We start from the raw sequence: 57,671 nt of genomic DNA on the forward strand, positions 1-57,671 counted from the left end.
CCGTAATTCTAGTATTCGAAAATAAGTAAAAATAGTGTTGGCAAGTGGTCGCAAAATTAATGACCATTTATTACATTTTTTGATTGCCAAATGCACCTTACTCTAAAGATTTTTAACTATACAAAAATTCATTCATAAGTATGAAATTTTTTCCAAATAAAATATAGTATATTTAAATCAAGGAGAATTATAAAAGGGTATGTCATATGAAAGGCTTATATATGTGCTATAACAAATGCAGTAATTGTGGGATTATTTTTCTTATTTACAAAAACAGCAGTTAATGCAACTAATCCAATAGATACATTGGTCTTCCGTTTTACAGTCGCTTTTATTCTGGTTTCTTTAATAAGAATATTTAAAGCTGTGAAAGTAAATATACAAATAAAAACAATAAAATTAGGGGGTTGGTTTGAGATGAATTATTATGTTTGTGAAACGTGTGGAGTTCAATATGAAAAATCTATTGTTGAACCAAGTGAATGTAAAATTTGTACTGATGAGAGACAATACGTTAGTGTAAACGGGCAAAGTTGGACAACTTTAGATAAATTAGTGGCGTCTAGTCAGTATAAAAATAAGATTACTTTTGAAGAAGATGGATTACACAGTATTAAAACTTTCCCTACATTCGGTATTGGACAGACTGCTTACTTAGTTCAGAATAGCCATTTTAATTTGTTATGGGATTGTATTACCTATATTGATAATGAAACTATTACTAATATTAAAGAATTAGGTGGAATTAATGCAATTGCATTATCTCATCCACATTACTACTCTAGCCAAGTAGAGTGGGCAGAAGCATTCGATGTACCAATCTATATTCATGAGGATGATAAAGAATGGGTAACTAGACCAAGTGAGCATATTGTCTTTTGGTCAGGTGAAGAATTGATTTTAAAAGAAGGAATAGTATTACATCGTGTAGGAGGACATTTTAAAGGATCTACAGTTTTAGAATGGCAGAATAATAAAAAAGAGGGCGTTTTATTTGTTGGAGATATCATTCGTGTAGTGGCAGATCGTAAATGGGTAACTTTTATGTATAGCTATCCAAACTTTATTCCATTACCAACGAATATTGTGAAACGAATTGCAAGTCAAATAGATGCATTTAATTTCGAAAAGTTAATTGACGCATTCCATCGAGTAATTGAAAAGGATGCTAAAGAACGTGTTCAAATTTCAGCAGCCCGATACATTGCAGCGTTAGAAAATAAACTTTTTGAAACATAAATAATTACACACCAAATTAAATAATGTTCCCAAATAAAAATTAGGGAAGACACAATAGCCCAAGAAATTCTGTGAAAACAACATTTCTTGGGTTTTCCTTTGAAAATTGAGTAATAAAAGAGCAGTTAAAAGAGCTATTAGTAGTCATATAATTGCAATTGCCAGATAAATAACAATGAATAGTTTCTAACACAAGCACCCAAGCCCAACGAGGGTGCTTGCGATTTTCGTAAGTACGATTTAATGTAATGTTTAAAATTCTAAATTAATTTTTTATTTTTTAGTTTACATAGGATAGGGGGGTATGGTATAAAATATAATAAATAAAAAATTGGAAATGAGGATTTCTATTATGGATACAGTTTTAGCAGGTAAACAGAAAACAGATATCTCCAATAATTTTGTTTTAACTTTATTTTTAACAGGAATTTTTATGGGTGCGTTAGATCATGGAATTGTTGGGCCTGCATTAAGTTCTATTAACGAATTTTTTGGTATTTCAACATCGTGGGGGGTTTGGAGTTTTACAATCTATACATTGTTCTTTTCAGTCAGTATTCCGTTGATGGGGAAAATGTCGGATCGTTTTGGTAGAAAGAAAATATATATGATAGGAATCGCTTTATTTGGTATAGGATCATTAATTGCTTCTTTATCTCCTAACTTTTTTAGTTTTCTGTTAGGTAGAATGATTCAAGCAATTGGTACAGGTGGTATATACCCCATTGTTGGAGCTTTCATTGCAACAAGTTACCCGGATGCAAAAAGAACTAAAATGTTAGGTTTAATAGGTGTAGTTTTTGGGTTAGGTACAATCCTAGGTCCAATCATTGGTGGAATCATTATTGGAACTATGGAATGGCAATGGATTTTCCTAATTAATATACCAATATCTATTCTAGTCTTATTCTTCATGCTTCCTGTAAAGATCCATCAACAGATTATAACTAAACCGATTGATTTTTATGGAATGATTTTTCTTGTAATTATCATTTTTACTATCATGTTAGGGATTACATTAAAGAATATATGGTTGTTATTAATTGGTATTGGGTTGGTAGGGTTTTTTGTAAAGTATGAAAGGAAAACAGTGGACCCTGTTTTAAACATCGAATATTTCAAAAAATTTAATACATTAGTTGTATTAGTACTATCATTGCTTTCTGGTTTTATTATGGCAAGTACAATTAATTTACTACCGTTTTTCATTGAGACTCAATTTTCCCTTAATAAGAGCTATTCGGCACTAAGTGTTATACCCCTTGCAATTGCATCAATGGTTGCATCGTTGTTAGGAGGGTACTTAGGAGGGAAAATAGGTGCAAAAAAAGTGATAGCAATAGGCTTCTCTCTAACCTTAGTCAGTGCTATATTGATTACATTTTCCCAACAATATGAAGTACTTCTTTTGGCTATAACGGTGATTGGATTTGGTATTGGGATTATAATTGGGTCCCCATTAAATGTGATAATGATTCAAAATGTACAACAAAATGAAACCGGTTCAGCTATAGGTTATTTAAGTTTAGCACGTTCAATGGGTTCGACTATGGGACCTACAATTGCAGGGATTCTCATCGCGCTAAGTTCGAATGGCTATATGTATGTAAATATATTAATTGCTTTTCTCTCACTACTAAGCGTTTTAATTATTCTAAGTAAAAAGTAAAACCATTTAGGTAGCGAATTTGACTACCAAATTTTTTGGTCAATTATATAGGGGGGGTGGGTATGTGGAGCCGTAATCAGTTATTATCCATAGCAATAAAAAAATAAAAAGGAGCGTAAAGGAATGAAAATTCTTTTAGTAGGTGCAACTGGTACTATTGGGAGTGCTGTTCGCAACGAATTGACATTGCGGCATGAAATTATTACTGCAGGGCGGAATGGGGCGGACATCTTTGTAGATATTACATCTCCGGAAAGCATTAAAAATATGTATCAGACAGTAGGAAAAGTAGATGCAGTAATTAATACTGCTGGGAATGTTTACTTTGGATCTTTATCAGAACTAACTCTAGAAAATAATGAGATTACTATCCAAAGTAAATTAAAAGGACAAATGAATCTCGTTTTACTTGGGCTTAATCATGTAAATGACAAAGGTAGTTTTACTTTGACAACTGGGATTACAATGGATGACCCTGTAGTGGGCGGAGCTTCTGCTGCAATGGCTTGTGGAGCAATCAGAGCATTTGTTCAATCGGCAGCGATTGATATGCCCCGTGGAATAAGAATAAACAATATAAGCCCTACTGTTTTAGAGGAAGCAATTGAAGAGTATGGTCCTGCTTTTCCCGGAATTGTGCCAGTTTCCGGAAAAAAAGTAGCGCAAGCCTTTAGAAAAAGCGTAGAAGGTGCACAAACAGGTCAGACTTACACACTTTATTGTTAGAACATCATTATTCATGTCGATATTAATCCAATCGCATAAGAATTATAAATATAAGGAGGATAAAAAAATGAAAGAATCTACATTTATAGTTAATGGAATGTCATGTAATGGTTGTGCTAGAAAAATTGAAAACGCGCTTACAGAAACGAAGGGAGTCAAAACCTCTCGAATAGACTTTAGTAAGAGAGAGGCATATGTGCAATATGATGAAACTCAAACGACTTTAGAAGCAATACAAAATGTGGTCATTCAAAAAGGTTATTCAATAGAATAATCAATTCTTAAGTAGTCTGGACTAATGATTTCAATAAAAGATAGGAGAATGTATATGAAAAATAAAATAATGTTAGGAACTAGTTTTTTATTAGCACTTACTATTCTTACTGCATGTGGGGATACTAGTAATTCAGATTCAGAAGGTAGCACACAAAAAGAGGAATCAGAAACTATGGATCATTCAGCTATGGACCATGGAAATATGAATCATTCGTCTAATGGGGAAGTTCCGGAGGGGTTAAAGGCAGCTGAAAACCCAAAATTTGAAGTTGGTAGCCATGCGATTATTAAAACTGATCATATGGAAGGAATGAATGGATCAGAGGCCACAATTGTAGGAGCGTATGATACGACGGTATACACTGTTACCTATACCCCAACAACTGGTGGGGAACAAGTTAAAAACCATAAATGGGTGATCCATGAGGAATTAGAAGGTGTCGATACAGAACCTCTAGAACCTGGTGCAGAAGTAACATTAAATGCTGATCACATGGAGGGTATGAAAGGGGCCACTGCCACGGTTGATTCTGTAGAAAATACAACGGTGTATATGGTGGATTATACTTCCTCTACAGGGGAGAAGGTAACAAATCATAAATGGGTGACTGAGAGTGAGTTATCAAATAAGTAATGAAAATTCCATATAATATTAAACTTTACCATGATATTTTAATATATTAAGGAGTATTTTCATTAATGCTGAAAGAGTGTGTTTTGAACATTTTTTTGTCAATCACACTTTTTCATTTTATTTATCCCGCATTAACGGGCAGTAAGACTCCCACTTCAAGATTTTAGTGAAGCGAAAAAGATAAGTGGGAGATCAACTGCCCGTAAAAGCCCGATTGGTTCAACTAACAATCAGTGGGGGATGAAGAAAACCCCCCACTGATTGAAGTTTCACTTTATTGGGTATTTTGATATCGAAATTTGTTGCTGGAGCTAACAGTAATGTTCTAAAGTCTAGATAAAAAATTATTCATCCTTCATCAGAACCGACAAGAACGGGTGTATGAATAGTAATATCTAAAATTAAATCATTTCAATCCCAATCTCTCATAGATATATGAGGATTTGCAGTATGAAAACCTAAGCTTAGACTTCTATATAGGTAAACACATCGTCTGGAGAGAAGAATCCTCTTAATGTAATCGTGCATGTTCCTGTATCGATTATTGTTCTTGCAATTTCAAACATTGTAACCTCATAAATCCTAAGATTAATCATTAATGCTCTCTACCAGAATACAGGCCTATCTTTGTCCTTATTGAAATAAAAAAACTCCTCATAATCAGGCGGAATGTATATCCAAACCTAACTACAAGGAGCACCTATTGAATCTAGGGTAATCTTCATCGTATTCAGTATTTATTAAGCTTCACTACCATCACAGTAAGAAGCAACTACAGCAGCCATTGCTTTGGCACTGATGATCAGGCTTTTTTCATTAATATCAAATTTCGGATGATGGTGTGGGTATGCTTCACCTGACTCAGGAAGGGCACCTACATAGAAGAAACATCCTGGTACTTTTTCGAGATAATAAGCAAAATCTTCAGAGGGTGGCAGTGGGGGTGTTTCTAAAACTGCTTCCACTTCTGGAATGGATGCTTGTTCTAAAGCTTGACGTACCTGTTCGGTTACTTCTGGATCATTATGTAGAACCGGATAGTCATTGCTATATTCTAAGCTACATTGTACTCCATATGATTTTTCTAATCCTTCTGTAAAGGCGCGTACTTCATTTTCTACGATTTCTCGAGTCTCCGGAGACATTGTTCGAACATCGCCTTCAATTGTTACGGCATCCTTGATTACATTAAATGTACCTTTCCCATCAAAATTTCCAATCGTCACGGAAGCGATATCGAATGGGTTAATTCGGCGGCTCACGATGGTTTGTAAATTCATGACGAATGAACTTGCCGCAATAATCGCATCATTGGCTAGGTGTGGCGATGAGCCGTGTCCACCCCTACCTTGAACAATTAATTTAAAATAGGATCTTCCTGTTTGTGTGTTTCCGCTTCTGTAATAAATCTGACCTGTTTTCATGGTACTCATGACATGTATTCCAATGATTGCATCTACGCCATCCAGCACCCCTGCTTTAATCATACCAATTGCGCCACCTGGAGGAGCTTCTTCTGCTGGCTGATGAATCACTTTAACCGTGCCTTGTAATTGATCTTTAAACTCCGCTAATGTTTCCGCTAATACCAGCATGTATGCGGTATGACCGTCGTGACCACATGCATGCATAACCCCTTCGTTTTTTGAGGCAAAAGGTAATCCAGTTTCTTCTTTGATTGGTAAGGCATCGAAATCAGCACGAATCGCAATTGTTTTTCCGGGTTTTGCGCCTTTAATCATTACAACGACACCACGCTCTCCACCAAAGTTCGTTTCAACCGAATCCACTGGAACTGCATTATAAAAATTACGAATATATTTGGCTGTTTCCTCTTCTTGAAAGGAAAGTTCTGGATGTTCATGGAGATAGCGGCGGATTTCGATAATGCGCTCCTTTTTTTCATCCAATTTATTCATGAGTTTGTCTAATAACATTTGATAATCTCCCTAACTATTATTCACTAACAAGAATGAGGCTGAGACAAAACAAAAATTGATTTCCGTTACGGAGACGCTTTCCGCGGGCGTGGCCTGAGCCTCCTCGTCGCTTTGCTCCTGCGGGGTCTCAAGGCTTACGCTGTTCCCGCAAGAGTCGCTCCTTCACTCCAATCAATTTTTAAAAGTATCCAATTCTTAATAATCGTAAAATGTAATTCATTTAAAAAATCTACTTATGTCCCAACTTCATTCTATTTCTTCATTTGACACAAATTTACATAACTTCTAAGTTTTGAGACTCCTGTTTTGCTTCGCTTGAAGGAGTAGTTTTCGATGTAAGCCCAGCTGCAGCAAAGATTCCTAAAACTGCACAGGCAATGATATACATAAATGCAGATGCATAGATTCCGTTAAATACTTCAATTAAATAGCCCATTACCATTGGTGCTAGGAAGGCGCCAATCATTCCGCCAAGATTAATCATTCCAAACGTAGACCCAATAACGTTCTTTGAGAAGATTTTATGTGGAAGACTAAAAATCGTTGCTACAATTGGTCCGTGGAAAAACATACAGATCGATTGATAAATAATCACTAGTGAAACGGACGGTGCGTTGAATAACAAATAAAGAGATCCAATCATAATAATGAAGCTTACAATAGCGAGATATTTCTCTTTTCCCATTAATAAAGATTTAATAAGCTGTCCACCGATAATCACACCGACAGCCCCAGCCAAAGCAGGAATCGATGTCAGCATACCCATCGACATTAAATCAAGGCCTCTAACATCCACAAGATAAGGAGGCATCCATGAGATGAGGCCCCAAACGACCGTACTTACTCCAAACCACATAATAGCTAACTGCCAGCTTGTAGGAATCTTTAACACGTCTTTAAATGATGATTTTTGAACCGTTTCTTCCTCAACTGTTTCTACTTGCATATTTTGCGGACTTAAATAATACCAAAGTAAGGCTGCAACAAAGAATCCTAATATACCAATTGTAATAAAGAGATTTTGCCAGCCAATCCACACAAGCAACGGGGTAGCAATTAAAGGCGCAATTACTCCTCCAAGTGAATTGGACGACATCATGATTGTTTGGGCACTCGTTCGCTCTTTCTTAGGAAAGACATCCGCTATTGCTTTTGAACTTGCTGCAGGATATCCTCCTTCACCAAGACCGAACATAAAACGAATAACAATCATCGACATAAGAGACCAGGCCATCCCAGTAAAAATCGTAAATAAAGACCAAAATACAATCGCAATAACAATTACCTTTCTAGATCCGAATTTATCGGCAAGCCAACCACCAGGTAATTGCATTAAGGCATAACCAGCAAAAAAACTACTGAGTACAACACCCATTACAGACGGGCTAAGATTAAAATCTTTTGCAATTTCCACAATCCCAACATTCATCGCCATTCGATCAAGATAAGATAAACACCATCCTAAAAACAGCAATGAAAGAATCATATACCTCTTTTTATTATGAACTTGTCCTTTTTCCATAAATACCCTCCCCCTAAAGCTACATACTCACTAACATCAGACGGTATCGTTTTCCATCCAATGTTTAAATAATCGAAAACGAGTGAAATAAACAATTTTCGAGTTAGCTTCACCAACCGGATCCCCCTTTTAGAAAAGTAAGCGTTTTCTATATTCATTATTTAATGAATATTATATAATTTCAGAAATGGGATATAAATGTGTGATTACACAAAGATATAAATAGAGAATTGTTGATTTCAACAATGGAGGTAGCATATATGGAAAAAAAAGAAGCGCTTCTTCAACAATTAAGTAGGGAAAATCAAAAAGCACATGATCATGTAATAAATTTAATGGAAAGTTTTCAAGTAATAAACTCGACTCTCGAATTGGATGAAGTACTAAAAAAAATTATGTATTCTGCGTTAAAGATTGTTGAGACAGCAGAGGCAGGATATATACAAATGTATGATGCACTTTCAGATAAACTGATTGTAAAGACATATGTCGGCTTTAATGAGAACATTAAATCTTTTAAAGTAAATATAGGGGAGTCGATTACAGGGAGAGTTTTCAGAGATGGTTGTATTAAGTTAATTAACACTACAGATGAAATTTATAATAGTATGACCAATTTAAGCAAAGAGAATTTTGACTTTATTACGAAGGCTCATCAAAATAGTCCTAATATTAAATCGATCTTATCTGTCCCCGTATCATTTGGAACGACGCGGATTGGTGTAATGACATTTCATTGCTTTGATATAGAAGATGGTCTAAGTGAAACAGATCTACTTCTCTTGCAAAGTTTCGCTTCCCAAGCAGCTACTGCACTGTATAATGCACAACTTCATACAGAGGTACAGAAAAGCTTAGATGAAGTTACTCATTTATCACAAAAGCTCAAAGAAACGAATGCGCTGTTAGAAAAGCGAACAGAAATTCACACGCACCTCACAAAGTTGTCCGTTCAGAATAAAGGACTAAAAGCCATTATCATAGAAATGAACAAGCTAATGGAAAGAAATGTTGTTTATGCAGATTATCTTGAAGGAAATTACGTTCCACAAACTATGAAACATGTGGCAACTATTCTAGATGACATTTTCTTGCTCTTTGCTAATAAAATTGAGTTTAGTTATGTATCAACCTATGATACAGTTCAGATTGATTGCTATATTTACCCAATTCGGTCAGGCTCCGTATTTTTGGGGTGTCTAATTGTAGAAGGAAGCACCCCTCTGTCACAACTCGATAAACTAATTATCGAACAAGGAGCTCCTATTCTCTCGCTTGAAATTATGAAGCTTAGATCACAGACTGAAATCATGTATAAGAAAACCTATGAAACATACCAACAATTTTTGGAAATAAAAAATCCCCAGCAGGCTGAGATTGCTGCGCAGGAATTAGGAATTTATAATTATAATTATCTCCAAATAGCTTTAATTGAGTTAGATGGAAATGCTGATTTACTTTCCCTTGAGAACGATGCGCTACTCCTTCTAACACATTTAAAAGAGAAGTTAACTGTAGAAAATAGTCTTCTCTTTAGCTACAATAATAAAATTACGATTTTTTCCTCTACGCGAGATGCTGTTGGCGAAGTAGCGATGACAAAATTAATAGACAACAGTATAAAATGGTGGAATGAACGGTTTACAGTAGTAGCGCGGGCAGGGATTAGCACAGGACATTACTATCCTGGACAAGCGAAAGAAAATCATTTAAAAGCAGAAAAAGCCCTCCTTCACTTGAAAAAACAAAAGAAAAAAGGCCTTCTTCATTACAGGGATATTGGAATTAGTACACTTTTTTTACACCATCCGCCTGAAGAAATTAATTCATTTTTACGTGAAACTTTTTCGGTATTATGGACTAATCAGGAAACAAAGGACGAACTATTACATACACTTTTCACATATGTACAGAATAACCGGTCCATGGCTTCTACTGCGAAGGAACTTCATATTCATACAAATACGCTCTATCATCGCATTAAAAAAATTGAAGATATACTAAAGATGGATTTTAACTATTACGAGGATTATCTAAAGGTACAGCTAGCGGTTTATCTTTATAAAACCTTTTTAGTTGATTAACCAAAGTACTCAAATTTTGGAGTGGAAATTTTATGCTTGTATTTTATTGAAAATAAACACTCTACATATTTTCCTTAAAGTGACTTCCTATTATTCGGAAGTTAGATTTGGAGAATACGACTTTTGGTCAAGATCTTAAGCCGTCTCAAGACATTGCTAAAGAGTATAGCTGGTTCTTTAGTTTTCGAAATACGAAATTAGTAAATTATAAAACATTTGGAGCTAGCCAGGATCCAGAAAGTGGTATTTATACGAATAGCTTAGACCTCGCAAAATATGTAGCAACCATGTTAGGTCATCCCAACTATAGAATTTGAAGGTGTTTATAGGTATAACAAAACTGTCTAAAGCTAATTCTGGCTTTTAGACAGTTTCTTGTGTTTTTATTATTCAATTATAAAGATTTTTCGAATTGGATCCTTTTGTTTTTGTCCATTTACTCCAATTGAGTCTACAATGGTAATATAGTAGAGTTCATCTTTTTTGTAGGGAATGTTTGGTATAATGTTCACGGCTTTTCCATCTTTTGAAAGGGATATTTTTATATCTATTTTTTGCCCTAAAGCATCTTGAACAGTAATGTTGTTTAAATTCTCTATTTCGTCAAGGAGTGGAGCTGAAAATTGGACTTTCCATTCCTTCGTTGGCGATGTATCAATGCCGATATCAAAGTAGGAATACGGCTTTTCATTATCAAGGATTACGACTTTTGCTTCTCCTTGTGGAAGCTCTACACCTTTTGAAATTTCTCCTTTTTCACCAATTTGAACAATGAAAAAACCGCCAATCGATTGTATGCTTTCAATCTTAGCTTCGATTAACTCACCAGTTTTGGGATCTTTGACCTTAATTTGAAGCTTCCCATCTTTCATTAAAGTTTTTACTTGTTCGGGCGCTTGGATTATTGGTTCCGGATTAGGTGTAGGATCTGGAATGTTACCTCCACCACCATTATATCCTCCTGACGGTGGATTAGTTGTAAAGTGTACACTTGTTGAAGCACCATATGGAATTTCTCCTTGCGCTTTTATACGGACGAAAACAGTTAAATTTCCTGTAAATGTTGGTTCATTGCTAGGGTCATAAGGTTTCCATGTGCTACCGTTATCTGTTGAGTATTCCATGGTATTATTAGCACCTTGAAATTTGTTATTTATGTCATCTGCAGTTACATTTGGAGCTTCTGGTGGATTATGCGTGAACATCAGAGTTATGTCTTCTCCTGATGGTACTTCTCCAATTGCTTTTACTCGTACTTTCACCTTGTTATTTCCACTTAAATCGGGAGGAATGTTCGAATCATAAGTTGTCCATAACCCTGTTCCAATTTGGTATTCCATTGTTTCATTAATACCAATAATGATATTAGAAGTATCATCCGCTGATACTGATGGTTTCGCAGGAGGTCGTTTAACTGTTATGGAATAAGTTTTAGTACTTGAATCCTCAGCTGTCACCACTATTATTATGATATTACTTCCTATATTCAGATTAATAATGTCACTTGAATTACTATTTTCGACTATTGTTCCGTTTACTGTCACAGTCGCTTTATTATCTTCTAAAGTAGGTGTTACCTTAATCCACGAAACATCATTCGATACGCTTGCTGTATAATTGCTTAATGCTGATGAAAATGCAGGATCTAATGTTCCATTGCTTAAACTAATTTCATTTAAGTTAGTATTACTTGAAGGTATTTTCAATACAATCTTGTTACTAATCACAAAAGTATTCCCTACTGCATCTTTTAATTTGACATAAACAGTCTTTTCACCATCTCCATTTTCTAATGTCCATGGTTTTGTTACGGCTACATTTTCCCATTCAGACCATGTTCCATTGTCATTAGAAAACTGCATTTGTACATCACCGCTTCCACCCGTATCAGATTGGGTAATATTTAACGTAACATTGGAACTAGCCGTGAAGGATGCCCCATCATTGATTGTCAAAGATCCTGTCGGAGGTGTGGAATCGACATTAATTGTATTTGATATAACAGGAGTTTCATTACCAGCAGCATCTTTTAATTTGACATAAACAGTCTTTTCACCATCTCCATTTTCTAATGTCCATGGTTTTGTTAGTGAAGCATTTTCCCATTCAGACCATGTTCCATTGTCATTAGAAAACTGCATTTGTACGTCGTCGCTTCCACCCGTATCAGATTGGGTAATATTTAACGTAACATTGGAACTAGCCGTGAAGGATGCCCCATCATTGATTGTCAAAGATCCTGTCGGAGGTGTGGAATCGACATTAATTGTATTTGATATAACAGGAGTTTCATTACCAGCAGCATCTCTAAATTTGACAAAAACAGTCTTTTGACCATCGCCGCTTGTTAATGTCCATGATTTCGTTAGTGAAGCATTTTCCCATCCAGACCATGTTCCATTGTCATTGGAAAACTGCATTTGTACGTCACCGCTTCCACCCGTATCAGATTGGCTTATCTTTAAAGTAACATTGTAGCTAGTCGTGAAGGATGCTCCATCGTTAATTGTCAAAGAGCCTGTTGGAGGTGTTGTATCTAAGAATATGTGCTCATAATTTGAATAATTGGTATTATTTGTCCAACTACCATAAGCATTAACTTCTCTTAAACTAGCCCAAACTGCATTAATTGGTATCAAATTTCCCTGTAAAATTGACGTTCCATCAAGAGAATAGTTAAAATTCTGATTAGTACTATAAATATAATCACCTAGATCTAGTTTAGTCGCAGTTACCCAATCAGCGTCAGTGGGAATATCATTTTTATTAGTCACTGTCGATAGCGTATTATTTTTTTTATAGACATATTCTTGAACTTCTAACCTAGTTGGTGGCATGTTTGGATTGATAGCATATTGATATTGATATGCTGTTACTGCAACCCATCTTGCCTTTCCCGGGATAGTAGAACTAATCCCCTTGCTTATTCCATCCTGACTTGAAATAAACTCAACAGCTGTATAATTACCATTGAATATAGAGAAAGAAGTCAAAATTTTAGCATTTGTTGTAGTTTCTGCCTTAATGTTTCCTACTCCATTGAAAAGAAAGAAAAAGAATATAAAAATTACCATTACTACATTTTCATTTTTAACAAAAATCTTCATAATTTTCCTCCATTATACTAATTATAAGAATCTAATATCATATCATTATAAAACTATTAAGTTAAATCTAAGTTAAAATATTAAAAAAGATATTATATCTAGGCATTTAAGTTTTGAATGCAGCCAGTGAATTTATATTAACCTATAATATCGGGGAGCATAAAGAAAATAAAGTTGTCTTAACGAATGATGAAACAGTGGATGATGAATATTGTGTATTAGGAGCAATCACACAGGTCTTCATCATCCGCAGATGACATTAAAAGAAATTACCTGAAGGAGCATATTATTATAAAAGCCTCAGTATTGCATACAGAAGGGAGAATAGAGAGAATGAGCATGATAAAAAGCATGAAATTCTAAAATGAAAATTTTCCGCTTGTATTTTATTGAAAATAAACACTCTACATATTTTCCTTAAAGTGACTTCTCATTATCCGGAAGGCACTTTTTTTTATGACTTTTTTCATCTAATTTTGGTAAGAAACGAAGCCAAAAATTCATGTGAAAGAGGCGATCAAAGATGAATGAAGTTGTTGGAAATAGGCAGATATGGTGGAGAAGATTTGTGTTCCTTTTAACGATCGTACTTTGTATTAGTTCATTGACTAGTCAAGTTTCGGCTAATACGGATGAAGTGTCGAAGGAAACACTCAAAAAAGTAAAGACTTATGTAGAAGAGCAATTTGAACGAGCTGGAATTGTTGGTGGTTCCTATGCAATTGTCGCAAACAATGAAGTGATTGATGCGAGCGGAATCGGTTACAGTGATTTGAAAGGGGAAAAAGAGGCAACTGCCCAAACGATCTATGCAATTGCATCGGTTACCAAGGCGTTTACTGCAACTGCGATTTTAACATTGCATGAACAAGGGAAATTAAATCTACAGGATCCGGTACAAAACTATTTACCTTGGTTTACTTATAAGGATCAGGAAAAGTCAAAAGAAGTAACGATCGAACATTTATTAACCCATTCAGCAGGTGTCGATCGATTTAAAGCAGACGGAGCAATTTTTGAAGATGAAAAGAATAATCGAAATTCATTGGAAAACTCAATAAGAGCATTAAGTACAGTTGAAATGACTTCAAACCCCGGTGAGAAGGGCGAATACTGTAATTCTTGTTATAACATACTTGGTTTAATTATTGAAAACGTAACGGGTATGAGCTATTACGATTATATGAGAACGAATGTATTTCAAGTGTTAGGTTTGGAGAATATGGCTTTTGGTCAAGATCTTAAGCCGTCTCAAGACATTGCTAAAGAGTATAGTTGGTTCTTTGGTTTTCGAAATACGAGATTAATAAATTATGAAACATTTGGAGTTAGTCAGGATCCAGAAGGTGGTATTTATACGAATAGCTTAGACCTCGCAAAATATGTAGCAGCCACTTTAGGTCCATCGCCTTTATTAAGTGAGAACACTTTAGAAATGTCTTATGAAGGTGTGGTTCCAACCGAGCATAAGGGTTGGGAGTATACAATTGGAGGATTTGAAGTGAGTAATTCTGATCAAACAATCCTTTACAAAGGCGGAGATGGTATTGGATCGTCTAGTGCGATTATGATGCTTCCAGAAGAGAACATAGGTGTTGTGCTGATAATTGGTGAGTCTAATTCAGAATCAAAACAAGAAATCGCGATGGGGATGATTCAAATTCTTCTCGGGCATGAGCCGTTAGAATCCGAATATGCACCGCCACTATTTAAGATAGTAGGTTTAGCAATTTTATTTATCCTCATCGTAAGTTTCATTGTCTTAGCCTTTTCAGTGAGATCCATAAGGAAAAGAAGATCAATCAAATATCGCTGGTTGCGGATTTTCTATAGTTTCATATGTTTCATTCTTATCGTTTTAATTGGATTTTTATTGCTAAAGGTAAGGCCAACTCAAATCGGTTTTTACGGGTATCCATATGATCTTGCCATTGGTTTAATTAGTATGGAATTTATGTTATTACTAATTTTTATGTGTAACTGTTATGTTAGCACCTTTAGTAAAAAAACAAAGCCTCCAATTATATAATTGGAAGCTTTTTTATACTTATGATAAGACTTTCGTATTGTGAACAATCATGGATGGCTCTTTTTTTTCATAAAATATCGTTGTTAATAAGATGGTGATTATCATATATAAACCAATAAATAGCAAATTAAACAATCCCAAATCCCCGTCAAATTTTAATATAGCAATATCACTACTTCCAACAAGATGAGATGTGGAAAAATTAAAAATTAAATGAGCGAATGTACAAGGAAGTAAAGAACCGCTTTTTAAATAAACATTGAGCATTACACAGCTCATTATCATTAATAATACAATGCTTATTGGATCCAAACCTTTAAAAATATGAAAGACCATGAAAATTAAACTCGTTATTACATACAATTTCTTCATTGAAAGAAAGCTTAAATTGGCTACAAAATATCCTCTAAATAATATTTCCTCATAAAAAGCGGCAACAAACCATGCAACAAATACCATTATAATAGAAAGATAAAAACTTACCTCTGAGAATGCCTCACTATTCCAATGCGCGGATACGATCTCTAAACTTGATGCAAGCACACCCATAATCAAAACAAGTAAAATGGTGCTTGCAATCGATACAAACGAGAACAATAAATCTTTTCTTTTAAATTGGAAGCCTAGTGAGCGAATTTGTTTGCGATCCACTAATTTATAAAAAAGTAAGGTAGCCAGAGCTGGGATACCGCTTACGACAATACCGGCTAAGGCAAACATTTTAAGATCCGGAGTTGTAATGTACTTAAATAAACCTAGTGGGAAAAGCAATAAATAATTTAGCATAAAATTAATCACACAAATGCTGACAATGCGCATTAATCCAATTTTCATTTTACATCCATCCTTTATTCATTTGGTAGTTCTCAGTTTATAGGTGAAAAGTCAGAGGAGTAAGTGTCGTATGGATAAAGGGAAGTCATATTTTAAATGTATTTTTTTCCAAAAGTCACTTTATCATATGACTATTTTTGTGTAGATTGAAGATAGATTAGTTGAAAGAAGTGAAAACATGCAGGTCGCTTTAGATAAGAGAACTTGGAATTGGTTGGACACGTTTCTATTTTTCATGCGTACGTTATGGATTTACTATAATGCGAGTTGGGTTATAGAGAACATGGATGATTATCAGAGTAAATGGTTAATTTTTCTTTGGTTTATGATCATTTATTTGATTCCCCTGCTATTTTATCGCCCGGGATATATAAAACTTGTAAGCTTCTTTATTGTCGAAGCTGTTCTAACAGGTAGTATGTTTTTTTACATGATGAAGCAATTTCAAATTATTGGAGCTTATGATTTCTTATATTTGCCTCTTATTATGATCGCCTATGTTTGCCAAGTTCGTCCATATTTATGGATTGGTATGGTCACTAGTGTCTTTATTTTCCTTACTGGTACATGGTTAGGAAATCAATTCACAGAAAACTTTTTACAAATAATGATTAATACTTCTCTTTTTTATATGATGGGGTTCTGCTTAGGTAGGGTAACGGTCATAAATAATAAAAATAAAGAGTTGATTGAATCGATTCAAGAAAAAAATAAAGCATTAGAACAATATTCCAAGCGAATAGAAGAGCTGACGATTATGGAAGAGCGAAATCGGGTTTCCCAGGATCTTCATGATACAGTGGGCCATATTTTTACTTCCGTCATTACAAGTTTAGATGCGCTGCCGTTTGTTATGAAAGTAGATCAAGAAGAAGCGGAGAATAGCATTAAGGAAATTGTCAATCTTGCTCGCAATGGGTTAGGAGATGTCCGAAAAACAATTCATCAAATATCACCGTCTGAAAATCGCGTGCCCTTATCCCAATCTTTTTACCAAGTGATTGGGGAATTCATGAAACATACCCGAATAAATGTCGATTTTGAAATTGAGGGAACTGAAAGAGAAATAGGAGAGCGGATTAAATTCACGTTCATTCGCTGTTTGCAAGAAGGGTTAACGAACGCAATCAATCATGGGAGGGCAACACAAATTTTGGTGACCATAACCTTTGAGGAGGAGTCCCTTCTATTACAAATAAAAGATAATGGAATCGGCATGGATTCTCTAAATTTAGGGTTCGGTTTACAAGGAATGAAGGACCGAATTACAGCGTTAAATGGTACGGTGGTCATTGAATCAGAAAGGAATAAAGGGACAGAACTACGATGTTCAATCCCTCTAGCAAAGGAAGTAGTGTGTAATGATTAATGCAATGATCGTAGAAGATCAAGAATTAATAAGAAAAAGTTTGAAAATCGTTTTGGAAAGCATTTCGGATATTCGAATTATTGGAATGGCGGCAAATGGAGAAGAAGCCATTCAACTATGTGAATGGGACAATCCTGACATTGTGTTAATGGATATTCAAATGCCAGTAATGGACGGAGTAAAAGCAACAGAAGTAATAAAAAGTCAAATGCCGCATATAAAGGTCATTATCTTAACAACTTTCCAAGATATTACACACGTCATGAATGCTTTGAATGCAGGTGCAGAAGGGTATATTTTAAAAGCAGTGGATCCTCAGTTTTTAGTTGATGGAATTAAAATGGTTTATCATGGCGGGTCATTAATTCCACAAGAGCTAGCAAAAGAAGTGTTCCAGTCAATCCACCATAGTCAGGTAAAAGATACAATAGAGCATACCTCAAATGAAAATGCCTATGATTTAAATCAACAGGAATTAAAAGTTTTAAAATTTTTAGCACAAGGTCTTTCCAATAAGGCGATTTCCGAGAGAATGTTTTTATCTTTAGGTACTGTCAAAAACTATATTTCTAATATTTATTCCAAATTAAACGTAAAAAATCGTTCTTCAGCGATTACGAAAGCAATTGAGGAAAGTATTATTAAGGATAAATAGTGGGGGAAATTCAATTGAAAACGATTCAAAAGATGTATGATCATTTACATTGGGCAAATCAGCGTATTCTTGAAGCATTAGAAAGTAGTAAAGATGAGGAGGTCATTCGTTTATTTTCTCATATATTATTTGCCGAAAAAGTATGGCTGACGCGATTACAAGGAGTGGATAGTTCACATTTGCCTATTTGGTCAGATATCGGTTTAGAAGGCTGTGCGGAACTTGTGAAACAGAATGAAGAGGGTTTAACAACATTTCTTAAGGAAGCAAATCTGGATAAAATAATATGTTACAAAAATAGTAAGGGCACACAGTTTGAGAATTCCGTACGTGATGTTTTAACCCATGTAGCCTTACATGGACAATATCATCGAGGACAAATTAACTCACGACTTCGAGCAAGTGGAAGTGAACCGGTGAATGTTGATTTTATTACATTTGTGAGATAGTTGCTTTCATAAACGCTTAGAACCAGATGGACATTTGTAGGAAGTGGTTTGGAGTCGAGCATGGAAAATTGAATAAGTTGAAATTGTGTAAAATATGAACCTTCCAATCAAAGTTCGAGATGGAAGGTTCATATTTTATATATGTAATTATCGAGTATGGGTATTGTTGGCTATTCTCTAAGGGAAATCTTATTGGAATATTTTCGGCTACTAATTTTATTTAAAATCTGCAAGTTATACTTTTTAAATAGGAAATACATAATAAAGTAACTTAAGAGGGAGGAGATCAGGATATTGATCGCTGCTCCCGTTAGAAATAAGAAGCCACTAGAATGAAAGCCATCCACTACTCCTTCAACGGTATGTTGAATTGCATCTATGTATACAACTTCTTCAGGTTCATCGATTTTAGTATGTCGATTTAATAGAAAGCTTCCCACCTGATAATTTAATATGAACAGCAGTGGCCAAATCAGTGTTCCAATAATCCCACCTATAAAGGCTGCAACTGTGTTCGCTTTCACTAGTTTAGCTAGACCCACTGACAGGAGAGGGCCTACCCCAAATGTAGGCAGCCAGTTTGGTATTAGCCCTATCGAAAGACCCAATGCTACTTGATGTGGGCTTGATTTCAATCGAAATAGGCGAATTAGATAATATTTTATTTTACGTTTTAGTTTCATCCGTTCCCCCCCTTTACTCTACAACTTAAAATATGCTACGTGTTTTAATGGAAATGGGTTTTAATTCTACTATCGATTTTTTATCTTTTTTAGTAATTGATAGCATAAGTAGAAGATATAAGTTGGTACTGCAAAATAAAGTAGATAAGGAAACTTTCCATAAGTTCCTTTATAAATAACGAATAATAAACAACCAAAAAAGATCGTAACAATTGTGCCGTACTTCGGTAATGGCACTTCTTTTAAGCTAGGAATTCGAAGCTTACTAACCATTAAAAAGCAAAGCGCTGTAAAGATTACGGCGATCACAATATTAGGAATGTGATAATTAAATAATGTAAGTACTGCTAAAATTCCACCTGCTGCCGTAATGGGTACACCAACAAAATAATTTATAGATGTTTTATTCGAGCTTATATTAAATCTTGCCAATCGAAATGCCCCGAACAATGGGAATAGTCCAGCAATCGCCATGCCGAGTAATCCAAATTGATAAAAATAAGTATAATAAATTAGAAAAGATGGAGCGACGCCGAATGTAACAATGTCTGCTAATGAATCTAGTTCTTTTCCTAAAGTACTATCAGCGTTTAAAATTCTAGCTAATCTTCCGTCCATACTGTCTAGCATCATCCCAATGATAATTAAAATCGCGGCATTTTTAAAATGACCATTTGCAGCAAATCCAATGGAAAGAAAACCGCAATACAGATTACCTAAAGTTATTAGATTCGGGATACTTTTCTTAAAGCGCAAATTCGATCACCTACTATTTATATTTATGAGTATCAAACAGATTGTATTTCATTTTCTATTTGATGGATATTTAGGACTATTGAGTGTTTGATTTTATCACTTAACTCATCTTGTGTCGAGATAAACAAGAAAATAGCATATTGTTTGCATTTGACATTTAGCAATTAAAATAGCATAGATCTAAAAGTCACAACCTATATCATTTCTAGAAATTCATGTTATGATAATTCAAATCTAGTTGGAAAATTTAAGTTTTTTCTAGAAAGGTAGAGTAGATTATGGTGCAAAAAAATCGTGAAGAAGTGCTGGATGTCGAAACGACTTCGGTACAAAGCGATATTCTTTCTTCAGAAAAACAGAAAGCGTTATATAAGCGGACGTTATTCGTTGTGAGTGTTTCGCAAATTTTTGGTGGTGCGGGACTAGCAGCGGGTGTTACAGTGGGGGCACTGATTGCTCAACAAATGCTTGGGACGGATGCTTATGCGGGCGTTCCTACAGCTTTATTTACGTTAGGGTCAGCAGGGGCAGCATTAATGGTTGGGCGACTTTCGCAAAGGTTTGGTCGCCGAATCGGACTAACAACAGGTTTTCTAATCGGTGGGCTTGGCGCAATAGGTGTGATCATGGCCGCCATCGTAAATAGTATTTTCTTATTATTTCTATCCCTACTTATTTATGGTGCAGGAACAGCCACAAATTTACAAGCTCGTTATGCAGGGACGGACTTAGCGAATAGTAAACAGCGCGCAACAGCGATTAGTACTACAATGGTCTTTACAACATTTGGTGCCGTTGCAGGTCCTAATTTAGTGAATGTGATGGGGAATTTTGCTCTTTCTATCGGTGTTCCATCACTCGCAGGCCCATTCATTTTAGCCGCAACCGCATATATTTTAGCAGGTGTTGTTCTTTTCATCATGCTTCGTCCAGATCCGTTGGTGATCGCTAGAATGATCGAGGCAACGAACCCACAGACTAGTAGTAACGTAGATTTGCCAACAACTGAAAAAATACAAAACAAAAGAGGCGTAATCGTTGGGGCTACGATTATGGTTCTTACTCAGATTGTTATGGTAGCCATTATGACCATGACACCTGTTCATATGAGACATCACGGGCATGACTTGGGCGCAATAGGTCTAGTCATTGGGTTTCATATAGGTGCTATGTATCTTCCTTCCTTAGTGACAGGCATCCTTGTTGATAAGTTAGGGCGTACCGCGATGGCGATTGCTTCTGGAACGACATTGCTTCTAGCAGGTTTAACCGCCGCATTTGCATCAGGCGATTCGATGGTGTTTCTAGTAATTGCGCTTTCTTTACTAGGATTAGGGTGGAATTTTGGGTTGATCAGTGGGACAGCGCTTATTGTGGATTCAACGGACATTTCTACACGAGCGAAAACTCAAGGAACTGTAGATGTTTTGATTGCATTGTCGGGGGCTGCTGGTGGCGTATTATCTGGAATGGTTGTAGCAGGGTCAAGCTATTTAACGTTATCATTAATTGGCGGGCTTTTATCCTTATTCCTCATTCCAGTTATGTTATGGTCGCGTGGAGGTAAAAAATAAGCATCTATCAATTGAACGAAGCGATTACAGAAGTTCAGTGGAAACTGAAAATCTGTGATCGCTCTTTTTATGACTTTCTTTGGGAATCTTTTCTCAATCTTCCTCCATAAAATCTACAACAAACATCCATAAAATTACATAGTATACCCCATGAATTTGTTATGATTACAATACGGAAGATTTCTGTATCTTTCAGAAGTTGTAAGTTTGCTATATAAAAGGGGAGAGAGTTTAATGACAACAGTACAAATGAAAGCACATTATCCAACAAATAATGAAAGGGGTTTCACAAAGCCAGATATTTTATTTTTTGCGAATATTCATTTTTCCTTGGAGCATTTATTAAAGGAGCTTCCGCAAGAGGCGATTTTATTATTTCATTCGCTTATTGAACAATTTGAGGAAAGGGACCCTAACTTTTTTGAAACATTAAATGATCGTAAAAAATGGGAAACTGCACTCAAAAAGTATTCGCATCTTAAGTTGAAACCATCACAGTTTACGAAAGTTTTTGACGAGGTTTGTACATTTTTTTCAAAGAAAAGCAGTAATCACTTTATCTATGAAATAGCAGATTATTTTAGAATAGCAACATATGAAACGGAAGGTAAAGCGAGTTGGTTTTCATTTGATAATTATGACGGCGAATCCATTCCATTTACGTCAGAACGGATTGATAGTAACGATGGCATTCAATTTCATGATGTAAATGGAGAGAAAAAGAGCATTTCTCCTCATGTATTAATGGTCATTCGTTTACTTGATGATGAAGCAATGAAGCGTTTAGAAATATTTAAAATAAAAGCGAAATTGGATGAAACGATTCCTGAGCATATTCAACTATTACTGGCGACATGTTTAGATGATGAGAGAACGAATGCATTTATGAAAGTGTTGACGAATCCTCTTGCTACTTCTATACAGGCGGTCATTTCGTATTATAAATTATTCCGATTTTTAGAAGATGCGTACACGAGTGAGCAGGATGAAGAGATTGAATATAACATATCGACCTACTATGCTCAATTAAGACAACAATTTTATCGCATCGTATCGAGCAATTATTTATTATATGTTTCGAGTAAACGTGAACGCGATGAAAAATCAGCAGCATCCAACAAAGCGAAATTAGAGGAAACAGTTGAGAAGTTAGAGAAGCAAAAAGAACTCAATAAAGAACTAAAAAAGCAACAAGCAGAGTTGAAAAAACAGCAAAAAGAGATAAAAGCGCCACCAAAGCAAATTATGGAGCAACTAAGCAATCCTGAACTAGAACAATTGACAGAAAATCTTAAAAGCCTTCATTTAAGATATAAACGGTTAGAGCAAGAAAAATCACGTGATGAGTCTAGACTGGATCAAGAAATTAAGAAATTAAAACAAGACAATAGCACGCTACAGAAAAAATTGCAGCCACTATTAAAGATTACAGAGCAACCTAAAATTGAAACGATTCCACAGTGGTTGGAGCTAGGTCGAGAGCTTATTCAAAATATAAACGAAGTAGAAGAACAGCAAATTCGTGAATTTTTTGAGTTTTTCCTCATAGTTTGTGAAGAACAAAAAGCACTAAGACCAAAGCAAGAGCTCGCTAGTAATTTATTTGGTTATGTTTCTGTTTCAAAGGAAGGTCATTATATCCATTTAGGAGATGGCAAGGAGGAACGGATTTCTGGTATTCCAGTGCACATTTATTTGGCGGATGGGCAATTTGTTCAAGTAACATCCGATTTTCAATATGTGCAAGATTATCCGGATTTTTTAGATGGTTCATTACACGGACAAGCTTTCAATTTTAGTGTAGTTAAAATGAAAGATGACCTGCCGTATGTTTATAGTAATGGGACACTGAAGGCGATTACGCATGAGCCGTCTATTCAGCTACGTGATGGACAAATTGTATCGTTTAATAGTGAGAACGAGCTCATTCGTTTTTATAAGAAGCAACGACTGCAGTTAGATTTATTCGAGGAGTCGATAAAGTTAAAAAAGCATGAGCCGTATTTTGTGCAGAAGGTGTTGCCGACGGGGGCAGTCGTAACGAACGCTTTTACGAAAGAGGAAAGCTTTATAACCTTTAGTAATGCAGAAGAGTTGCAGGATGGGCAATTGATTACGACGATTGATCACAATATCATTCGCACTTTTTCTGGAGCATTTTATAAATTATCCAGTTTCTATGGTCGTTCCGAACTAGTATCGGTTTGTGAAAATGATGATGTATGTTTTGGTAAAAAGCTTAGCCGGGAAATTGTGATCATCAAAAATATTCCGTCACACGTGACAATTTCAGTTGGTGATACAATACGAATTGATGAGTGGCACAACTATTTAGAACTAGTAAAATCAGAAGTAATCGAGGAAGAAACGTTAGAGAAACGACTTTCTAGACGGTCTGCTTCGACAAATAAGGAAACGATTACACCTGTAGCACACCCAGAAATCAAAAGTTCGGGTTTAATTGTAGGAAATCCTGCATTTTTTGAAAACTACGGGCAGCAGTTTAATCAGTATGGTTATGACATTGAGGGAATGGATGGATATGAAAGCTTTAGTCGAATTAAGCATGCAGCAAAAGATAAAGACTTTATCGTAGTTTGTACAGGCTTTATATCACATGACAATATGTATGCAATTAAAGATACTTTTCCGTCCAATCAAGTCATTTATACAGAACGCGACGGTGCTACACAAATTGCCCTTAAATTAAAAAGTTCGAATTTCTAAAATCTTATAACTAAACTACAACGAAATTTCATTTGAGGAAATGAATCAAATGAGTTACACGTTGGCAAGCTTGGCCAAATAATGGATGATTATTAAAACCATATCTTTTGCAAAAAAGTATGAATATGCTACCATCTAAACCATAGCAATTCAGAATGATTTAAGAGAGGTTAAATGGATGACACATATTCCACTTATTGTTGATGGGGATTGGTTAGAGGCACGTCTTGGGGATAAAAATTTACGCCTTATTGATGCAACGACGTTTTTAAAAATTCCAGAGGGTGAAGGGTTTCCGGAGCTTTGGTCTGGATTTGAAGCATACAAGGAGGAGCATATTCCAGGCGCAGCTTATGCAGACCTTTTAAAAGATTTCACAGACCCAAATGGCAAAGCACCCTTTACCATTGCTACACGCGAGCAATTTTTAAAAGCGGTTGAATCACTTGGAATAACAGAGGATACGTATGTCGTAATTTACGATCGTGGTCCGCTTGTGAATGTAGATATTTTAGCATCGGATTGGTCAGCGCGGTTACGTTGGCAGTTAAAATATGAAGGCTTTGACAATGTTGCCGTATTAGACGGCGGCTTCCGTAAGTGGAAACTGGATGGGCGTCCAACAGAGTCTGGGGTTTCTGAATATTCGCCTGCTCCATTCCCAGGTCAGCGTCGCGAACATTTAATCGTTTCAAAAGAAGATGTGAAAGCGGCATTAGGTAAGGAAGACATTATATTAATTAATAGTCTGTCAGAGGCTGATTTCCGCGGCGAAACGACAACGTACCCACGCCCTGGTCATATTCCAGGGAGTAAGCATGCCTTTTTCGGCTCACACTCAAATCCTGAAACACGATTACTTTTCGATGATGAAACGCTCCGTGCAACTTTCGAAAAGTTAGGTGCTTTAGATCCGAACAAAAAGGTCATTACCTATTGTGGTGGCGGGATTGCAGCAACGTGGAATGCCCTTTTATTAAACAAACTTGGACAAGAAAATGTGGCGGTATATGATGGCTCTATGAATGAATGGGCCAGTGACGAAAGCTGTCCATTAGTAACCCTAGTGTAATGAATAGCTGTAGGGGGACATCCGAAAAGTCATTTTTGGATGTCTCTTTCTTTTTAAAAGATTTTACACATCTCAAGAGTATGGTTTACCTGAGTGAAAATAGCTAATTATTTGACGTTATTATTGGAAAAGTAGAAATTTATGTTAATTTCCTATCAATATTTCATTTGATCTTTTTATGAACAAAAATGCTAGCTTAGTATTGCTTTTTTATCTTTTAAAATGCTTTCATCCTTAATTGATATTAAATTGAAAAAAGTGAATACAAGGAAATTTCAGAAAATTTGTTGCGCGCACTTTTTATAAATGTTAAATTACTAAATATATTTATGAAGTCTAAACTTCAAATGAATAAAAAATAAAGTGGGGGCTTCTTAAACTGTATGGGAACGATTAAAGAACGAGTTGAACAACATTATAATTCGATCACGAAGTCTCAGCAAAAGGTGGCGAACTTTGTATTAAATAATCCAACTTATGTAGGCGTTCATTCGGCTGCAGAAGTAGGAAAGCTCGCCGGTACAAGTGAGACGACTGTTATTCGTTTTTGCTATGCGATTGGATTAAATGGTTATGCCCAGTTACAAAAGGAACTAACAATGTATTTATTTGAGCACAACACGAATAGTACATTAGGCAATTATGTTTCATCAAAAGAAGAGCTTTTTAAGGAAAAACAGCTTTGTGAAAAAGTGATGGGGCAAACTAGTAATCAAATTGTCAGAATTGCTGAAAAAATTGATCCTAACCAATTTCATGAAACAACGAAAAAATTTCATGAAGCAAAAAGCATCTATTTAATTGGAGAAGGGGCATCAAGTTTTGCAGCGCAATGGTTTCAGTTTACATTAAATATGCTTCGTCCCAATGTGAAGCTAGTTCAAACAGAAACGGGCATGCTGATTCGCACACTACAAGAAGTAGACGAAACATCTATTGTGATTGTTATTTCATTGCATCGCTATTATAAAGAACCGATTCAAATCGCTGAAGAATTTGTAAAGCGCGGTGTTTATACAGTTGCGATTACCGATTCAAATGTCGCACCAATTCATGCATTTGCAAATGAAGCCTTTATATTACAGCAACCTGAATTATCGACAATTGATATGATGCCTGCACTAATTGCATTTTTAAATACACTTGTCGTTGGGATTATGTCTCATGATGTGGAGTACTATAATCAGCAACGTGTAAAATATGATGATTTCCAAAATAGTTTTATTGCAAATCGATGGAGTTGATTGAAATGGCAGAACAACAATTAACAGAGCGTATGCAACAGGTGTTTACGTATTTACATACAAATCCAGAAATAAGCTGGGAAGAGATAAATACCACGGCCTACTTAGAAAATTTTCTTAAGGAACAAGGATTGACGCCCCATACATTCGAGGATATGACAGGTCTTTACGTTGATATTGGTCAAGGGGTGCCTAAAGTTGGATTCCGTACAGATATCGATGCATTATGGCAAGAAGTCGATGGAGAGTTTAAAGCAAATCACTCCTGTGGACATGATGGACATATGACCATGGCAATTGGTGTTGCACTACTATTAAACGAACAGAAGGATTCATTGCCAGGTGCTGTTCGCCTAATTTTTCAGCCAGCTGAAGAGAAAGCTGGAGGGGCAATGGCCATTGCCGAAAAAGGTGTAGTCGATTCATTACAATATTTATTTGGTGTGCATGTTCGTCCACTTGTTGAACTCCCGGATGGTGCACATTCACCAGCACTCTATCACGGCGCGGCAAAGCTCTATACAGGTACGATTACCGGAGTAGATGCGCATGGTGCAAGACCTGAGCAAGGAATTAATGCGATTGAGGTTGCGGCTGCTTTAGTTGATGCGCTAAAACGTATTTGGATTAGTCCAACAGAGTCCGGTTCAATTAAAATGACACAGCTTCAAGCAGGTGGTACATCGACGAATATTATTCCAGGTTCTGCCACTTTTAGTATTGATACTCGTGCACAAACGAACGCAACAATGGACGCCTTAACGTTAGGGTTTGAGAGGGCAGTTGAAGCGGTCAGCACATTATACGGTGCAACGATTACAGCAAATGTTGATGTTCATATTGTAGCTGCTCAAGTTGATGATGATGCAAAAGCCATAATGAAGCAGGCAATTATTGAAACGATTGGTGAAGAACATTGTGCTGCAGATGTGATTACACCTGGTGGAGAGGACTTTCATTTTTATTCCTATGCCAACCCACACTTAAAAACGACAATGCTTGGTCTTGGATGTGGCGTAACACCAGGGCTTCATCATCCACAAATGACATTTAACCGACAACAATTACCTGTCGGGGCACAGATTATTACAAAAGCGCTCCTTATTGCATTACAGCACGTAGAAAGAAGAGATTAAGCATGATAGAAATCAAAGAATTAACAACATTAGAAGAAATGGAGCAGGTACAACAACTTGAAAAGCATGTTTGGGGTATCGATCCAATTCCTGTCCATCAAACGTTAACGGCAGTAAAAAATGGTGGAATTATGGTTGGAGCCTATGATGGGAATAAGCTTGTTGGGTTTAGTTATGGTTTTGCAGGATACAAAAACGGCAAAGCATATTTATGTTCACATATGCTTGGGATTGATGAAACATATCGTTCAAAGCAAATAGGCGAACAGCTAAAACACGCGCAACGCACCATTGCTATTAAGAAGGGTTATGATGTCATGCAGTGGACATATGACCCACTTGAAACACGTAACGGTTATTTAAATCTCACAAAGCTGAACGGCATTTGTCATACATATATTGAAAATTGCTATGGGGAAATGCAAGACGGTTTTAATAAAGGCTTACCATCAGATCGTTTTGAAGTTCATTGGTATTTAAAGAGCGAGTACGTGGAAAAGCAAATTGATCCGATCATTGAAAATCCACAACCACTTGGAGAGCTCATCTTTGACGAAGCTGGTTTACCACTATTAAAAATTGCGTCACTTGAAAGTCTAACAGCAAAAGTCTATTCACTACCTGTTCCTTTAGATTTTCAAAGTTTAAAAGCAACAAGTCAAGAACATGCAATGCAGTGGCGAATGGAATCGCGTAAAGTATTCGAATCCGTATTTGCAGCAGGCTATACCGCAGTCCGAATTCAAAAGAACGAGCAATGGAATAACTATATTTTTGTAAAAAAAGATTCATTGGCACTTGGAGGGAACTAACATGAAAATCACTGAAATCACAATTCGTCACTTACAAATGAAATTAAAAGCACCGTTCACAACAAGTTTCGGTACATTTACAAATAAAGATTTTTTACTTTTAGAAGCAAAAGATGAAGACGGGACAATTGGTTGGGGAGAATCCGTAGCCTTTCACTCACCTTGGTATAATGAAGAAACTTTAAAAACGAACTGGCACATGCTTGAGGATTTTTTAATTCCACTTATTTTAAATAAAGAAATCGCTCATCCAGATGAGGTCAATGAAATTTTCGAGCCAATTCGCAAAAACAATATGGCGAAATCAACAATTGAAGGTGCTGTTTGGGACATTTACGCACAGCAAACAAATCAATCGTTAGCATCTGCACTTGGCGGTAAAAAAGACAAGATTGAAGTGGGAATTAGTATTGGTATTCAAAAAAGCATTAATGATTTAGTAGCCTTAGTTGATGAGTATGTAAAAGAAGGATACAAACGAATTAAAGTGAAAATTAAGCCAGGTTGGGATATCGATGTGATGCGTACATTACGTGAAAAATTCCCGGATGTTGCAATTATGGCAGATGCAAACTCAGCATATCGACTTAGCGATGCTGAATTGTTAAAACAATTAGATGAATTCGGGTTAACAATGGTTGAACAGCCTTTAGCGTCGGATGACATTATTGATCATGCGTCATTACAAAAACAAATGACAACACCGATTTGCTTAGATGAAAGTATTCATTCGCTTGAGGATGCGCGTAAAGCAGTAGAGCTTGGTGCAACGAAAATTATTAACATTAAAATTGGTCGAGTTGGCGGTCTAACGGAGGCAAAGAAAATTCATGACTACTGTGAGTCGAAGGGGATTCCAGTTTGGTGTGGGGGTATGCTAGAGTCTGGTATTGGCCGCGCACATAACGTAGCGTTAACAACACTATCAAACTTTATTTTACCAGGGGATACAGCAAGCTCGAATCGTTATTGGGAAAAAGATATTATCGAGCCAGAAGTAGTAGCGGAAAATGGCTACATTCAAGTTCCACAGACGGCAGGAATCGGCTACAAAGTAAACATAGAAACAGTTGAATCTTATACAGTTGACAAAAAAACATATAAATAATGTCCGTTCCTTAAGCATCGAATTGATGATGCTTAAGGAATTATTAAAACTATATATTTCAGAATTTTTAAACACTTTAATAAAAAATAATAGCAGGTGAATATATGAAGAAAAGTTTACAAATTGGTGGTGCATTTGTCGGTCTAATTGTCGGTGCTGGCTTTGCTTCTGGTCAAGAAATCATGCAGTATTTTACAAGCTTTGGTCTTATGGGGCTAATTGGGGGGATCATTGCAACGATTGCCTTTGCATTTTTAGGGATGACGTTAGCGCAACTTGGTTCAAAATTACAAACAACATCACATAAAGGGGTTATTTACTATATTGGCGGTCGTTATATTGGGATAGTACTAGACTTCCTAATTACCTTCTTCCTATTCGGAGTAGCCGTAGTTATGTTCGCAGGTGCTGGCTCTACATTTGATCAAATGTTTGGCATTGATCCGATGATTGGTAGTATTATCATGGTCGTATTAACAATCGCAACACTTCTATTAAATGTGAAAAATATTATGAATTTAATAGCGATCATTACACCCTATTTAATGGTTGTTATTTTCGTTATCTTAACCTACTCATTATTTACGATGGATATTTCTTTCTCAGAGGCGAATGCAATTGCCAAAGATCAAGCAAGTGCTGCTTCAAACTGGTTCATGGGTGCATTACTTTATGTATCGTATAATCTTGCAGCAGGAGCAGCCCTATTAATCGTAATGGGCGGTACGGAAAAAGATCGCAAAGTAGCCGGTGTTGGTGGTATTTTAGGTGGAGTCATGTTAGGGGTATTAATCATTTTAATCAACTTAACGATGTTTGTGAAAATGGACGTTGTTGCTGGTGTAGATATGCCTACACTAGAGTTAGCAAAACAAATCCATCCAGCAGTTGGGGTGTTAATGGCGATTGCATTGCTTGGGATGATGTATAATACAGCGGTAGGGATGTTCTATGCCTTTACGGTTCGCTTCGTAGCACCAGATCAAAAAGTATTTAAGCCAACAATTATTGTAGTAGGCTTAGTAGGATTTGTCGCAAGCTTAGTTGGTTTTACGACATTAGTTGGAAAAGTGTATTCAACAATGGGCTACCTAGGTTTTGCCTTAATTATTGCTGTAGTGATTGCGTGGATTCGTAAAGATAAAAGAGAAGCAGCTTCATAGTTTTATAGGCATGAGGCATTCAGAATGGTGAACAATCTGAATGCCTTTTAACTATGTTAGGGTTGTTAAAATTTTATATTTGAAGAACGTCAAAATCCTTAATGTGATGAGATTTTGGCGTTTTTTGATGAAAGTTTGTTACATGAGGGGTTAACCAATAGCCTTCAATCTCTCTTAATGCGATACTAATAAAAAATGCATTTTATAGACGTATATAATGTAGAAGAAATAATGAACAGTTTCAGATCTTGTGAGACAATAGGAAGAGTGAATAGAAGAAGGTGAAGCAATAATGTTTAAAGTTGGAATTGTCGGTCCAAAGCGTTCTGTTGAAAGAATAATCCATTATGTTCATCAAATTGAGAACGACTTTACTTTTATTGGATACCCTTATAACACTGCCAACGAAACAATTGATATTATAGAAAAATGCCATGAAGAAGTGGATTTTTGGTTGTTTTCAGGGAATATTCCCTACACGATTGCCCAACAATCAAAGCATTTTTCAACTGAACGGATGCAGTTTATTAATATAACTATTAATTCCTTCTATAGAGGCATATTAGAACTGAATTATCAAATTGGTAAATTTGCTAAAAATGTAAGCGTCGATACATTAGATAATTTGGAACAAGATTATCAATTGCGAATAGAACAGTTAAAAGTTCTTTTGGATAATTTGTATATGAAACGTTTCAATCCTGAAACGCCACTTGAGGAAATTATTAGCCACCACCTAGAACTTTGGGAGAAGGGGAAAATTGATTGTGTCATTACGACCTATCCGGCAATTGAACAAAAGTTAAAAGAAAAGGGCATTCCTGTATATTGGATTGGCCCGATGGAGCAGGAGATTTTCCATACATTAAAGCTGTTTAGTGAAAGGATTCGTACCTTTTATTATAAAGAAACCCAAACGACCGCTCTAATTATACAGGTGAGAAACTTTGAATCCATTAAAAATGACTATGCACAAGGATATAAGATTCACTTTTTACAGTTAAATTTAAAGAAAATTGTCTTGCAAATTTGTGAAAATATAGATGGTTATTTTATTGATGAAGGTAATGGACGATTTATCGTCTTTAGTTCCCGTGGTATCGTAGAACGGAATATTAATACAATTTATGAAATGATTAATCGTTTAGAAGTTGAAACCAATCAACCTGCACTAGTGGGAATTGGACATGCAACGACTGTTTACTATGCAGAAAACTTTGCGAGCAGAGCACTACTTGAAGCAATGGAAAAAGATATTAAAGGTATCATTATCATGGGAGAAGATGGAACAATTACAGAACATCATCAAAATTCAGAAAAAATTACCTATACTAGTAGAATTGAAAATATGGAGGTTGTGAAAAAGTTAGAAAACACCTCGGTTAGCCCTAAAATGTTTAGTAAAATAGAGGCAAAAATAAACGAATTAAAATTAGAAAGTTTCAGTGCTAAAACATTAGCGAAGGAGATGGAAATGTCAGATCGGAATGCACAACGTATACTATCAGAGTTGTCATCTGTGGGTCTTGTAGAGCAATGTGGTATTGAAAATCGCAATACTCGAGGTCGTTCTACGAAGTTATATAAACTAAGTAACTAGTAAATGAATATGTATCTATTTTAGCTTGTGGAAAGAGTCAAATTTGACTTTTTCTGCAAGCTTTTTTAGTTGGATTAGGGTAATTAAAAATGAATTGCTATGGATAACTTATCCATAGAAGTACAGATAATTCAAACTACATTAAAAAAATTTCTTGTAATTCAAAAAAAATAGAAATATAATTTATGAATAATTAACGAAAATTTCGCTAAAAGGGGAGATGTTTTATGACGGGGGTAATTTTAGAGAAAAAAATGAGAAAAGTTTTAGTTGTGTTACTGTTTTTAGGTTGGGCAGTAGGAAATCTTGATCGTTATTTAATGAATTATGCGGTTGTATATATCGGAAAAGATTTATCTTTGTCTGCTACGGAGACCGGTTTAGTATTAAGTTCGTTTTTCCTTGGATATGCATTAATGCAATTACCGGGTGGAATATTGGCAGACCGATTTGGTGCTAAACGCGTATTATTAATTGCGGTAATTGTATGGTCTATTTTTACTGGACTAACTGCGGTTGCATGGACTTTAAGTATATTACTTGTTATTCGTTTCTTATTTGGTATTGGAGAAGGTGGATTTCAACCTTCTGCATCCAAAATAATTTCAACATATTATCCAGAAAATGAACGTAGTAAGGTCATGTCCATTATGCTTTCATCTGGTGGGATTATGTCGATGTTAGTGCCAATTATTTCTGCTGTTTTATTAGTGACAATTGGTTGGCGTGCAATTTTTATTATTGCAGGGATTATTGGAGTGATCATTGTTCTTTTATATTGGAAGGTTATACCGAAAGATAATGGTGTGAAAGAAGAAAAGCATGTTTCTAATGATGCTCCAAAGGTAAAACAAATTTTAGGGAAACTGTTTAAAATGCCACTTATGTGGAGCCTTGTAGTTGCTTATTTTACAATTTACGCAGTTAACTGGGGTTTAAACTCTTGGATACCGACATATCTATCGGATGTTCGTAATCTCGATTTAATGTCTATCGGTGGATTACAAATGATTCCAGGAATTATTATGATTTTGGCCATGCTTATTAGTGGTTACGTAATTGATAGAGTTGATTTGAAAATTTCTAAAATCATTGGTGCTTTTTTCGCACTGTTATTAGCGGTATTTTTATTACTTATGTTTAACGCTACCTCAATCACATTATTTATTACTTATCAATGTATCGTGATGTTTTTAATGACTTTCGTAATTTTGTTACTTCCTTCATTTGTATTAAAGAAAATACCTTCAGAATATGCAGGTACAGCAATGGGTATGGCAAATACTGGTGGTCAGCTAGCAGGCTTTGTAACACCAACATTAATTGGATTGATGGTTGATGCATTTGATGGATCTTATAATGCTGCTGTTTGGATGCTTGTGATTATTTCAATTGTTTGCGTCATTAGTATTTTATCCATTGTAGAGAAGAAACAAGATGTAGGAGGTACAGCATGAGTTTATCTAACAAAGAATTTAATGTATCTGCACTTATAGATGAAAAGAAACATTTATTTACTTCTATGAGTGATAAGATTTGGGAAAATCCTGAACTGCATTTTGAAGAAAAATATGCGGTATCTCTTATGGAAGAAGCGCTTTTAGAACAAGGATTTCATGTAGAGAAAAATGTAGCAAATTTAGAAACGGCGATTATGGGTAGCTTCGGGAATAGTCCTACAGTAATTGCGTTTTTAGGAGAGTATGATGCTCTACCATTTTTAAGTCAAGAGGGTGGGAAGACAGAATTCTCCCCGATTGAAGAAGGTGGAAGTGGACATGGGTGTGGACATAATCTTCTTGGTGTAGGTGCTTTTGCGGCAGCAGTAGCAGCAAAGGCTTATGTAGAAGAAACAAATGCTCCTTTTACAATTCGTTTTTATGGTTGTCCAGCTGAGGAAAATGGTTCAGGAAAAGCGCATATGACGAAGCATGGTGTTTTTGATGATGTAGATTTGGCGATTTCGTGGCACCCAAATTATATGAATACGACGATGAATATGAGAACTTTAGCAAATTATTCAGCTGTATTTAAGTTTACTGGAAAAAGTGCACATGCCGCTGCATCACCGCATCTAGGGCGTAGTGCATTAGATGCGGTAGAGTTAATGAATGTGGGCGTGAATTATTTACGTGAACATATTATTCAAGAGGCTCGTGTTCATTATGCGGTTTTACATACGGGTGGTACCTCGCCAAATGTTGTTCAGCCATATGCAGAAGTAATGTATTTAATACGTGCACCTAAGAAGAAAGAAGTACTTGATATATATAAGCGGATTCAAAAGATTGCGCAAGGTGCCGCATTAATGACAGAGACAACAGTTGAAGAGTCTTTTGAAGGAACGGCATCTGATTTAATTCCAAATAGTACGCTGGCAAATGTAATGCAAGCACAACTTGAAGCCACAAAACCGCTTCAATTTAATGAGCAGGAGCTTGAATTTGCTGAAAAGATTTTTGAAACGTTAGATGAGGAAAGTAAAGCATCTGCTTATGTCAATTTGTCACTAGAGCAAAAAAATATATTAGGGGACAAGCGATTAAGTAACCTTGTGTTACCAATGTCGCCTGAAATGATGCTATATGGCTCAACGGATGTTGGCGATGTAAGTTGGGTTACACCAACTGTACAATGTTTTACAGCTGGCTTAGTTTTAGGAACACCCCTTCATACGTGGCAAGTTGTTGCAGTTGGAAATACGTCGATTGCCCATAAAGGAATGCTCTATGCAGCGGAGATTATGGCAAAAACTGCAATTCACTGTATGAACAATCCAGAAGTTATTGAAGAAGCAAAACTGGAACTAAATACACGTTTAAATGGTGAGCAGTATATCTCATTAATTCCAACAGAATAGCGTGAGGTAGGAGATGTTCCAATAAGGGACATCTCCTTTTATAAATTATAGGTCTAGCTACACATTATTAAAAGATACATCGAGGTGAATAGGATGATTCAATCCATTATTGAAGAAGCAAGAGCTGTTTCGCAGGAGGGACATTTAGCTTCCTATATTCCAGCGTTAGCTAACCAACCAAAAGATCAATTTGCTGCTTACATTATAGATGAACAGGGTGAAGTATTAAAATTTGGCGATTATAATTTTTTGTTTACACTACAAAGCATTTCAAAAGTAATGAGCTTCATGGTTGCAGCAGAATATTTAGGGCTTCACAAAGTACTTGAAAAGGTGGACGTTGAACCTACAGGTGATCCGTTTAATTCAATTGTTCGTTTAGAGGTAGCGGAAAGAGGAAAACCATTTAATCCAATGATTAACGCTGGAGCAATTACTGTTGCTTCATTACTACCTGGGAATAGTGTAGACATGCGTGTTCAATCGGTTACGGATTTTTTATCACAAATTACAGGACGCAAACACTTTATAAATCAGGAAGTATATCAATCAGAATTTGAAACAGCCTATCGAAATCGAGCCATTGCTAATTATTTAAAAGCTAACAATTATTTAAACGGAACTGTTGAAGAGGCCGTGGAAACGTATCTCCAGTTGTGCGCAATCGAATTTTCAACAGAGGATTTGGCGAAATTCGGGTTATTTTTAGCTAGTGATGGACGAAAAGCTAGTAATAATAAACCATTAATATCACGAAAAACAGCACATGTTTCGAAGGCATTAATGATGACGTGTGGTTTGTACAATGCCTCTGGAAAATATGCGGCAACAGTGGGATTTCCCATGAAAAGTGGCGTATCAGGTGGAGTTTTATGTACGATACAAAACGGTCAAATCGAACGCTTGAAAGGGCGAATGGGGATTGGCGTATTTAGCCCAATGATCGATGATGTGGGGAATAGTGTAGCTGGTATGCATTTTCTACAGAGTTTATCAGAGCATTATCAATTAAGTGTTTTTTAAATTATATAGTCATGAGAAACTAATGAATCCTTTTTGCACAAATTTTAAAGAAGCCTTGTTTAAATGTACAGGGCTTTTCTTTTCCAAAATCCGTTAATATAATTTGAATTATACTCCAAATAATTCAAAAAGGAATTTAAAATAAAAGACTATACTTCATACAGTTGTAGAAGATAGTCTAGGATATTTATTAATTTTAGATTTTTTTACGCTAATTGGACAGTTTTTGCAAAAATCACCTTTACTTTTAGTTAGATAGGATAAACAACATGTTTTTCGTTTTTGAGAATTTCCTTCTAATATATCTGAACAATCTTGAGAATCTCTAAATTCTAGAAATGGATTTTGTTCGTACGTACCAAATAAGTAACCTTCACTTCCATACGTAATCATATTAAAATCCTCTTTAATCAAGTAGTGGTTGTCTAAATGATTCCTATCCTGTAAAAGGTTTTTATACATCCACACAATATAAGTATATAGATTTTCCCACATAGTTCTTTTCGGGAGCTTGGATATAGTATTTAATTGATTAAACAAAATGTCTATATGATTGGCGAATATGTTGTTTACTATGTCATTTCTCCAATTATTTCTGTCTTCTTGGAGAGCAGGGTATAAAGTTATATCGCGAAAATGTATAGATGGTAACCATAATAGATCAGATTCTTTTAGGGTTTGAATCGATACATTGTTGATTGAAAAATTGATTCTTTTACTAAGAACACTCATTGAATACAACGCTATTAGTACGGCAAAGCTATACCTTTTAACGAAGAGAGAGGCGGCTACACTCAAGTTAGCTGCCTTTGTTTGTTCTTTCACGCTGCTTAAATATAAATAAAGTTGATCTTCGTTAAGCAAATGTGATACTTGAGCAGATAAATTAGAAATATTTACTTTTGTAGTAAATCGATAATTATCCTGCAACATTGCCATTTCTTTAGGAGTGAACGTATTTAGCATGATTACTCACCTCAGTTATATATCTACCTTTCCCATAAGGAACACACATAGGGGTGCCGAAAATTGGATCTTCAACGACTTCACATTCTAAATTAAATACGTTTTTCACTAATTCACGATTAACGACTTTCTCTGGTTTACCTTGTGAGTAGATTGCTTTATCCTTCACTGCGATGAGATGATGTGCATATCGGCATGCTAAATTTAAATCATGGAGTACCATGACAATTGTACGTTTTTCTTTTGCATTCAATTCAAATAAAAGGTCTAAAACTTCAATTTGGTGTGTTAAATCCAGATAAGTAGTCGGCTCATCTAATAAAATTGTATTTGTATCCTGTGCTAACGTCATGGCAATCCAAGCTCGTTGTCTTTGTCCTCCAGATAAAGAGTCAACTAAACGCTCAGAAAACTCCATCATGCCTGTCGCCTGTAACGCGGATTGTACGATTTCTTCATCTTTTGCAGACCATTGCTGGAACCATTTTTGATATGGGTAACGTCCTTGTTTTACTAATTGAAGTACCGTCAAACCTTCTGGAGATACTGGTCCTTGAGGTAAAATGGCTAATCTTTTAGCTACTTCTTTTGTAGGCAACTTCATCATCAACTCACCGTCAAGTAAAATAGATCCGCTATGGGGTTTAAGTAAGCGTGCCATTGAACGAAGCAGTGTCGATTTTCCACACCCGTTACTACCAATCAAAACTGTAATTTTTCCATTTGGAATGGTTAAATTTAATTGATCTAATATAATTTGATCTCCGTAGTTTAAGGTTAAATTTTGAGTCTCTAATATATGCATGAATGTGTTTCTCCTTTTAAGCATTTCGTTGTCTAAATAAAAGATAGATAAAGTAAGGTGCTCCTATTGCGGCAGTAAATACCCCTGCTGGAACTTCGATAGGTAAAAAGAATGTTCGACCAATTGTATCTGCTACTAAAACTAAAATGGCTCCAATAATCGCTGACAATGGTAAAAGATTACCGAAAGAAGATCCTACTAATTTGCGTGCAATATGTGGCGCCATTAAACCGATAAAGCCAATTCCACCAGCAAAAGCGACTGCACTTCCGATTAAAGCAGTAGTTAGTAAAAGTAATAATAATCGCTTCTTTTCAACTTTTGTTCCAACACCTAACGCGACATCTTCCCCAAGTTCTAAAATATTTAAGTGTCTGGTCATGATCAATGCTACTAGTATTAGAACAACTGTAATTGGCGTTAAAATTTGAACATTACTCCAATTAGCTCCATAAACAGAACCAGTTAACCAAATATTTGCTTGACTAGCGCGATAAATTGGCCCCAAAATCATAAATAAATTTGTTAATGCTTTCGTTAAAGCCCATAATCCAATCCCTACTAGTACTAAGCGAAAAGGGGATAAACCATTTTTCCATGAAAGTATATAGAGCAATATAGCTACAATTGTGGCACCAATAAATGCAGCAAGCGGCAACCAATGAATACTCACCGTTAAAGCATTATTTTCATCACTAAATAGCGCTAAAAATAAAACAACTGCTACAGATGCCCCCCCAGTAATTCCTGTTACATCAGGAGAGGCGATAGGATTTCGTAAAATCGCTTGTAAAATGGCTCCTGCTATTGCAAGGCTAATCCCAACTAAAATGGATATAATGATTCGTGGCATTCGAAAGGATTGAACAATCATTAATTCAAAGTTATTACTATTTCCAGATAATATATGTATGACTTTCCATGGTGAAAAGATTTGCTCTCCCATTCCGGCACTTAGAACGAATAAAACTACAAGAAATAAGAAGAAATAGACATTATATCTAAAAGCTTTACGATGAATTAAAAACGAGATTTTATCATGAAAAGCTCTTATTATTGTATAGTTTCCCATCTTAATTTTTCCCTCCTTTTCGTGCAATATGAATAAAGAATGGTGCCCCCACTAGTGCTGTCATAATCCCAACAGGTACTTCTTGAGGCATTAACACATAGCGAGCGCCAATATCTGCAATTAAGAGAAATACCCCTCCAAAAATTGCACAGTAAGGTATTATCCATCTATAATCATTTCCTATAATTGATTTGACCAAATGGGGTACAACAATTCCTATAAAGCCTATTGGACCGGCAATGGCTACCGATCCACCTGCAAGTAAAACAATTGAAATTCCGGCAATTAATTTTACAGAAGATGTTCGTTGTCCTAATCCCTTTGCAACATCTTCACCCATCGTTAAAATGTTGATTTTTTTAGCTATTAATAACGCAATGATAATACCGGTAACCAGATAAGGTAATACAGCAATTAATACTTCTAGTTCTCTACCTTGAACAGAACCGGACATCCAAAACAACACTTGATCTAGGGCAGACTCATCCATAACTAATAATCCTTGCGTTAATGAGGCAAAGAGGGCTGCAATGGCAACGCCTGCTAGAGTCATTTTTATAGGTGTCATCCCATCTCGTCCGATTGAGCCTAAGAAATAGACTAAGAGACCTGCAACCGTTGCTCCTAAGAAAGCAATCCAAGTTATGGTCTGTAAAGAAGAAACAGAAAATAACATGAGTGCTATCACGATAAATAAACTTGCTCCTGCATTAAATCCAAGGATGTCAGGTGAAGCGAGTGGATTTTTTGTTAAAGCTTGCAATAAAGCACCAGCAATACCAAGACTTGCTCCAACAGCAGTTGCAATTAATGCTCTTGGCAGTCGAACATCTTGTATAATAATGTGTTCATTTGATCCGTTGAAATGAATAAAAGCATCGATCACGGTATGGAAAGTTAAATCGGTATAACCTAGAACGAGACTTAGAATATTAAAGATGAGAAGTACAAGACCTCCTATAGCCAAACCTACTATTTTTCTATTTTTATTTTGAAATTGCATATCTCTTTTTCTCCCTATGAACAATGTAAGACTAAAATCCGGCAATACAATTGAAGCTGATAATCGTTTTCAATTAAGTGTTGACACTTATTATTTTATCCAATATGATTCTAAATGTAAATGAAAATCATTATCAAAAGGAAGGGTTGTAAATATGAGTACATATTTCAAACAAAGTAAATTTATATTACTCACAGTTTTACTGTTTGTTTTCGTATTAAGTGGGTGCGGAAATAATGGAGAAACATCTAAAGAAAATAGTAAGACTAGTGATGAATCAACAACAAATACTGAAGAATATTCAATTGAGCACGCAATGGGTACAACTACTATTGAGAAAACACCTGAAAAAATTGTTATTTTAACTAATGAGGGGACAGAGGCTTTACTTGCTTTAGGTATTAAACCTGTTGGAGCTGTTGAGTCTTGGATTGGTGATCCTTGGTATGACCATATTCGTAATGAAATGGAAGGCGTTACAAGTGTTGGCACAGAAGGAGAACCAAGTTTAGAAACAATCGCATCATTAGAACCAGATCTAATAATTGGAAATAAAATGCGTCATGAAAAAATTTATGAGCAACTCAATACGATTGCTCCAACTGTATTCGCAGAAGATTTAAGAGGAGACTGGAAGAAAAACTTTGAACTTTACTCTAAAGCAGTTAATAAAGAAGCAGAGGGTAAAACGGTAATTGAAGATTTTGATACTCGTGTTAAAGACATACAAAGTAAATTAGGCGACCAATTACAAAAAGAAGTTTCAATAGTACGTTTTATGGCTGGAGATGTTCGCATTTATCATAAGGATTCATTCTCTGGTGTTATACTTGAACAACTAGGTTTTGCACGTCCTGAATCACAAAATGTCAATGATTTTGCAGAAAAAAATGCAACAAAAGAACGTGTTCCTGCAATGGATGGAGATATTATTTTTTACTTCTCATATGAAACAGGCGATGGTGAAGCAACAAAACTAGAAGAAGAGTGGATTAACGATCCATTATTTAAAAACTTAAACGCTGTAAAAGAGGGAAATATTCACAAAGTAAGTGATTCTATTTGGAACACAGCTGGAGGAGTAGTAGCGGCTAACTTAATGTTAGATGACATAGAAACGTATTTCCTTGAAGCAAAATAAGCACAACATTTCATTATTACTAAGGTAATGTATGCAAAGAGGTCATTGAAAAAATCTTTCTATTTATAGAATAGTTAGTTTTTCAGTGGTCTCTTCAAATTTATAGAGCTCTCTATTTTCTAAAATAAGTTAATGTGATTTGAATTATATACCAAAAACTCCAAAGTGTTTTACTTTTCTTTCAAAGATAAGGATGCTATAATAAATTTATTGCTTCAAAGGAATATAAAAGTACTATCGTGGCAATAATACTTGAGTAACAATACAATGCAAACTATGCATTTGACAAATATGTATTTAAGGTATATATTTAAGTTAATAAAGTCCTTTATAGGAAACCATGTGAATTCACCTATTACAAAGAGTAATCGTGTTTGTTCGGTACTTTTTGTAATATGTGAATTTTTTTTTCGAAAAAGCTTATATATTAATAAAATTAATGGAGGTCATTCAAATGACACAACAAGGTACAGTAAAATGGTTTAACGCAGAAAAAGGTTTCGGTTTCATCGAAGTTGAAGGTGGATCTGACGTATTCGCTCACTTCTCAGCTATCCAAGGTGACGGATTCAAATCTTTAGACGAAGGTCAAAAAGTAGAATTCACAGTTGAAAACGGTCAACGTGGACCACAAGCTGCTAACATCGTAAAACTTTAATTTTTATTAACAAGAGGAATCCTTCACGGGGTTCCTTTTTTCTTATCTCACATCGTTTAAATATCCATAATTTACTACGATTTAACCTCACAATCATGACCACGATTCAATAAGCATCCACTATATGCCTAAAAAATCCACCTTATATATATAAGATATATCCACATATTAAAGCCATAACACAGTTAACTGTTGTTATAATTTCATGGTTTGTTATTTAGAGAATATAATTTAGAATTTGGTGTCTTGGCTTTTTCATACACGAAATTAAAAACCATCATGAAATTTTTCAAAGTTGTTTTATGAGGAGGTTTTTTTATGGTTATTGCATGGGATGGTTTTAAAAAGGGAAGATGGACGGAAGAAGTAAATGTTCGTGACTTTATTCAAAAAAATTATACGCCCTATACAGGGGATGATCAATTTTTAGTTGGCCCAACAGAGGCGACAACTACCCTTTGGCAACAGATTTTAGAACTATCTAAAAAAGAGCGGGAAAATGGCGGAGTGTTAGACATGGATACAAAGATTGTTTCCACCATTACATCCCATGGTCCTGGTTATTTAAATAAAGACATGGAAAAGGTTGTCGGTTTTCAAACGGACCAACCTTTTAAACGTTCCCTTCAACCCTTTGGTGGTATTCGAATGGCGATGGATGCTGCTAAATCGTATGGGTTTGAAGTAGAAGACGAGGTTCAACACATTTTCACGGCCTATCGAAAAACCCACAATCAAGGGGTATTTGATGCGTATACAGCGGAAATGCGAAGTGCACGACATGTAGGGATCATTACGGGTCTACCGGATGCATACGGACGTGGGCGAATTATTGGGGATTACCGACGTGTTGCGTTATACGGTGTGGATTTCCTTATGAAGGAGAAACAAAAAGACTTCCAAAATACTTCTAATATCATGACGGACGATATTATTCAACTTCGCGAGGAAATGAGTGAGCAATATCGTGCGTTAAAAGAACTAAAAGAAATGGCGCAAAGTTATGGTTTTGATATTTCGCAGCCTGCAACGAACACAATCGAAGCTTTTCAATGGCTATACTTTGCTTATTTAGCGGCGATTAAGCAACAAAATGGAGCAGCGATGAGTTTAGGAAGGGTATCTACGTTCCTAGACATTTATATTGAACGAGATCTCAAAAATGGCGTTATGACAGAAGAAGAGGTTCAAGAAATTGTCGACCATTTTGTAATGAAATTACGTTTAGTGAAATTTGCGCGAACGCCAGAGTATAACGATTTATATAGTGGTGATCCAACTTGGGTAACCGAAGCAATTGCAGGGATGGGCAATGATGGTAGAGCTCTTGTGACGAAAAGCTCATTTCGTTTCTTGCATACGTTGAGTAATTTAGGACCGTCACCAGAGCCAAACTTAACGGTTTTATGGTCAAGTCGTCTTCCGGAAAACTTTAAAAAATATTGTGCTAAGATGTCCATTGAAACAAGCTCCATTCAATATGAAAATGATGAAATAATGCGTCCAGAATATGGGGATGACTATGGCATTGCTTGTTGTGTATCCGCTATGAGAATAGGAAAACAAATGCAGTTTTTTGGTGCAAGAGCGAACCTTGCAAAAGCACTGTTATATGCAATCAACGGAAATGTGGATGAACAACATAAAATTCAAGTAGGACCTGTTATCGCACCGATTACTTCTGAAATATTAGATTATGACGAGGTAATGGCAAGATTTGAGCATACGATGGATTGGTTAGCAGGATTGTACATTAATACGTTGAACATTATTCATTACATGCATGATAAATATTCTTATGAAAGCATTGAGATGGCCTTACATGATACTCAAATCATTCGTACGATGGCAACAGGGATTGCGGGTTTAAGTGCAGTAGCCGATTCGTTAAGTGCTATCAAATATGCAAAAGTTAAACCGATTCGTGATGAAAATGGAATTGCAGTGGATTTTGAAGTAGAAGGGGATTTCCCAAAATACGGCAATAATGATGACCGAGTGGATTCGATTGCCGTACATCTTGTGAAATCATTTATGACGAAACTGCGTAAACATAAAACTTATCGTAACTCCATTCATACGATGTCCATCTTAACGATTACGTCCAATGTTGTGTATGGGAAGAAAACAGGGAATACTCCAGATGGTCGTCGCGCGGGTGAACCTTTAGCACCTGGGGCAAACCCGATGCACGGCCGTGATACGAAAGGAGCCTTGGCATCCCTTTCTACAGTAGCAAAAATTCCATACGATTATGCATTGGATGGTATTTCGAACACATTCTCTATTGTGCCAAAAGCTTTAGGGAAAGATTTAGAGGCACAAGTTTCGAATTTAGTCTCTATGTTAGATGGCTATACAACACAAACTGGACACCATCTCAATGTGAATGTATTAAATCGTGAAACGTTACTTGATGCCATGGAACATCCTGAAGAGTATCCACAGTTAACAATTCGAGTTTCAGGATATGCCGTGAATTTTATAAAGTTAACGAGAGAACAACAAATTGATGTTATTAATCGTACTTTCCATGGAAGCATGTAAGCCTCGTCCTATACTTGGATGTTTCAAAATAGGGAGTGATTTATTTGATCGGCAGAATTCATTCAATTGAATCCTTTGGGACTGTAGATGGCCCGGGGATTCGATATGTCATTTTTACGCAAGGGTGTTTATTACGATGTCAATTTTGTCACAATCCCGATACTTGGAACACAAAAGCTGGTAAGGAAATGAGTACCGATGAATTAATAGAAGATATTCGAAGTTATTTGCCTTATTTGGAAAGCTCAAATGGTGGTGTTACGGTCAGTGGTGGTGAGCCATTACTTCAAATTGATTTTTTGATTGATTTATTTACAAAGTGTAAAAATGAATTAGGCATTCATACGGCCATTGATTCATCAGCAGGTTGTTTTACAAATACCCCTCATTTCATGGAGAAATTAGAGCGGCTCTTCAAAGTAACAGATCTAATTTTATTGGACTTAAAACAGATCGACAATGAAAAACATAAAAAACTAACCGGTTTGCCCAATCAACATATATTAGAATTTGCTCGGATATTGTCTAATCATCAAGTCCCGGTTTGGATACGACATGTGTTAGTCCCTGGTTTAACAGATAGTACGGAAGATTTAGAACGATTAGCAGCTTTCATAAGGACATTAAAGAACGTACAAAAGATAGAAGTGCTTCCTTATCATAAACTCGGTGTTTATAAGTGGGAGAACCTTGGTTTGGAATATCCGTTAGAACATACAGAACCTCCGAGTGAAGAAGTGGTCAATCGCGCCATTGAAATTTTAAACGCAGCAAGATAATAAGTAAGCACCCTAATTCCTATGTGAAAGGATTTAGGGTGCTTTATGAATAATTAAAACGCTTGTATATCCTCGACAACTTCCACCGTGAGTAAGTCCAATGGGGTTTCATCGAGATCTCGTTTTCGGACGGCGTGGCTTGCTTTTGTTAAAATCAATTCTTCTACAAAGTTCCGAACAAGTCGACCATTCCCATGTTTTTCTGGGTGACGAGCGATGGCATCATCCAAAAGCTTTTGTACGAGAGGAATTGCCTCTTGTTCTAATCGATATTGGCGTTCTAACAGCATCGTTTGCATGATATTCATCAACTGGTCTTTTGAATAATCAGGGAAGTTGATATGATACTTAAAGCGAGATTGTAGACCAGGGTTACTTTCTAAAAATTTGTGCATTTCCTGTGGGTAACCAGCTAAAATAACGACGAGACGATGTTGATAGTCCTCCATCGATTTAACAAGCGTATCAATTGCTTCGATTCCATAATCATTTTCCGAACCGCGAATGAGCGAGTAGGCCTCATCAATAAACAAAACTCCATCCAATGCTGCTTCAATTTTAGCACGTGTTTTGGCAGCAGTTTGTCCGACGTAACCTGCCACTAACGCAGAACGGTCCACCTCTACTAAGTGCCCACTTTTTAAAACCCCTAATGATTTATAAATAGATGCTAAAATGCGAGCAACTGTTGTTTTCCCTGTCCCAGGATTTCCATGAAACACCATATGTAAGTTCATTGGTTCTGTTTTTAAGCCTTGAGTTTTTCGCATTTCACTATACAATATCCAGTCGTGAATGCGATTAATTCGTTCTTTTACTTCCTCTAATCCCGTCAATTGATGAAGTTGATCCATAGCATCTTCAATTGGCATCGCTTCTGTGATTGGTATAGGTTTTATTAATGCTTCTTTTAATAAAGGTCGTGTATAAATTTCTTTATGTAAATCCGTTGTCCATTTTTTCAATTTCTTTAATTCATTTAAATAATAAGTGGAAAGCTTTGGATTTGCAGTGAGCTTTTCGATTCGCTTAATATCGTCAAAAATTCGTTTTACATTTCGCACTGTAAAATAGTCCACTGTCACTTTGACATCTCTTGCTGGAGATAGGTTGTTTTTTGCCAAAATACATAAAATAAATTGCCAGTAATAATGGGGACTATCCTCATAGGAAATGGCGTTTAAATAGCTAAGTTCAGCTGCTTCGAAATTATGATCTTGTTCATAGAGATGCGCTAATTGTATATATAGTTGCCCGTGTTTGGAATACAGCAATTTTTTTGTATTTTCATATTCATTTTTTTCGTAACTAATCGTTGTATTGGCGATTAACTCATTCACAATTTTTTCTAGCTCATAAATGCGTAACAATTGAATTTGTATCGTTTGTGCATCTGCTAACTCAAGTTTAGCCATTATTTCTTTAAAGGTTTGTTTCACGTAAGCATGTTGCGGCATTTTCAAGTCATCCCTTTATACATAGTAAGCTCATTATAATCGGTTTTTACTAAAAGATGTGAATATTAGAAACATTTAATAGAGAAAGATAAAAATGATGGAGATAGATTAGTATTTTGAAATAATGTGAATTGTTATTTTCAGAGGAGGAAATTAATAATACCAAAATTCTTTTGAAATATTAATATTTTGGATAATTATTATACTTTTTTATGAAAAAGGTGTTGAAAATTGTAGAAATTCAGAATATTATATTACTTATACCAAATGGTGAACAAAGTAAACTATAATGATAATTAAGGGTAAATTGAAAACGTTTACGAAATAGAATAATAGTTTGAGGGGGAAAAACATGGGCAAAATTAACGCAGCGGACATTATTGCTAATAGTAAATTTAACCGCTTTCATTTTGGTTTATTAGCATGGTGCTTTTTTATTATCTTATTTGATGGATATGATTTAGTGGTATATGGTACGGCTGTTCCTGTTTTGATTAAAGAATGGGGATTAGATACAGTGCAAGCTGGGGCAATGGGTAGTTACGGTTTGTTTGGTATGATGTTTGGTGCTATCTTTTTTGGAATATTAGCCGATCGAATCGGTCGAAAAAAAGTAACAGTCATCTCATTATTTTTGTTTAGCTTCTTTACATTACTATGTGGCTTTGCGACAAATCCTACTAGTTTTTCAATCTATCGTGTTTTAGCAGGTCTAGGTCTAGGTGGCATTATGCCTAATATTATTGCCCTGTTAACGGATTATTCACCGAAAAAAATGAGAAGTATGGCAGTGTCTATTGTTTTATGTGGTTATTCGGTGGGTGGAATGTTAGCACCGATTTTAGGTATTGTCATCATGCCAACATTAGGGTGGGAATCGATTTTCTGGTTTGCGGGTATTCCACTATTATTTTTACCAATCATTTATAAAAGATTGCCAGAATCTGCAGTCTTCCTTGCTAGAACGGGAAGGAAAGAAGAGCTATTTAAAAACTTACAAAAGGTTGATCCAACATTTACATATCAAGGCAATGAACAATTAGACCTTGGACAAGAGGACGAATCAAAAGTTCCTGTTGTTGGCTTATTTAAGGAAAAACGAGCTTTAAGTACAGTTATGTTTTGGGTTGCCTTTTTCTCCTGTTTATTAATGGTTTATGGCTTGAATACATGGTTACCAAAGTTAATGATTGAAGCAGGCTACGGATTAAATTCAAGTTTAGGGTTCCTTGTGACACTTCAAGGTGGAGCAATCGTTGGGACAATTATTATTGCGAAATTATGTGATAAATATGGTTCGAAAAAAATGCTAGTGCCAATGTATGCTTCAGGCGCAGTAGCATTAACTTTACTTGGTTTGGGTGGAAGTACGCTATATATCTATGTCTTAGTTGCTATTGCCGGTGCAGCAACAATTGGCGCGCAAAATATTGTACAAGCCTATGTATCTCAATACTATCCACCAACTATTCGATCTACAGCATTAGGGATGGCTTCTGGAATTGGACGAATGGGTGGAATGATGGGGCCGCTTTTAGGAGGCTTTTTACTCTCTATTACGTTGCCAATTGAAATGAACTTTATCATATTTGCTATACCAGGACTAATTGCAGCTATTGCATTGTGGATCGTCCCAGATAAACGTTCCTATTTAAGTGTTGTACGTGAATCTCGTGAAAAAGAAGGTAAGATCGATTCACCATTAAAAGAAGTTGTAGAATAATAAAAAGGTAATGGATAGGAGTTAGTAAACTTCTGTTCATTACCTTTTTTTCTCTTTAAAGACTAAAGGGATATAAAGGTTTATGTAAAAAAATTAAAGGTCTATTGGAATGCTTTGGTAAATAATTTGAAAGGATTTGAGTATGAAATCATTATTCAAATAGTTGTTTCTAGTTATTTAGTAGTATTTTATCTTCATAAAAGTGTCATTTTTCTAGAGAAAATCGTAGTATTTCTAAATATCAAACTTTAGTATTATTTATGGTGGAGTAATAAAAGTGCAGTAAAGTAAATTTTTAGAGGGTAGGTAGTATGGAGCTATTTGAAAATGATGAACAACTTTTCGGTCAATATGTCGTATTTATGATAGATAAGCAACTTTGTGCGCTTTCAATAAAAGAAATTGTTGAGATTATTGGGATACAGCCTATTACAGAAGTTGTAAATGACAGAGAGTATATTACGGGAGTTATTAATCTGCGCGGTAGTATCATCCCAGTCATTCAGCTACGGATGCGTTATAAACTACCTATTCTCCCATTCAACAAAAAGTCTCGTATTATTATTATACGAAGCGAGGATGAAGGAATAGGGCTTATTGTGGATGAAGTATTGATGGTCACTCACATTGAGGAAGAACAGTTAGAGCCGCCTTTAGAGATGTTTAATACGATCGAAAAAGATTGTTTTAAAGGGTTTGCAAAAGTAAACGACCAGTTAATCGGAATCTTGAATTTACAAAAAGTATTATATCCTCAAGGAAGTGAAGGAGGGATAATGTAATGGAAATGGATATGTCCGTCTATTTAGGTGCCTTTCTAGATGAAGTAGATGAACAACTACAAATACTAGATGAAGAAGTTTTGAATTTAGAAAACGATGGGGAAAATATTGAAACAATTCAAAAAATCTTCCGTGCTGCGCATACGTTAAAGGGTTCTTCTGCTGCTATGGGTATGACTACTATGAAGGAGCTAACCCATAAAGTAGAGAATGTATTTGATGCAATTCGGAACCATCAGATCAAGGTTAATACACAAATTATTAATCTAATATTTGATTCAATTGACACGATTAAATTGTTTAAAGAAGCCATTTTAAACGGAAATGTCGATTCAGTTGACGTTACACAGTTAATTGAAAAGTTAGAAGCATGTAAAAATGGTGCAGATAGTGGGTTAACCTCACAAGTAGTCCCAAAACAAGAAGAAACAAAAACAGCTTCATCCGAGGAAATCATATTTCCTGAAGTGATTTTTGACGAATACCAAAAAGATATGGTTGAAAAAGCACTTGAAATTGGTATGAATGTTACGGCAGTTTATGTCGGACTAGTACCAAATGCCATGTTGAAATCGGTCCGTGCGTTTTTAATCAATAATAACTTAAAAGAAATCGGGGAAATTATTGCTTCCTATCCATCAACAGAAATCATTGAAGATGAAAACAAGTTTGATGGAAATGTTGTATACATAATTGTTACCGAATCGAAAAACCATGAAGTACTAGCCACGTTAAATAGTATTTCAGATATTAAAAGTATCCACTTAAGTGCCATTACATCTGATAATTTAGATAGTTTTTGCAAAGGGAAAAAGGTCGAAATTGTCGAGCAAAAACCAGCTGAAGTAAATGCAAATGCACCTAAAAAAGATGCGAAGTTAAAAGTGAATCAAACCGTGCGTGTTGATGTAGAGCGTTTAGAATATTTACTGAATCTTGTAGGAGAATTAGTCATCAGCCAAACCCGTTTAAAAGATGTCGGGATGCGGTTAACAGAAAAATATTCGAGCGAGTCTTTAATGGAGGATTTCCATGAAGTTGATAATCAACTAGGGCAAATTGTTAGTGAATTACATGAAGGCATGATGAAAACGAGAATGTTACCAATTGAACAATTGTTTAATCGTTTTCCAAGAATGGTTCGCGACATTGCTCAAACGGCACAAAAAGAGGTTAATTTTGTCGTAGAAGGAAAAGAGACCGAATTAGACCGTAATTTAATTGATGAAATTGCCGATCCAATTATTCATCTTTTACGAAATGCATTAGACCACGGAGTTGAAACGCCTGAGGAACGTGAAAAGAAGGGCAAACCAAGACAAGGAACAGTGCTTCTAAAAGCTGCCCATGAAGAAAATCATATTGTGATTACAATTTCCGATGATGGAAACGGAATAAATACAGAAAAGCTAAAACAGTCTGCGATTAAAAAACAACAAATTACAGAAGCAGAAGCAGAGCGCCTGTCTGAAAAAGAAATTTTATTCCTTATTTTTAAATCCGGTGTTTCCACCGCTGCAAAAGTAACAGATATCTCGGGTCGTGGTGTTGGAATGGATATTGTCCGAACGCATATTGAAAAACTAAACGGGCTTATTGATATCGAAACGAAACAAGGCGAAGGAACTACCTTTAAAATTAAGCTACCACTGACATTAGCTATCATTCGTTCGCTACTTGTGAAACTTGGAGAAAAACAATTTGCGATTCCATTAGCAAATGTTCAAGAGATTATTCGGTTAGGCAATCATGAAATAAAAACAATCCAAAATCAAGAAGTTGGGATAGTTCGTGGACAAGTACTGCCATTGATCCGCTTACACAATCGATTCAATGCAACGGAAGATAAGGTGAAAAATAGTAAACGTTTACTCGTCGTCATTGTTGGCTTAGCTGAAAAGCGAATGGGAATTGTCGTGGATCAAACACTCGGAAACCAAGAGATTGTTATTAAACCACTAGGCAAGTATATTGGATCACCAAAATATATTGCAGGAGCTACAATCATGGGGGATGGAAAAGTAGCGTTAATTTTAGATGTGGCCTCGATCGTCCTTGAAGAAGGTGTAAAAAATTCAATCCCATACGATCAACAAATTACGATGAAACAAAATGAAAACTTAATTGGCATTACTTCATTTTATTTAGGTGACGAAGAGTACGGGTTAGAGATTGAGAAAGTGAAGGATATCATCACTGTCCCATCGATTTCGCCAATTTTGAATTCACCGTATTCAATTGTTGGCATGAGTAACTTTAGAGGGAAGCTTATTTCCGTAATGGACTTACGCAAGCGCCTTGGATTGCCTATTCAGCCAATTACAAGAAAGTCTCGTCTTATTGTCGTTGAAATCAATAATGAATTACTTGGATTATTAGTGGATAAAGTCACGCAAGTATTAAAAATAGACGAAAACGAAATTAAAGAAGCACCAAATTATGAAAGTAAAGTCGAAAGAGAATATATTCGAGGCATTTACCATTTAGATGATCGTTTAATGATGCTTATTAATGTTAGTCAAATTATTGATATGGAAACGTTACTAAAGTTAAAGCAAGAACAAGTTGTATAAACAGGGGGCACTAACAATGGCTTGGTTAAAAAATATTAAAATATCTAATAAGCTAATGGTTATTAATATTTTATCAATCATTTTTATTTTAATTACAGGAATTTTTGGCATGATCAATATAAATAAAATGTCAACGCAAACGACAGAAATGTATGAGAATCAATTACTACCTATTAAATGGTTGAATGATATTCGTGCGCAAAGCCGTGCAAATGAAGCGTTGGTAAAGGAAATTATCTTAACGAAAGATGAAGCCGAAAGAAGAGAATTTATTAGTAATATTAGTACGCGTGCGCAAAGTATTAAAGATGATTTTGCTTTATATAAGGAAACAGAAATCACTCCATTTGAAGAGGAACGCTTGGATATTATTGCCCAAGAGATTGAACGCATTGGTGCAAATCGTCAAGAATTATATAAAATTTTGGAGACAGGTACAAGTGATGATGCCTATGCTTATTACAAAGCTAATTTAGTAACACCGCTTGACACTTTAAATAAGACACTACAAGAAGTGGCAGATTATTTATCAGATCGTGCTGAAGAGACGCTAGTACAAATGAATAATGAAAAAAGAACTGCAACAATTATTATGATTTCAGTTTTAATAGTAGCTATTGTTCTAGCGCTAGTATTAACGACAATTATTTCTAGAGCAATTGTGAATCCATTGAAAAATGTAGTAGACGTAATGGAAGAAGCGGCAAAAGGCGATCTAACTGTATCTACATCCCACAATTCAAAAGATGAGATTGGACAAATGGTCACTTCATTTAACAATTTAATGGAATCTACTCGATCTGCTATAGAAAAAGTAGTAAACGCTGCTTCTGAATTGTCTGCAAGCTCACAACAAATTTCAGCAAGTGCTGAAGAAATTGCTTCTGGTAGTCAACAACAAGCACAAGATGCAAGTGCCTCAGCTACAATGATGGCAGAAATGACAACGGTAGTAGAAGATGTAGCACGAAATGCAGAAGAAGCGGCAAGACTAGCTGAAAATACGATGAATGAGGCAAAACAAGGTGGAGTCGTAATTAATGACGCGATCCAAGGAATGACAGCAATTCGTGAAAGTATTTATGAATTATCGAATAAATCTGTTCAAATTGGTGAAATAGTAGAAGTAATTGATGATATTGCAGAACAAACTAATTTATTAGCATTAAATGCAGCGATTGAAGCAGCGAGAGCAGGGGAAGCAGGAAAAGGCTTTGCAGTAGTTGCAGATGAAGTTCGTAAATTAGCAGAAAGAAGCTCTAAGGCAACAAAGGAAATTTCTGAACTGGTAAATATCATTCAAGAGAATACGAGAAATTCTGTGAAATCTGTTGAAGACGGTAGTGCAAAAGCAGAAAAAGTGGATAGTACGTTTAATGATATTTTACAACTAGTGAATATCTCTTCTATAAAAGTAACAGAGATTGCTGCTGCAAATGAACAACAAACAGCACAAGCTGAAGAAGTGCAACAATCAGTAAGTAGTATTGCAGCCGTAACAGAAGAAATAAGCGCGGGTCTCCAAGAAACAGCTGCAACAGCAGAAGTATTATCCGAAATGGCAGAAGGGTTAAATCAATTAACTGGCCAATTCAAAATTAAATAATAGTCAAAAATCATTTAGTAAAACATTATGTTTTGCTAAATGATTTCACTATTTTTTCGTAAAAATATATAAAGGGGGTTCATATAATGTTAAGAAAAGTAAATGATGCGATACAAGTACTTGATTGGAAAGAAAATATTACATTAAAAAATATCGAGTTATTCCGACAAGAGGTGAACAATCTTTTAGCTCAAGAAGACAATAAGCTAATGTTAAATTTAGCAGAGACTAGTTATATTAACAGTGCGGGTTTAGGAATTATTGCGGAAAGTGTGATCCAAGCGCGACAAAATAATAAAGAGTTAGTTATAGCATCCATTCAACAATCCATTAAAGAAATCTTTGTCATCGTAAAATTTTCTAGTTTTATGAAATTGTTTGATACAGAAGAAGAAGCGATTGAATTTTTAATGGTAAATGGTCATGCCTAAAAATTTGGAAGATTTTTTCTTAGAACATAAATTCTTTTCCTCAATTACCAATGAATCAGATCGAAACATCGCAGGAAGGCTCCTCGTAGCAGATAAACTCTTTCAAAATATGTTAGAAGGGGTATTTATTACGGATACTACGGGCGTGATCAAATTTATAAATCCTGCATTTTCTAGAATTACAGATTATGGAGAAGAGATTATCGGACAAACGCCGCGAACATTTCAATCCGGCAAACACGACGCGACATTTTATCAATCGATGTGGCAATCCGTTGAGCAAAATGGAAAATGGGAAGGCGAGATTTGGAATAAAAAACGAAATGGCGAACTGTTTCTCCAACAAACAACCATTACAATAATAAAAAATGAGTCGGGGCAAGCACTTTATTATGCAGCAGTCATAACGGATATTACAGAGCGACGAAAAGCAGAAGAACGATTAAAAGATGATTTATTATTAGCAAAAGAAGTCCAAAAAAGCGCATTGTCACAACCAATACATAATGAGTCGATTCACATTGCAGGGATGTACCGACCATCTGAATTGTTAGGTGGAGATATGTATGCTTGGTATCAAATTGATTCCCATCGTTATGGCATCATTATGATTGATGTAATGGGCCATGGTGTGGCATCAGCGCTTGTTTGTATGAGTGTGCGCTCACTATTGCGAGGGATTATTAATACATTTATCGAACCTGAGCGTGTCTTAGAAGAGTTAAATAAACATGTTTATTCGTTATTTCGTGAGAAGGAATCTTCCCAGACTAAAAATTACTACTTAACATGTGCCTATGTAGTTGTTGATACGAATGAGCATCGTATTCGCTATGCTTTAGCTGGCCACCCTCCTGTATTTCTTATATCAACAGACGGGGACGTAAACCTATTGGAAGAGGGAACCGTTCCATTGGGTATGTTAAAAAATATTGTGGTTAAAACAGGAGATCATCAATATACCCCTCAACATGCATGGATGGTCCTGTATACAGATGGGCTGATTGAAAGTGAAGGGAAAAGTTTAAGGGGAAACATGGGATTATTAAAAAACGCTTTAGTAAAAAATCGCTCAATGAATTTAGATGAAATGATGCATCATTCAATTGCAAATCAATTAACGGAATTAAGCATATCGACGTTTCAAGATGATGTGACGATGGTAGTCGCGAAACTTTAGATTCTTTCTAATCATAGAAGGCTCTCGAGTATAGGGAGAATACTTCAAAGGAGCGTTGGATACGATGAATAGATGTTCGATGGAAATAAAAACAGAAAATGATGTATTAAAGGCGATGGAACATACAAGCGAAATTGCAAATAAATTAGGTTGTTTACCGAATGAACAAATCCTCCTTAGCTTAGTAACGGAAGAATCGCTAGTAAATGCGCTAGAATACGGAGAAGATGATCTCGTCAAAATGTATTGGGCATGTTCAGACAAGGAGTTAGAAATCTGTATCAAACAAAAAGGTAAGATGTATAAAATTGAAAAAAGTGACCAACTGAATTACGGAAACCGTGGACGTGGTTTGCAATTAATATTAAACATTATGAATGAAGTGTGGCTTGAACAGGAAGAAGAAGATAACATTGCTTTGTATATGAAGAAACGACTAAATTAAAAATAGATTCCCTACTATAAAAATGGAAAGGCTGTCCAAAAAGACAATAGTGCTTTTTGTGACAGCTTTTATAATGGACAAAACTAGTAATTATTCAATTTGCTGACCTAGAAAAATAGAGACGGCATGGGTACGGTTTTTTGCACCAAGTTTTATAAGGACAGATTTGATATATTGTTTAATCGTTGCTTCACTTAATGAAAGGAGATGCGTTAATTCTTTTGTAGATAATCCGTTTGCAAGGGCTTTCAAAATTTCGTTTTCTCGAGGACTTAGTTTTGGATGACTAGACCTTTGTAGCTGTACAAGAAAATCACCAGCAATTTCACCGAATAAAGTGAATTGCTCTAGTTGATGGGCAGTAAGAGCAGGAGTGGTTTGAATAAACTCACAACAGATATAGGCAATGGTCATTTTGTTCACAAAAATAGGGATAACGAGTAATCCTTTTAGGGGTGTCTTTCGAAGGTAGCGACTTGAGATCATAGTGATAATTTCTTGTCCGCTATAGTAAGTTGCCTTTCGATTTTCCACAACATTCCTTATTACAGGTAATGAGCGAATATCATCCCGAATTTGAGTGGACGATTGGAGTTGTCCATATTCAATTTCGGCAACACTTTCGCCTACATAACCAACAGGACTAAAGCGATAGAATGTTAACTTCTCACATTCTGTTGACTCGCTTAAGGAGCGAAGCAGATGACATATCTTTTCTTCTTGTGTTTGTAAGTTTACTGCACTTTTCAATTTTTCCTCTAAAATCCACGATGTTAGCCTCATTACGTCACTCCCTTATAAACATGTTAATTTCTCTTACTTTCTCCACGTTCTACTAGCTTAAATTTAGTAAACTCTATTGTTTTATTTAAGCTGTTATTCATAATGGAATATTCCTTACTATTTATTATGCTATTCATTATCGAAAAAGTAGTTATTCTAGCAATAATTTTTATACTTTTGAGATATGGAAAATAGCTAAAAGGAGGAATATTTACAGTTTAATAACTTTGTTACGATGATTATGCATAGAAAAGTGAAAGGCGTTCGCCTAGCTCCGAAAGCAAATGGAGAAATCAACAAAAGGACGCTTTTTGTTCTTGCAGTTGATTTTGAAGTTGCCGAGGAGCTAACGCCTGGAACTGGACAAAGAAAAGTGCAAATTACAAGGAGAAAGGGTGTCAACAAAATGGGATTAACAAACAATGCAAAAGTATATTTAGAGGCGTTTTATAGTGGTCCGAAAAAAATTCAAGACTTAACAGCAGAAGAGGCGCGTCAAATGATGAGTTTAGCTCCTGTTCCGGAAAATGTTGAAGTCCCACCAGTAGCAAAAGTGGAAGACCGACAAATTCCAGTAGACGGTGGGGAAATTACAGCTCGTATTTACACGCCATCAGGACAAGGACCGTTCCCGTTATTTGTTTATTACCATGGTGGCGGCTGGGTTCTTGGAAACCTGGAGACATCCGATGCGGGTTGCCGATTATTAGCTGAAAAGACTGGTCGAGTTGTTGTATCCGTTGATTACCGTTTAGCACCTGAATTTAAATTCCCAGTACCAGTTGAGGATAGTTATAATGCACTTTGTTGGGCACGTGACAATGCTTCACAATTAAATGCAATTGCGGAAGATATCGTTGTCGGTGGCGATTCAGCTGGTGGAAATTTAGCTACAGTCATGGCGATTTTAAGCAATGACAATAATGGTCCTACGATTACTGCGCAAGCGTTAATTTATCCTGTGACGAACTTAGATTTTACCTCTCCTTCTTACGAGAAATTTGCTGATGGGTACGGACTTGATCGAGATTTAATGATTTGGTTTGGTGAGTACTATGTAAATAATGAGGAAGAGTTTAATGATCCTTTAGTATCACCACTTTTATATGAAAATGTAAACGCTTTACCGCCTGCGATTATTGTGGCTGCTGAAAATGACGTACTGTTTAGCGAGGGTGTGCAATATCAAGAGAAATTAGAGCAAGCTGGTGTCGAGGTAAAGCATACAATCATCGAAGGAAGTATACACGGCTTCTTTAGCAATATGGTTATTTTTGCGGATGAAACAAAGGCAACTGTTGATCAAATTGCGAACTATTTAAAAACTGTAAAGACGAACGTATCAAACTAAAACCAATAGGGGGAACGCTATGACTATCAAACAATATGATGCTGTTGTAATTGGTGCTGGGTTTGCTGGGCTTTATAT

General features: G+C 35.8%; 49 protein-coding genes (1 of these 49 running past the window's edge). 36 read left to right on the forward strand and 13 right to left on the reverse strand.

The features are described 5' to 3' along the window. The first annotated feature begins 417 nt into the window (after window positions 1-417). From EK386_RS13790 to EK386_RS13810, 5 genes are all read left to right on the forward strand, one after another. A complete protein-coding gene (locus tag EK386_RS13790; RefSeq protein ID WP_126659762.1) occupies window positions 418-1,239 on the forward strand; it encodes an MBL fold metallo-hydrolase in 822 nt (273 codons plus the stop codon). Window positions 1,240-1,591: 352 nt separating this feature from the next. Further along, complete coding sequence (locus tag EK386_RS13795) at window positions 1,592-2,908, forward strand: MFS transporter (RefSeq protein ID WP_158674429.1); 1,317 nt, start codon at window positions 1,592-1,594, stop codon at window positions 2,906-2,908. Between the two features lie 123 nt (window positions 2,909-3,031). Next, window positions 3,032-3,634, forward strand: a complete 603-nt coding sequence (locus EK386_RS13800) for a short chain dehydrogenase (protein WP_126659764.1) — start codon at window positions 3,032-3,034, stop codon at window positions 3,632-3,634. Window positions 3,635-3,701: 67 nt separating this feature from the next. After that, a complete protein-coding gene (locus tag EK386_RS13805; protein ID WP_158674430.1) occupies window positions 3,702-3,908 on the forward strand; it encodes a heavy-metal-associated domain-containing protein in 207 nt (68 codons plus the stop codon). 54 nt (window positions 3,909-3,962) lie between these two features. Further along, window positions 3,963-4,544 carry a YdhK family protein gene (locus EK386_RS13810; protein ID WP_126659766.1) on the forward strand — a complete coding sequence of 194 codons (582 nt, stop codon included), beginning with the start codon at window positions 3,963-3,965 and terminating at the stop codon, window positions 4,542-4,544. 464 nt (window positions 4,545-5,008) lie between these two features. Here the strand turns inward: EK386_RS13810 and EK386_RS20595 are convergent, their stop codons facing one another. The 3 genes from EK386_RS20595 to EK386_RS13820 form a co-directional block, all read right to left on the reverse strand. Next, the gene (locus tag EK386_RS20595; RefSeq protein WP_281274268.1) at window positions 5,009-5,140 is read right to left on the reverse strand and encodes a hypothetical protein; all 132 of its coding nucleotides are present in this window, start codon (window positions 5,138-5,140) and stop codon (window positions 5,009-5,011) included. 144 nt (window positions 5,141-5,284) lie between these two features. After that, complete coding sequence (locus EK386_RS13815) at window positions 5,285-6,481, reverse strand: M20 family metallopeptidase (protein WP_126659767.1); 1,197 nt, start codon at window positions 6,479-6,481, stop codon at window positions 5,285-5,287. A gap of 277 nt (window positions 6,482-6,758) precedes the next feature. Beyond that, window positions 6,759-8,006: an MFS transporter gene (locus tag EK386_RS13820; protein WP_126659768.1), complete on the reverse strand. Its 1,248-nt coding sequence runs from the start codon at window positions 8,004-8,006 to the stop codon at window positions 6,759-6,761. A gap of 260 nt (window positions 8,007-8,266) precedes the next feature. Between EK386_RS13820 and EK386_RS13825 the strand changes: the two genes are divergently transcribed. Next, window positions 8,267-10,090, forward strand: coding sequence for a helix-turn-helix domain-containing protein (locus EK386_RS13825; protein ID WP_126659769.1), 1,824 nt, complete (start codon window positions 8,267-8,269; stop codon window positions 10,088-10,090). A 107-nt stretch (window positions 10,091-10,197) separates the two neighbouring features. Next, entirely contained in the window at window positions 10,198-10,407 is a 210-nt protein-coding gene (locus EK386_RS13830) for a hypothetical protein (RefSeq protein ID WP_126659770.1), read from the forward strand. A 69-nt stretch (window positions 10,408-10,476) separates the two neighbouring features. Here the strand turns inward: EK386_RS13830 and EK386_RS13835 are convergent, their stop codons facing one another. After that, entirely contained in the window at window positions 10,477-13,197 is a 2,721-nt protein-coding gene (locus tag EK386_RS13835; RefSeq protein WP_126659771.1) for a DUF4073 domain-containing protein, read from the reverse strand. Between the two features lie 523 nt (window positions 13,198-13,720). Between EK386_RS13835 and EK386_RS13840 the strand changes: the two genes are divergently transcribed. Further along, a complete protein-coding gene (locus EK386_RS13840; RefSeq protein ID WP_126659772.1) occupies window positions 13,721-15,226 on the forward strand; it encodes a serine hydrolase in 1,506 nt (501 codons plus the stop codon). Between the two features lie 18 nt (window positions 15,227-15,244). Here the strand turns inward: EK386_RS13840 and EK386_RS13845 are convergent, their stop codons facing one another. Then, window positions 15,245-16,060, reverse strand: coding sequence for a CPBP family intramembrane glutamic endopeptidase (locus EK386_RS13845; RefSeq protein ID WP_126659773.1), 816 nt, complete (start codon window positions 16,058-16,060; stop codon window positions 15,245-15,247). Window positions 16,061-16,343: 283 nt separating this feature from the next. Between EK386_RS13845 and EK386_RS13850 the strand changes: the two genes are divergently transcribed. Genes EK386_RS13850 through EK386_RS13860 form a run of 3 tightly spaced genes read left to right on the forward strand, consistent with a single transcriptional unit; the run spans window position 16,344 to window position 18,533 of the window. Further along, window positions 16,344-17,429: a sensor histidine kinase gene (locus EK386_RS13850; protein WP_158674431.1), complete on the forward strand. Its 1,086-nt coding sequence runs from the start codon at window positions 16,344-16,346 to the stop codon at window positions 17,427-17,429. After that, window positions 17,422-18,084 (forward strand): response regulator transcription factor, encoded by a 663-nt coding sequence (locus EK386_RS13855; RefSeq protein WP_126659775.1) that lies wholly within the window; start codon window positions 17,422-17,424, stop codon window positions 18,082-18,084. Before EK386_RS13850 ends, EK386_RS13855 begins: the two co-directional genes overlap by 8 nt. A 14-nt stretch (window positions 18,085-18,098) precedes the next feature. Further along, entirely contained in the window at window positions 18,099-18,533 is a 435-nt protein-coding gene (locus EK386_RS13860; RefSeq protein ID WP_126659776.1) for a DinB family protein, read from the forward strand. 170 nt (window positions 18,534-18,703) lie between these two features. Here the strand turns inward: EK386_RS13860 and EK386_RS13865 are convergent, their stop codons facing one another. Further along, a complete protein-coding gene (locus EK386_RS13865) occupies window positions 18,704-19,216 on the reverse strand; it encodes a DUF2062 domain-containing protein (RefSeq protein ID WP_126659777.1) in 513 nt (170 codons plus the stop codon). A gap of 69 nt (window positions 19,217-19,285) precedes the next feature. Further along, entirely contained in the window at window positions 19,286-19,972 is a 687-nt protein-coding gene (gene pssA, locus EK386_RS13870; RefSeq protein ID WP_126659778.1) for a CDP-diacylglycerol--serine O-phosphatidyltransferase, read from the reverse strand. 278 nt (window positions 19,973-20,250) lie between these two features. Between pssA and EK386_RS13875 the strand changes: the two genes are divergently transcribed. From EK386_RS13875 to glsA, 12 genes are all read left to right on the forward strand, one after another. Then, the gene (locus EK386_RS13875) at window positions 20,251-21,546 is read left to right on the forward strand and encodes an MFS transporter (protein WP_439331237.1); all 1,296 of its coding nucleotides are present in this window, start codon (window positions 20,251-20,253) and stop codon (window positions 21,544-21,546) included. Window positions 21,547-21,780: 234 nt separating this feature from the next. Beyond that, on the forward strand, window positions 21,781-24,273 hold the full coding sequence (locus EK386_RS13880; protein WP_126659780.1) for a hypothetical protein: 2,493 nt from the start codon (window positions 21,781-21,783) through the stop codon (window positions 24,271-24,273). Window positions 24,274-24,451: 178 nt separating this feature from the next. Continuing rightward, on the forward strand, window positions 24,452-25,345 hold the full coding sequence (locus EK386_RS13885; RefSeq protein WP_126659781.1) for a sulfurtransferase: 894 nt from the start codon (window positions 24,452-24,454) through the stop codon (window positions 25,343-25,345). A 383-nt stretch (window positions 25,346-25,728) separates the two neighbouring features. After that, entirely contained in the window at window positions 25,729-26,589 is an 861-nt protein-coding gene (locus EK386_RS13890; protein ID WP_126659782.1) for a MurR/RpiR family transcriptional regulator, read from the forward strand. A gap of 5 nt (window positions 26,590-26,594) precedes the next feature. Further along, window positions 26,595-27,725 (forward strand): M20 peptidase aminoacylase family protein, encoded by a 1,131-nt coding sequence (locus EK386_RS13895; RefSeq protein ID WP_126659783.1) that lies wholly within the window; start codon window positions 26,595-26,597, stop codon window positions 27,723-27,725. Window positions 27,726-27,727: 2 nt separating this feature from the next. Then, window positions 27,728-28,537, forward strand: a complete 810-nt coding sequence (locus tag EK386_RS13900; protein ID WP_126659784.1) for a GNAT family N-acetyltransferase — start codon at window positions 27,728-27,730, stop codon at window positions 28,535-28,537. A gap of 1 nt (window position 28,538) precedes the next feature. Continuing rightward, window positions 28,539-29,645, forward strand: coding sequence for an o-succinylbenzoate synthase (gene menC / locus EK386_RS13905; protein ID WP_126659785.1), 1,107 nt, complete (start codon window positions 28,539-28,541; stop codon window positions 29,643-29,645). A 104-nt stretch (window positions 29,646-29,749) separates the two neighbouring features. Then, on the forward strand, window positions 29,750-30,808 hold the full coding sequence (locus tag EK386_RS13910; protein ID WP_126659786.1) for a YkvI family membrane protein: 1,059 nt from the start codon (window positions 29,750-29,752) through the stop codon (window positions 30,806-30,808). A gap of 292 nt (window positions 30,809-31,100) precedes the next feature. Then, on the forward strand, window positions 31,101-32,408 hold the full coding sequence (locus tag EK386_RS13915; protein ID WP_126659787.1) for a hypothetical protein: 1,308 nt from the start codon (window positions 31,101-31,103) through the stop codon (window positions 32,406-32,408). Between the two features lie 227 nt (window positions 32,409-32,635). Continuing rightward, on the forward strand, window positions 32,636-33,865 hold the full coding sequence (locus EK386_RS13920; RefSeq protein WP_126659788.1) for an MFS transporter: 1,230 nt from the start codon (window positions 32,636-32,638) through the stop codon (window positions 33,863-33,865). Beyond that, complete coding sequence (locus EK386_RS13925) at window positions 33,862-35,268, forward strand: M20 family metallopeptidase (protein ID WP_126659789.1); 1,407 nt, start codon at window positions 33,862-33,864, stop codon at window positions 35,266-35,268. The genes EK386_RS13920 and EK386_RS13925 overlap by 4 nt, the downstream gene beginning before the upstream one ends. A gap of 93 nt (window positions 35,269-35,361) precedes the next feature. Next, entirely contained in the window at window positions 35,362-36,291 is a 930-nt protein-coding gene (gene glsA, locus EK386_RS13930) for a glutaminase A (RefSeq protein ID WP_246027675.1), read from the forward strand. A gap of 156 nt (window positions 36,292-36,447) precedes the next feature. Here the strand turns inward: glsA and EK386_RS13935 are convergent, their stop codons facing one another. The 4 genes from EK386_RS13935 to EK386_RS13950 are packed head-to-tail and all read right to left on the reverse strand — an operon-like array spanning window position 36,448 to window position 40,137. Beyond that, on the reverse strand, window positions 36,448-37,257 hold the full coding sequence (locus EK386_RS13935) for a (2Fe-2S)-binding protein (protein ID WP_126659791.1): 810 nt from the start codon (window positions 37,255-37,257) through the stop codon (window positions 36,448-36,450). Further along, entirely contained in the window at window positions 37,235-38,062 is an 828-nt protein-coding gene (locus EK386_RS13940; protein WP_126659792.1) for an ABC transporter ATP-binding protein, read from the reverse strand. The genes EK386_RS13935 and EK386_RS13940 overlap by 23 nt, the downstream gene beginning before the upstream one ends. A 16-nt stretch (window positions 38,063-38,078) precedes the next feature. Beyond that, window positions 38,079-39,134 (reverse strand): FecCD family ABC transporter permease, encoded by a 1,056-nt coding sequence (locus tag EK386_RS13945; RefSeq protein ID WP_126659793.1) that lies wholly within the window; start codon window positions 39,132-39,134, stop codon window positions 38,079-38,081. 1 nt (window position 39,135) lies between these two features. Next, a complete protein-coding gene (locus EK386_RS13950) occupies window positions 39,136-40,137 on the reverse strand; it encodes a FecCD family ABC transporter permease (RefSeq protein ID WP_126659794.1) in 1,002 nt (333 codons plus the stop codon). A 154-nt stretch (window positions 40,138-40,291) separates the two neighbouring features. On the opposite strand from EK386_RS13950, the gene EK386_RS13955 reads away from it, so the two are divergent. The 4 genes from EK386_RS13955 (at window position 40,292) to pflA (ending at window position 45,262) form a co-directional block, all read left to right on the forward strand. Continuing rightward, a complete protein-coding gene (locus EK386_RS13955; RefSeq protein ID WP_126659795.1) occupies window positions 40,292-41,278 on the forward strand; it encodes an ABC transporter substrate-binding protein in 987 nt (328 codons plus the stop codon). Between the two features lie 454 nt (window positions 41,279-41,732). Then, window positions 41,733-41,936, forward strand: coding sequence for a cold-shock protein (locus EK386_RS13960; protein WP_126659796.1), 204 nt, complete (start codon window positions 41,733-41,735; stop codon window positions 41,934-41,936). A 318-nt stretch (window positions 41,937-42,254) separates the two neighbouring features. Next, complete coding sequence (pflB, locus tag EK386_RS13965) at window positions 42,255-44,483, forward strand: formate C-acetyltransferase (RefSeq protein WP_126659797.1); 2,229 nt, start codon at window positions 42,255-42,257, stop codon at window positions 44,481-44,483. Between the two features lie 44 nt (window positions 44,484-44,527). Then, entirely contained in the window at window positions 44,528-45,262 is a 735-nt protein-coding gene (gene pflA / locus EK386_RS13970) for a pyruvate formate-lyase-activating protein (RefSeq protein WP_126659798.1), read from the forward strand. A gap of 53 nt (window positions 45,263-45,315) precedes the next feature. Here the strand turns inward: pflA and EK386_RS13975 are convergent, their stop codons facing one another. After that, a complete protein-coding gene (locus EK386_RS13975; RefSeq protein ID WP_126659799.1) occupies window positions 45,316-46,719 on the reverse strand; it encodes an AAA family ATPase in 1,404 nt (467 codons plus the stop codon). Between the two features lie 352 nt (window positions 46,720-47,071). Here EK386_RS13975 and EK386_RS13980 point away from each other — a divergent pair, with 352 nt between their 5' ends. From EK386_RS13980 to EK386_RS14010, 7 genes are all read left to right on the forward strand, one after another. Continuing rightward, a complete protein-coding gene (locus EK386_RS13980; RefSeq protein ID WP_126659800.1) occupies window positions 47,072-48,442 on the forward strand; it encodes an MFS transporter in 1,371 nt (456 codons plus the stop codon). A gap of 311 nt (window positions 48,443-48,753) precedes the next feature. Further along, complete coding sequence (locus EK386_RS13985; RefSeq protein ID WP_126659801.1) at window positions 48,754-49,224, forward strand: chemotaxis protein CheW; 471 nt, start codon at window positions 48,754-48,756, stop codon at window positions 49,222-49,224. Next, a complete protein-coding gene (locus EK386_RS13990) occupies window positions 49,224-51,797 on the forward strand; it encodes a chemotaxis protein CheW (protein WP_126659802.1) in 2,574 nt (857 codons plus the stop codon). Before EK386_RS13985 ends, EK386_RS13990 begins: the two co-directional genes overlap by 1 nt. 16 nt (window positions 51,798-51,813) lie before the next feature. Then, the gene (locus EK386_RS13995) at window positions 51,814-53,403 is read left to right on the forward strand and encodes a methyl-accepting chemotaxis protein (protein ID WP_126659803.1); all 1,590 of its coding nucleotides are present in this window, start codon (window positions 51,814-51,816) and stop codon (window positions 53,401-53,403) included. 86 nt (window positions 53,404-53,489) lie between these two features. Beyond that, window positions 53,490-53,834 (forward strand): STAS domain-containing protein, encoded by a 345-nt coding sequence (locus tag EK386_RS14000; RefSeq protein WP_126659804.1) that lies wholly within the window; start codon window positions 53,490-53,492, stop codon window positions 53,832-53,834. Further along, window positions 53,827-55,014 (forward strand): SpoIIE family protein phosphatase, encoded by a 1,188-nt coding sequence (locus tag EK386_RS14005; protein ID WP_158674432.1) that lies wholly within the window; start codon window positions 53,827-53,829, stop codon window positions 55,012-55,014. Before EK386_RS14000 ends, EK386_RS14005 begins: the two co-directional genes overlap by 8 nt. Window positions 55,015-55,078: 64 nt before the next feature. Beyond that, window positions 55,079-55,459, forward strand: coding sequence for an ATP-binding protein (locus EK386_RS14010; protein WP_126659806.1), 381 nt, complete (start codon window positions 55,079-55,081; stop codon window positions 55,457-55,459). A 90-nt stretch (window positions 55,460-55,549) separates the two neighbouring features. Here the strand turns inward: EK386_RS14010 and EK386_RS14015 are convergent, their stop codons facing one another. Then, a complete protein-coding gene (locus EK386_RS14015; protein ID WP_126659807.1) occupies window positions 55,550-56,242 on the reverse strand; it encodes a response regulator transcription factor in 693 nt (230 codons plus the stop codon). A 235-nt stretch (window positions 56,243-56,477) separates the two neighbouring features. Between EK386_RS14015 and EK386_RS14020 the strand changes: the two genes are divergently transcribed. After that, a complete protein-coding gene (locus tag EK386_RS14020; protein WP_246027676.1) occupies window positions 56,478-57,593 on the forward strand; it encodes an alpha/beta hydrolase in 1,116 nt (371 codons plus the stop codon). A gap of 19 nt (window positions 57,594-57,612) precedes the next feature. Continuing rightward, window positions 57,613-57,671 carry the 5' end (the start) of a flavin-containing monooxygenase gene (locus tag EK386_RS14025; RefSeq protein WP_126659808.1) on the forward strand. The gene runs 1,567 nt beyond the window's last position, so the window shows 59 of its 1,626 coding nt (coding positions 1-59); it begins with the start codon at window positions 57,613-57,615; its stop codon lies beyond the right edge, outside the window.

Source organism: Lysinibacillus antri (genome assembly GCF_003977595.1).
GTDB classification, from domain to species: domain Bacteria; phylum Bacillota; class Bacilli; order Bacillales_A; family Planococcaceae; genus Ureibacillus; species Ureibacillus antri.

What these genes read in the sequence shown, in the direction of transcription:
- EK386_RS13960 (WP_126659796.1), top strand. Translation starts at nt 41,733, where the DNA reads ATGACACAACAAGGTACAGTAAAATGGTTTAACGCAGAAAAAGGTTTC.
- EK386_RS13940 (WP_126659792.1), bottom strand. Translation starts at nt 38,062, where the DNA reads ATGCATATATTAGAGACTCAAAATTTAACCTTAAACTACGGAGATCAA.
- EK386_RS13810 (WP_126659766.1), top strand. Translation starts at nt 3,963, where the DNA reads ATGAAAAATAAAATAATGTTAGGAACTAGTTTTTTATTAGCACTTACT.
- EK386_RS13820 (WP_126659768.1), bottom strand. Translation starts at nt 8,006, where the DNA reads ATGGAAAAAGGACAAGTTCATAATAAAAAGAGGTATATGATTCTTTCA.
- pflB (WP_126659797.1), top strand. Translation starts at nt 42,255, where the DNA reads ATGGTTATTGCATGGGATGGTTTTAAAAAGGGAAGATGGACGGAAGAA.
- EK386_RS13790 (WP_126659762.1), top strand. Translation starts at nt 418, where the DNA reads ATGAATTATTATGTTTGTGAAACGTGTGGAGTTCAATATGAAAAATCT.
- EK386_RS14015 (WP_126659807.1), bottom strand. Translation starts at nt 56,242, where the DNA reads ATGAGGCTAACATCGTGGATTTTAGAGGAAAAATTGAAAAGTGCAGTA.
- EK386_RS13955 (WP_126659795.1), top strand. Translation starts at nt 40,292, where the DNA reads ATGAGTACATATTTCAAACAAAGTAAATTTATATTACTCACAGTTTTA.
- EK386_RS13865 (WP_126659777.1), bottom strand. Translation starts at nt 19,216, where the DNA reads ATGAAACTAAAACGTAAAATAAAATATTATCTAATTCGCCTATTTCGA.
- EK386_RS13985 (WP_126659801.1), top strand. Translation starts at nt 48,754, where the DNA reads ATGGAGCTATTTGAAAATGATGAACAACTTTTCGGTCAATATGTCGTA.
- EK386_RS13980 (WP_126659800.1), top strand. Translation starts at nt 47,072, where the DNA reads ATGGGCAAAATTAACGCAGCGGACATTATTGCTAATAGTAAATTTAAC.
- EK386_RS13950 (WP_126659794.1), bottom strand. Translation starts at nt 40,137, where the DNA reads ATGCAATTTCAAAATAAAAATAGAAAAATAGTAGGTTTGGCTATAGGA.
- EK386_RS14005 (WP_158674432.1), top strand. Translation starts at nt 53,827, where the DNA reads ATGCCTAAAAATTTGGAAGATTTTTTCTTAGAACATAAATTCTTTTCC.
- EK386_RS13910 (WP_126659786.1), top strand. Translation starts at nt 29,750, where the DNA reads ATGAAGAAAAGTTTACAAATTGGTGGTGCATTTGTCGGTCTAATTGTC.
- EK386_RS13990 (WP_126659802.1), top strand. Translation starts at nt 49,224, where the DNA reads ATGGAAATGGATATGTCCGTCTATTTAGGTGCCTTTCTAGATGAAGTA.
- EK386_RS13805 (WP_158674430.1), top strand. Translation starts at nt 3,702, where the DNA reads ATGAAAGAATCTACATTTATAGTTAATGGAATGTCATGTAATGGTTGT.
- EK386_RS13815 (WP_126659767.1), bottom strand. Translation starts at nt 6,481, where the DNA reads ATGTTATTAGACAAACTCATGAATAAATTGGATGAAAAAAAGGAGCGC.
- EK386_RS13885 (WP_126659781.1), top strand. Translation starts at nt 24,452, where the DNA reads ATGACACATATTCCACTTATTGTTGATGGGGATTGGTTAGAGGCACGT.
- EK386_RS13920 (WP_126659788.1), top strand. Translation starts at nt 32,636, where the DNA reads ATGACGGGGGTAATTTTAGAGAAAAAAATGAGAAAAGTTTTAGTTGTG.
- EK386_RS13825 (WP_126659769.1), top strand. Translation starts at nt 8,267, where the DNA reads ATGGAAAAAAAAGAAGCGCTTCTTCAACAATTAAGTAGGGAAAATCAA.
- EK386_RS13890 (WP_126659782.1), top strand. Translation starts at nt 25,729, where the DNA reads ATGGGAACGATTAAAGAACGAGTTGAACAACATTATAATTCGATCACG.
- EK386_RS13900 (WP_126659784.1), top strand. Translation starts at nt 27,728, where the DNA reads ATGATAGAAATCAAAGAATTAACAACATTAGAAGAAATGGAGCAGGTA.
- EK386_RS13875 (WP_439331237.1), top strand. Translation starts at nt 20,251, where the DNA reads ATGGTGCAAAAAAATCGTGAAGAAGTGCTGGATGTCGAAACGACTTCG.
- menC (WP_126659785.1), top strand. Translation starts at nt 28,539, where the DNA reads ATGAAAATCACTGAAATCACAATTCGTCACTTACAAATGAAATTAAAA.
- EK386_RS13995 (WP_126659803.1), top strand. Translation starts at nt 51,814, where the DNA reads ATGGCTTGGTTAAAAAATATTAAAATATCTAATAAGCTAATGGTTATT.
- EK386_RS13925 (WP_126659789.1), top strand. Translation starts at nt 33,862, where the DNA reads ATGAGTTTATCTAACAAAGAATTTAATGTATCTGCACTTATAGATGAA.
- EK386_RS13850 (WP_158674431.1), top strand. Translation starts at nt 16,344, where the DNA reads ATGGATGATTATCAGAGTAAATGGTTAATTTTTCTTTGGTTTATGATC.
- EK386_RS13880 (WP_126659780.1), top strand. Translation starts at nt 21,781, where the DNA reads ATGACAACAGTACAAATGAAAGCACATTATCCAACAAATAATGAAAGG.
- EK386_RS13945 (WP_126659793.1), bottom strand. Translation starts at nt 39,134, where the DNA reads ATGGGAAACTATACAATAATAAGAGCTTTTCATGATAAAATCTCGTTT.
- EK386_RS14020 (WP_246027676.1), top strand. Translation starts at nt 56,478, where the DNA reads ATGATTATGCATAGAAAAGTGAAAGGCGTTCGCCTAGCTCCGAAAGCA.
- EK386_RS13845 (WP_126659773.1), bottom strand. Translation starts at nt 16,060, where the DNA reads ATGAAAATTGGATTAATGCGCATTGTCAGCATTTGTGTGATTAATTTT.
- EK386_RS13840 (WP_126659772.1), top strand. Translation starts at nt 13,721, where the DNA reads ATGAATGAAGTTGTTGGAAATAGGCAGATATGGTGGAGAAGATTTGTG.
- EK386_RS13935 (WP_126659791.1), bottom strand. Translation starts at nt 37,257, where the DNA reads ATGCTAAATACGTTCACTCCTAAAGAAATGGCAATGTTGCAGGATAAT.
- EK386_RS13795 (WP_158674429.1), top strand. Translation starts at nt 1,592, where the DNA reads ATGGATACAGTTTTAGCAGGTAAACAGAAAACAGATATCTCCAATAAT.
- EK386_RS13915 (WP_126659787.1), top strand. Translation starts at nt 31,101, where the DNA reads ATGTTTAAAGTTGGAATTGTCGGTCCAAAGCGTTCTGTTGAAAGAATA.
- EK386_RS14010 (WP_126659806.1), top strand. Translation starts at nt 55,079, where the DNA reads ATGAATAGATGTTCGATGGAAATAAAAACAGAAAATGATGTATTAAAG.
- EK386_RS13975 (WP_126659799.1), bottom strand. Translation starts at nt 46,719, where the DNA reads ATGCCGCAACATGCTTACGTGAAACAAACCTTTAAAGAAATAATGGCT.
- EK386_RS20595 (WP_281274268.1), bottom strand. Translation starts at nt 5,140, where the DNA reads ATGATTAATCTTAGGATTTATGAGGTTACAATGTTTGAAATTGCAAGA.
- glsA (WP_246027675.1), top strand. Translation starts at nt 35,362, where the DNA reads ATGATTCAATCCATTATTGAAGAAGCAAGAGCTGTTTCGCAGGAGGGA.
- EK386_RS13800 (WP_126659764.1), top strand. Translation starts at nt 3,032, where the DNA reads ATGAAAATTCTTTTAGTAGGTGCAACTGGTACTATTGGGAGTGCTGTT.
- EK386_RS13895 (WP_126659783.1), top strand. Translation starts at nt 26,595, where the DNA reads ATGGCAGAACAACAATTAACAGAGCGTATGCAACAGGTGTTTACGTAT.
- EK386_RS14000 (WP_126659804.1), top strand. Translation starts at nt 53,490, where the DNA reads ATGTTAAGAAAAGTAAATGATGCGATACAAGTACTTGATTGGAAAGAA.
- EK386_RS13835 (WP_126659771.1), bottom strand. Translation starts at nt 13,197, where the DNA reads ATGAAGATTTTTGTTAAAAATGAAAATGTAGTAATGGTAATTTTTATA.
- EK386_RS13855 (WP_126659775.1), top strand. Translation starts at nt 17,422, where the DNA reads ATGATTAATGCAATGATCGTAGAAGATCAAGAATTAATAAGAAAAAGT.